We start from the raw sequence: 57,671 nt of genomic DNA, 5'->3' as shown, positions 1-57,671 counted from the left end.
CTATCACTGCTTCAATCAAAAGGCGTTTATAGTAAGTGACAGTTTCAAAACTGCACCAATAATCCAATTCTTGTATGCAAATTAAAAAATGCCTGGGAGTGTTGCCGTGTTTCCACCCCAGGCATTTTTTATTCTCAACTTGCTCCTCACACACGATTAGATAATATCACTACTTCTATTAAATGGCAAGTATATTGAGTGACATTTTCAAAACTTCACAATCAATCCGATTTTTGACAAATTAAAAAGCGCTTGGGAGTGTTGCCGTGTTTCCACCCCAGGCGCTTTTTATTTTTAACTTGCTCCTCACACACGATTAGATAATATCATTGCTTCAATCATAAAGAAAGTATTTAGTGTGACACTTTGTAAACTGCACACCCATTAAGCAATGATTTAGTGTAAAAAATGACGTACACCAGTTAAGACCATCAGTAAACCCAGTTCGTTAGCAGCTTTGATAGAATCCTTATCGCGCAAACTTCCACCCGGTTGAACGATGGCTGTAATACCTGCGGCTGCGGCTGTTCTGACTGAATCATCAAAGGGGAAAAATCCATCACTGGCAAGAATTGCACCTTTGGCTTTATCTCCAGCTTGTTCTAGGGCGATTTTAACTGAGCCGACGCGGTTCATTTGACCAGCGCCTACTCCTAGTGTAGTGCGATCGCTTGTGACAACTATGGCATTTGATTTAACGTGTTTGCAAATTTTCCAAGCAAACAGTAATTCGGCTAATTCATCGGCGGTAGGTTGGCGTTCGGTGACTACTTGCCATTGACTAGTATCAGCAATTATGTCATCGCTAGCTTGGACAAGGAAACCACCTGCGATCGCTTTTACGGTATCCTTATTCCCACTGCTCAAATCTGATAGAGTTAAAACCCGCACGTTAGATTTTTTACCAAGGATTTCTTGAGCTTCAGCATCACAACTTGGTGCAACCACACATTCTAGAAATGTTTTAGTTAATTCGCTAGCTGTAGCCGCATCAATCGGGCGGTTGAGTGCGACAATACCACCAAAGGCAGAAGTAGAATCAGCATTGAAAGCTTTTTCGTAAGCTTCAGCAATCGTACTTCCGAGTGCTGTACCACAGGGATTTGTATGTTTGATAATTGTTGCTGCTGGGGTATCAGTGAATTCCGCAATAATTTGGCGTGCAGCTTCTAAATCAACTAAGTTATTGTAACTAAGTTCTTTGCCTTGCAATTTCGTTGCTGCTGCCCATCCTGTTGGGGTAGTACCAGTTTGATACCAGGCGGCGGGTTGATGGGGATTCTCGCCGTAACGCAGAGATTGTAATTGTGTGCCGCTAAGGGTGTACTGCTGTGCATCTGCCAGGTAAGATGCGATCGCTTGATCGTAACTAGCAGTATGAGAAAATCCTTTTAAAGCCGCCTTTTGCCGAAACTCTAGGGATGCTTCCCCATTATTTTGCCGCAATTCCTGCAAATACTCGTCATACTGGGCTGGATCGCATAATACAGCCAGATGAGCGAAGTTTTTCGATGATGCCCGTAGCATAGCCGGGCCACCAATATCAATTTGTTCAACAGCTTGAGCTAATGTTACCCCTGGTTTAGCGATCGTTTCCTCAAAAGGATATAGATTCACCACCACTAAATCAATTGGGCGAATTTGGTTATTTTCTAAATCTGTAATATCTTGGGGAACATCTCGCCGCGCCAAAATTCCGCCATGAATCCGGGGATGTAGGGTTTTGACTCGGCCACCTAAAATTTCTGGAGAACCTGTGTAATCAGCAACTTTGGTAACTGGGAGTCCCGCATCTTTGAGGGCTTGGGCTGTTCCCCCACTGCTGATTAAATCAAAGTCGAATTCTTCAACTAAGCTACGGGCTAGGTCAATTAAACCAGTTTTGTTAGATACACTCAGCAGGGCTAGACGCGCCATTGATCGATTCCTTAAAAGTAGGCTGTGAAGCAAAGGATCTCAAGTTTTGCATAAGCCTTGGTTCACTTCAAGACCATTGCTTGTTTCGGTAAAGGCTACCTGAAATTGTGAAATATATGTATTATAGAAATACTACTCTGGTAAAGGTATATGTAGTCCCCCGATCTCAATCAAATTCAGTTCAATCACGAATGGTAACAATTCTTAGATAAGAGCTTCTAGGAAACTTACTTGTTCGTAATAGTTCGCTGCGAAATTATTTGATTGTAGTTACCAACGTAGAAAAGTCATGGAACAAATTTATAAATATCCGCGTACCCATCACATTGAAGGGTCGCGGTTGCAAGCTGGAGATGAAGACCTCAATAGCATTCCTTTTAGTGCTATCAAAAATCAGTACGTAGTAGTTGAAGAAAAAGTCGATGGCGCAAATGCAGCTATTAGCTTTACAAGTGATGGACAAATCCGACTACAAAGCCGTGGACACTATTTAACTGGTGGGGTGCGAGAAAAGCACTTTAACTTGTTTAAACAGTGGGCACACACTCACGCCGCAGCATTTTGGGAAGTTTTGGGAAATCGTTGTATTCTCTTTGGAGAATGGTTGTATGCCAAGCACACGGTATTTTACGATGCCTTACCCCACTACTTTCTAGAGTACGATGTGCTGGATTTAGACAATCAAGTATTTCTAAGCACTAAGAAACGTCAGCAGTTACTTGCTGGGTTGCCACTAGTTTCAGTACCTGTATTGTTTGCTGGTGAACTCCAATCTTACAAGCAACTCATTGGGTTGGTAGGTAAGTCCCATTATCAAACTGCTGCACATTTGCAACGTTTCCAGCAAACTTGTCAGGAACTTGGACTTGATGTTGAGCGCTCCCTCAAACAAACTGATCAAAGTTCTTTGATGGAAGGTTTATACATCAAAGTTGAGCCGAGAGATATCGTTACTTATCGGTATAAATATGTGCGTTCCAGCTTTTTAACAACCATTCTGCAATCGGATGGGCATTGGCTCAACCGACCGATAATACCAAATCATCTGTGTGTTGATGCTGATTTGTTTGCATCACCTTCTAGACTTGGTGGCGAAGGACGGTTATAAGTCATTAAAAATACAAAAACTTAGGATAGCGATATGAGTACTTCAGTGCAACTTTGGTCATTTCCTTATTGCCCTAATGAAAGCGACTGGTCGATAAATTGGTCGGCATTGGAAGCAAAATTTGCTTGGTTGCGATCGCTTGCTAATTGTCCCCAAGACCCACGCTATCATGCTGAAGGTAATGTTCTCATCCATACAAAGTTAGTATGCGAGGCATTAGTAGCATTACCTGAATGGCGGGCATTACCAGCTAAAGAACGTTCTGTATTGTTTGCTGCGGCTTTGCTACACGATGTTGCTAAACCTGCTTCTACTCAAATAGAAGCAGATGGCGGCATCACTTCCAAAGGTCACGTTCTCCAAGGTGCAAAAATGGCACAGGAGATTCTCTGGGATTTGCATGTGCCTTTCCATGAACGGCAGGCAATTGTGGCTTTGGTAAAATATGGTAGCTTACCCTTGTGGTTTTGGGACAAACCCAACCCCGAACGAGCAGTCATCAAAACGAGTCAAATCATTCGTTGCGATCTGCTGAGTTTGCTAGCAGAAGCAGATGTGAAGGGTCGCTACTGCGACGATCGAGTACAGTTATTGGAACGGATCGAGTTTTTTCGGGAATTTTGCCAAGAAAATCACTGCTTTGAGCAACCGCGAGTATTTCCGTCAACACACAGTCGGTTTGTTTATTTTCAAAAAGAAGATAGTAACCCAGACTATGCAGCTTATGATGACACGCGTTTTCAGGTGGTGATGATGTCAGGATTACCTGGTTCGGGAAAAGATACTTGGATTAAAGAAAATCTTCCTGAGTGGGGCGTAATTTCTTTAGATAAACTACGAAAGACAATGGGAATTGATCCTAAAGACGATCAAGGTGTAGTAGCGAATGCAGCTAAGGCGATCGCTAAAGAATATATGCGAGATGGAAAATCTTTTGTTTGGAATGCAACCAACCTCAGCCGCCAACTGCGGGGGATGCTAGTTCGTTTGTTTGTGAGTTACCAAGGCAGTATTCGCATTGTGTATTTGGAGACACCTTGGGAAGAACTGCTTAAAAGAAATGGCGATCGCACTGCAAAACTACCAGAGCAAGTACTTTACCGGATGAAAAATCGCCTAGAAGTACCCGATATTACCGAAGCAGATGCTGTAGATTGGGTAGTGGAGTGAATTTTAACCTTAAATACTAAGTCTGCTTGAAGAGATAGGATTTATAAGAAGAAAAAATTTAGGAGTAAACCTCTGTCTTTACAAGCTATTACCGTTCCCCCTGAAACTTCTCAACCACCCGCAGGCTTAATCGTCACTTTGCATGGTTGGGGAGCTAATGCCGAAGATGTAGCATCTTTGTTACCCTTGCTCAACTTACCTAATTACCAGTTTATATTACCCAATGCACCTTATCCTTATCCCTATTCTCCGATAGGGAGGGCATGGTATGACCTGCGGGTAGAGAATATGTATGAAGGATTGCCAGAAAGTCGGCAACTACTAATAGATTTTTTGCAATCTTTAGAAAGTACCACTGGTATACCTTTGTCACGTACCATTTTAAGTGGATTTTCTCAAGGTGGGGCAATGACTTTAGATGTTGGTTCCAAATTGCCCCTAGCAGGTTTAGCTGTTATGAGTGGGTATTTACACCCTGATGCAGTAACGGCAGATCAAAAAGGGATTCCACCAACTGTAATCAGCCACGGGAGATATGATGAAGTTGTCCCACTGCAAGCTGCTTTGAAGGCGCAAGAAACTTTAAAATCTCTAGGAGTGGCGCTAGAATACCACGAATTTGATATGGGGCATGAAATAAATCTACAAACGTTAGAGGTGCTACGGAATTTCGTTGTCAATGTAATTGGCTAGTCAGAATTACGAATTTTTTATAAATTCTGGTATAAATGCTGAAAATTTTCACGAAATCTATGCCTTCTAATGAGTAATATATATAGGGTGGCTGCGTTCAGCGCAACTTAACCCATGCTGAAGGCGAATGCTGCATAAGGGAGGGGCTAGCATTATGACAACTCTAAGCATTTCCAGGAAAGAAATTGCTGCCATTACTCCGGCAGAAGTAGAAGAACTGGCTGAACGTCTGGATCTGGATAATTACAGTAATGCTTTTGATGGTTTAAATGATTGGCATCTATTGCGAGCGATCGCATTTCAGCGTCCAGAATTAGTTGAACCCTATATCTACCTCTTAGATTTGGAACCTTACGATGAAGCTTAGTTGAGAGTTAGGAGAGACGCGATTAATCGCGTCTGTACAAAAGTTAGGAGTTGGAAATTAATATTAGTAACTACTTGCTCCTAAATTACTACTTACTCCTAACTTTTTACTATGACTAATCCAAAGTTGAACAGGGTTCTAATATCTGTAGGTGGCGGTATCGCCGCCTACAAAGTTTGTGAATTAGTTTCAAGGCTGTTTAAAACTGGGGTGGAAGTTCGAGTTATCCTCACCCGTTCAGCGCAAGAATTTATTACTCCTCTGACAATAGCCACCCTATCTCGTCATCCCGCCTACACAGATGATGATTTTTGGCAAGCAACTCACTCTCGTCCGTTGCATATTGATTTGGGTGAATGGGCAAATGTTATGGTAATTGCCCCTTTGACAGCTAATACGTTAGCCAAGTTAGCCTATGGGATGGCTGATAATTTACTCACAAATACCGTGCTAGCTTCTACTTGTCCCGTGCTGTTAGCACCGGCAATGAATACGGATATGTGGGAACAGGTATCGGTGCAGCGAAATTGGCAACAGCTATTAATAGATAGCCGATATCATGGGATGAATACAGGATCGGGTTTATTAGCGTGCGATCGCATCGGTGCTGGTAGATTAGCAGAACCTCCAGAAATTTTGGCTCATATCCAATCGTTGTTACACACTCAAGGCAAACGAGATTTAGTAGGTAAGCGAGTCTTGATTAGTGCTGGAGGAACGCGAGAGTTTCTTGACCCAGTTAGATTTATTGGTAATCCTTCCACTGGTAAAATGGGATTAGCTTTAGCGCAAGCCGCACTTCACAGAGGGGCAAACGTCACCCTAGTACATGGCCCAGCTAATTGGGATGTACCATTAGGAGTACAAGCAATTCCCGTAATTAGTGCCGAGGAAATGCAGCACGCTATGTTGGAATATTTACCCAACGCTGATTTTATTGTTATGTCAGCAGCCGTGGCAGATGTGAAGCCAAAAAATTATAGTACAGAAAAATTGCCCAAGCGATCGCTCCCCCAAGCCTTACCCCTGGAACCAGTACCGGATATAGTCGCCCAATTAGCAAAATTTAAACAGCCGCATCAAATATTAATTGGTTTTGCCGCACAAAGTGGTGATATTGTCAAGCCAGCATTAGAAAAACTACAGACTAAAAAACTAGATGCTATTGTTGCCAATCCTATAGACCAACCTAATAGTGGTTTTGGGAGTGATAATAATCAAGCGATATTTTTAGATAGCCAAGGAAATCAAGTAGAAATTGCCCCTTGTTCTAAATTAAAAATGGCTCATCATTTATTTGATTTTGTCATCAATTAAAACTTTCGTTCATGCGCTGTTCTAAAAGTTCTAATAATCCATCTACATCCTTCCCAACTTGCTCAAAACAAATCGGTGGCGCTGGTTCAGGTGCAAACTGAATTAACTTAATTTCACCCTTCCCAATGCCAATCATCACAACTTCCACTTCCGGTTTATGATTCTCGACAATTCCCAAAATTTCCTGAAGTCGATTTTCAACTTTAATATTTAAATTCTCTATCTGCTCTTTTGGACAATAAACAAAATGGGGCGTTGGTTGTAAATCAATACCAACAGTACCCTGACTCTCACCATTTGCTAACCACAATCCCCAAAACAGTGCCGCCAATTCCTGCTGATTTGCTTTTACAAATTTATCCAACTGGCTACGCCACTTGTTATCACCCGATTCTGGTTGATTATTGCCAAAAAACATAAATAATTCGTAATTCGTAATTCGTAATTGAGACAGAAAAAAGACGGGTAAATTCTCTTAAATCTGATTGTACACGCCAGAGACTATCATAAATCCCAGATTTATCCAGCTAGATTCTACTAATGTCCCATGTTCCATGACATAAATGCAATCAGCGTTGCGGATGGTGGGACAACGATACCCAATTTTCTGATAATTTTGACTTTTTTCAGAGATGTCTATAATAAAGGGGCTTTTACCTGCATCCTCTTTAAAGCTGCTGGTATATGCTTAATTACCCGCATATCATAGTGTGCATCAAGAAACTTTGTATAAGAGTTGAAATTGAATATGACAATCTCTGATATCGTCGAAGAACCACAGCTTATGCGTTTGAATCGCTGGTTTAGTAGATTGCGTGGCGATTTGACGGGAGGACTAACAGCAGCAGTGGTGGCATTGCCCTTAGCTTTAGCCTTCGCGGTAGCAAGTGGTGTGGAACCAAAGGCGGGACTTTATACTGCTATTGTGGCGGGAATTGTCGCGGCAATTTTTGGTGGTTCCCCAGTACAGATTACAGGGCCGACAGGGGCAATGGCTGTAGTTTTGGTGGGAATTGTCGCCAAGTACGGACTTGAAAAAGTTTGGATTGCTGGGGTGATGGCTGGGATTATCCAAATTGCCTTGGGCGTTGCCAAACTGGGACAGCTAGTGAAGTTTATTCCCTATCCAGTGACGGCAGGCTTTACCAATGGTATTGCCGTAATTATATTTTGTGGTCAATTAAATAATTTCTTTGGTTTACAACTACCACGTAGCGAACATTTTTTACCGGGACTTTGGCAAAGTTTAACTCATGTAGAAGCTCTAAATTGGGATGCTGTTGGGTTGGCAATGGTGGTGATGGCAGCCAATATTTTATGGCCCAGAATTAATACAACAATACCGGGTTCTTTGGTGGGGTTGGTGTTGGCAACGGGGATAGCAACTTATTTCCATCTGAATATACCGACAATTGGCAGCATTCCCCAATCTTTACCGATGCCCCAAGGTATTCCCCACTGGAATGATTTTAGTGTGATTCGAGAACTGATTAATCCGGCTTTGGCTTTGGCGGCACTGGGAAGTATTGAATCGTTACTGTCGGCGGTTGTGGCTGATGGGATGACAGTGAGCGAAAAGCACAATAGCGATCGCGAATTAATTGGTCAAGGATTAGCAAATATCATTATCCCATTTTTTGGCGGCATTCCGGCGACAGGTGCGATCGCTCGGACTGCTGTTAATGTCCGTTCTGGCGGCAAAACTCGGCTATCTGGGGTAATTCATGGCGTTGCTTTAGCCATTATCGTTTTAACCTTAGCACCCCTAGCAGCACAGATTCCTTTAGCAGCACTCGCTGGCATTTTGATGGTGGTTAGCCTGCGAATGATTGAGTGGGAAGCCATTGGTTTATTGATGCGTGCTACTTACTCCGACTTTGCAGTGATGATTCTCACCTGGCTAGTGACAATCTTGTTTGATTTAGTTCTCGCCGTAGAAGTGGGATTGATGGCAGCTGGAGCATTGTTCATCAAACGAATGAGCGATTTAAGCCTAGTTAAAATACCTGAAACCGAAGTATTTCCCCCCGGTATTCCTTTGGAATTAGGTAAAGAAATTGCCGTTTATCGCGTAGATGGCCCCGTATTTTTTGGTGCTGCTGAACGGTTTGCTACCTTCCTCCGCGATGAACCAGAAGTGAAATATTTAATTCTCCGGTTACGGTTTGTGCCAAATATGGACACAACTGGGTTAGTAGCTTTAGAGGATATTTACCACGACTTGGAACGCCACAATTGCCGCTTAATTCTCACAGGTTTACAACCCGAAGTCAAACAACTATTAGAACGAACAGGATTGTTAGAAACAATTGGGTTATCAAATTGTTTTGAAACAACGACAGATGCTATTTGTTCTATTTCTCCTCAAATTCGAGAATGTTCTCAACCTATTGCGGCTGACTTGAAAACAAAAGAATTGATGGAATTAAATGACTGATCGTATTTTGCCGTTCACAGAGCAAAATACAGCAGTTTTCTTTTGCATTTTGCGTTTAAGTAAGTTGGCGCGGAAAAACCCAAGTATATTACGAAACATAAATAGTCTTAAAGTCCTTACTAATGACAAAGGACAAATGACAGCCTTCACCAATTAGCTTTAATTGCGCCAGCTTACTTACATAAATTGCCCTTACCGGAAAAATCAAGGTTTGGGTTATTTTTTTGCGTAAGTCCTGTCTGATTCAGATTTTTGTACCAAGTCTATTGACTTCAGACGAATATATTGACAAACTAATAGTTAGTTTAACTAATTGATAGAAGTGCATCAAAATTGTGACAATACTGACAGCAAAAATAAATCGATCGCAACCTCCTAGCGAACCAAAACCGCTAATCCTTGAAACTCAGGGACTCACGCGCCGTTTTGGGAAGTTAACGGCAGTTAATAACCTGAGCATATCTGTGGAACAGGGTGAAGTATTTGGATTACTTGGCCCCAATGGTGCAGGGAAAAGTACAGTTCTTAAGATGTTGACAACTTTGCTACCTATCAGTGCAGGGAAAGCAACCTTAGCTGGCTATGACGTGACTCGTCAATCTAATCCTGTGAGACGGGCTATCGGCTATGTACCCCAGGCGCTCTCTGCTGATGGTAGTCTTACGGGTTACGAAAATCTTTTGATTTTCGCCAAGCTGTACGGAATACCAGCCAAAGGACGCGATCGCCGCATTTATGAAATTTTAGAATACATGGGTTTGCAAGATGCGGCGAAACGCTTGGTACGATATTACTCTGGTGGGATGATCCGCAAGCTGGAAATCGGCATATCAATTCTACATCAACCCCAAATTCTGTTTCTTGATGAGCCGACTGTCGGACTAGATCCCATCGCTCGAACTCAAGTATGGCAGCTTGTATTACAACTCTGTGCTGATTACGGCACAACGATATTTTTAACAACCCACTTTTTAGAAGAAGCGGATAACTTATGTAACCGAGTGGCGATTATGCAGCAAGGTGAAGTCGTTACTACAGGTACACCAAGCGACTTAAAAGCTTCTTTAGATAACCCAAATGCAACTTTGGATGATGTCTTTATTCACTATACAGGCGACCAGTTAACATCAGGAGTCAACTACCGTGACACAGCAAGAACCAGACGTACTGCTCAACGGTTGGGTTAAAGCACCACCCACCGTCCGAGTAAATTTGATCTCTGCAATCAAAGAGCTAGTTACAAAAACCCTGGCGATCGCAGAATTAGAAATCCGTAAACTCCGCCACGATCCCACTGATTTAATAGTTCGGGCTGTGCAACCAACTTTATGGCTACTAATTTTTGGGCAAGTTTTCGCCCGGACTCGCGCGATTCCAACAGGAAACTTACCCTATTTAGACTTTATTTCTGCTGGTATTTTGGCTCAGAGTATTCTGTTCGTGGCAATTTTTAGTGGTGGAATGACGCTAATCTGGGAGCGAGATTTAGGCATTGTCCATAAATTTTTAGCTAGTCCTACGCCTCGGGTGGCGATGGTGTTGGGCAAAGGTTTAGCATGTGGGGTACGGTGTTTATCTCAGGTAATATTCATTTACGGATTGGCATTTTTATTAGGTGTCAAACTAAATCTTTATCCTCTAGCTATTCTCCAAGTACTGCTGCTAGTCATACTGGGGGCCGGAACATTTTGTATTTTTTCATTAATTATTGGCTGTTTGGTGAAAAGCCGAGAAAGAATGACGGGTATCGGACAATTGTTAACCATGCCGTTATTTTTTGCGAGCAATGCCATCTATCCGATCTCGTTGATGCCCAGTTGGTTAAAGTTGATTTCCCATTTAAATCCGTTGACTTATCTGGTTGATGGCTTACGTAGCACCATGTTGCTGAATGGCATTAGCATCTATGGCTTTGGTCTGGATTGTACAATTCTCTTATTCACATTAATCATTTTGGCCATCCTTGGTGGAAAACTTTATCCACGGGTGGCCATGTAACTAGGAGAACAACAAGCCCATGACCTTGGATAAACCTAATCAAGGTGCAACTTCCGAAGAATGTGCCGCTAGAGTAATGGAGACAGTTCCATTAGTGATGCGGTTTATCCGAGCGGATATGCGTGCCCACAGTGCCGCTTTTTTATCTATACCTCAATTGCGATCGCTAGCATTTATCAATCGCAATCCTGGTGCTTCATTATCTGACTTAGCAGAGCATTTAGGTGTCACCTCTGCCACGGCATCAGCAACCATAGAACGCTTGGTACAACGCGACTTCGTGAAACGCTGCGCTCATCCTCAAGAGCGGCGGCGGGTGCTGCTCAATTTAACTGAAGATGGAAAACATCATCTCAAGCAATCCCAAGATCAAACTCGCGCTCATATTACCGACCTGTTAAAAGGTCTTTCAGAAGACCAAATTTCCAACATTGAAGAAGGCTTAACTCTACTAAAAAATGTCTTCGAGCAAACGGAACTCAAATCCCCCTAAATCTGAGGTTGTACAGCACGATCCCTTTGCAGCCTTTAAGTTTCGAGACTATCGGTTATTTACCATTGGACGGCTGGTGCTGTTCGTGGGGTCGCAAATGCAAACTGTAGCGATTGGCTGGGAACTCTATGAACGGACTAACTCAGCGATCGCTTTAGGTGGTGTGGGACTGGCGCAAGTCCTACCGATGATTATTCTCACCTTAATTGCCGGAGATGTTGCCGATCGCCGCGATCGCAAAGTGACCATGTTAATGTCGGTCAGCTTACTAGCTCTCTGTTCTTTAGCTTTAGGAGTACTTTCTTATACCAAGGGTGCAGTTTTTCTAATTTACGCCTGCTTAGTATTAACAGGTGTCGCTAGGGCATTCCTCAAACCAGCCAGTGATGCTCTAATGTGGCAATTGATACCTGTTAATGCTTTTACCAATGCAGCCACCTGGAATAGTAGTAGCTTTCAGTTAGCCGCAGTCATCGGCCCAGCCTTCGGGGGATTTGGGATTGCGCTACTAGGAAGTGCTACTGGGGTTTATGTATTAGCTGCGATCGGTGCGTTGTTGTGTTTTCTTTTAACTCTGGCGATTAAAGAGCAAAAAGCTATCCGTACAACTGAGCCAATCTCACTCAAAGCACTTGCTGCTGGCGCTAAATTTGTTTGGCAGAATCAGTTGATTTTAGCAGCGATTACATTAGATATGTTTGCTGTATTGTTGGGTGGTGCGATCGCGCTTCTCCCCATTTTTGCCAAAGATATTTTACACGTGGGGCCAGTAGAGTTGGGATATCTCCAAGCAGCCCATTCCATCGGTGCCTTGACTATGGCTATTACCCTCGCGTATTTACCACCGTTACGCAAAGCAGGCCCAGCCTTATTATGGTCAGTCGTTGGTTTTGGGATTGTCACAATTATCTTTGGACTTTCTCGTTCCTTTTGGCTATCTATGTTAATGCTGATCCTTGGTGGCGCACTAGATAGTATTAGCGTTGTGATTCGCCATACATTAGTTCAAATCAGAACACCCGATCATTTGCGTGGTCGGGTTGCTGCTATTAATAGCGTGTTTATTAGTGCCTCCAATGAATTAGGTGGTTTTGAGTCAGGCTTGACTGCTGCTTTGTTTGGCCCAGTTATTTCTGTTGTCGGTGGTGGGATTGGCACAATTGTAGTAGTAATTGCTACCGCAATGATTTGGCCGGGAATCCGTAAATTAGGAGCTTTGCAGGAATATAAATAGAAATACTTATCTATGCTTTATCTATTTTCCATAGATAATATTTGTCCCACCCCAGCAAGAGATAATAATTATAATCTCATAACTTTTGCATAGGGTGGGATTTTTGTTTAGTGAAAGTTGTATATCCCGTAATTAAAAGGTAGATAAACCCCAACTTTTGAGATCGTATCTAACTTGAATTTGCCCTAAAAGTTATACAATTGGCATTAAACAATCGGGAAACCGCTCCCGCCGATATTACCACCAAAATTTGGGATACCGCCATTAATTGGAATACCATACTTAGCAGGGTCAAAGCTGTCGGCTGTTGGAATACCATACTTAGCAAAGTCGAAGTTGTCAGCTGTTGGTATGCCAAAGCTACCTAAATTAAAGCTGCCTTCAGATGGAATACCATACTTAGCAGGGTCAAAGCTGTCGGCTGTTGGAATACCATATTTAGCAAAGTCGAAGTTGTCAGCTGTTGGTATGCCAAAGCTATCTAAATTAAAGTTGCCTTCAGATGGAATACCATACTTAGCAGGGTCGAAGCTCTCGGCTGTTGGAATACCATATTTAGCAAAGTCGAAGTTGTCAGCTGTTGGAATACCATATTTAGCAAAGTCGAAGTTGTCAGCCGATGGTATGCCAAACGCTCCTCCATCTGCGAACGGGTCGGTAAGACCGCCAGGATTAAGGCTATCAAAAGTGTTAGCTGGAACAAAATTTGTATCAGCCATTAGAGTTAATCCTCCTATTAGGACATAAATTTTGCGTAATCAAGAAAGTAAAATTAAACTTCCTTCGGAATTTTTTTCTTATTTTTTAATTACTAATCTTGAGCTTTACTGGCTTAATTACAGAGTGTTTTTATGAAATTTACCGATAATAAAACCTGTAATTAAGGCTAGTTCTGCAAACAAATATATAAAAATTAACTTATTTTTACAATGAAAAATCTTTATATGCCTATGTCAAATATTTAGATACTCATGTCAAATCTTTAGATATTTTTACTACTAAAATTTGCAGATAAGCTCATTTAAATTGGTATAAATCGCACTTTAAAAATGGGCATCATGAGTAAGAAAGACAGTAATATTAGTGGAAATCATAACTACATATATTTTGAAAAACCACATCTATCGTAGGGGGAGTTCATGAATTTCCCTTACTATTGTCTGCCTTAATACCCAATAACATTTTGTCGTCTACCCTCTCAGCTTCTACTTTTTCACGCGCCATCATAAATATCAAATTTGCTCCCCGCGACGATGGTTAGCAGCTTGTAATAACAGAGATTCAGCAAAAGCGATCGCATCACTTGCAGATTTACCACCAGCTAACTGTGCCAATTCTTCCCGGCGAGTGGTTAAATTGTCCAAGGTAGTAACTCGCACAACAGTACGCTGTTCAGCGTTGCCATTGTTAGCTTTTTTACCTTTCCCTTGATTAATAGTTTGCTTATCCACACGTAAGTGGCGATCGGCCATTGCTGCAACTAAAGGCTGGTGGGTAACACACAATACTTGATTGCGTTGACTTAGCTGGTGTAATTTTTCCGCGATCGCTTGGGCGACTCTTCCCGAAACCCCAACATCAATTTCATCAAAAACCATTGTCCCAGCCGCATCAACCTGAGAAAAACAAGCTTTCAATGCCAGTAAAAAGCGGCTCATTTCCCCGCCAGAAGCAACTTCTGTTAAAGGTTGCAGTGGTTCTCCAGGGTTGGAACTAAACATAAAGGTAATTTTATCTGCTCCCATAGCAGTGGGGAAAGCAGGCATTATCTCAACTAGAAACTTCACCTTTTCCATCGCTAAGGGCTTGAGTTCAGCTATCAAACGTGATTCTAAATTAGCAGCCGCCTTACTCCGTAGTTGAGTTAACTGATTACTGGCTTGGGTAAGTCTTTCAAAACACGCCTTTTCTTGCTGTTCTAGCTTTTCAATAGATTGTTCGCTATCGTTAAGTAAAGCTAATTCCTCTTGGATACGTTGGTAATAAGCGATCGCTTCGGTAATTGTTGGCCCATACTTCCGGCAAATTTGCTTTAATTCCTGAATCCGTTCTTCCACCTCTAACAATCGCTGTGGATCGGCTTCCAAACTATCTCCATAAGCATTAATCTGTCTTCCCACTTCCATTACCGCAGCTTGCGCGTCCCTAACCAATTCCAACAGGTGTTGTAGTTGGTTATCGTACTCCACCATGTCATTTAATATTGCCTCACTGTCTCCCAGTAAATCTGCTGCGGCTAAAGCTTCATGATCGTTTTGATACAAAGCTTGATAAACCTTGTAACTCATCTGTTGTAAATCTACGACATGATTCAGACGTTCTCGTTCTTGTCCCAACTGTTCCAATTCATTAGGTTCGCCCAGATTCGCTGCTCCCAATTCTTGCACTTGATAAGCGAGTAAATCGAGTTGTTGTAATCTTTCCCGTTCCGATGTCCGGCGTTTTTCTAGTGCTAAATGCGCCTGTTGATAAGCGCTGAAATTCGTGGCGACCTTATGGCGTTGCTGCATTAGAGAGTCGCCGCCATATAAATCCAACCAGTCGCGGACTTGGGCAGATTGTCCTACTTGTACCGTTTGACCTTGGGCTGTGATTTCCACCAAGCGATCGCGCATTCCTCCCATAATCTGGCGATTTACCAACACGCCATTCACCCGCGATCGACTGCGAACATTATTACCAGTGGCTGTGATTTCTCGGCTAATGACTACAGAATTTTCATCAAGCAAATCTATTTCTTGTTCGGTCAACCAAGCAGCTAAGGGGGCGTTTGAGGTGAAAGTAGCTTCTACCATCGCCCGACTTGTCCCTGTGCGAATGACTCGACTAGAGACTTTACCGCCCAAAGCGGCATCAATAGCATCCAAAATAATCGATTTTCCAGCGCCGGTTTCACCTGTCAGCACATTTAGTCCCGCGCCAAATTCCAATTCCAGTTGGTCAATTAAGGCAAAGTTTTCAATTCGCAGGCAAAGCAACATCAAGCCAAATTCTCCATAAGGGCAGATGCCGAATACTTCTAATTTACAGGACAATAAGTATGATTTTTCAGCAACTAGCAATACCTAATACTATTGAACTAGTATGCCCGTTTAAGTGTAACAAACCTTTGGGGAATGGGGAGTGGGGAAGAGGCAAGGGAGCAGGGGGCAGGGGGCAGGGAGCAGGGGGATTAGTTTTCCTCTCCGCTCTTTTCAATTCTCAATGCCCAATTCCTTCCCAATGCCCAATTCCCAATTCCCAATTCGTAAAGATATTGTTACAATACTTAATGTGATCGTTCTGACTGGTGGCCTTTTTCATGATTGTTAAGACACTTCCCCCTAGTTCCCGACCGATTCAGGAGGACAGTCACAACGGCACAGATGGCCGAGGTGAACTGGATATTATAGATATAGTGCCAGAAGAAAATGGTACACCAAACTTAGTTGTGCGCTCGCCAGGACTATTAGCAGCCCAAAAGGTAAGGACAACAGCCAAACCTGAGACGCTTTACGATCCTGTGAGTATAGCGGCTCATTACCAAAATAGACCCTTGCAAGTTTTACGGCGAATTTTCGCTGTGTTGGGGCCGACTTTATCTTTTGTTTTTGGGTTGTGGTCGGATAGTAAACGGGGAATTGTCGTCAAAAATGACCGCCGCCGAGCCACTCAGCTACGAGTATTGCTGACCAAACTGGGGCCTGCTTACATCAAAATTGGACAAGCTTTGTCCACCAGACCAGATTTAGTTCCTACCGTCTACTTAGAAGAATTAACTAAACTACAAGACCAATTACCACCTTTTCCCAACGAACTTGCTTACCAGTTTATCCAGGAAGAACTAGGCGCACCTCCAGAAGAAGTTTATGCCGAACTCTCAGCCCAGCCAATTGCTGCGGCTTCCTTGGGACAAGTCTATAAAGGTAAGCTAAAAACAGGTGAAGAAGTCGCCGTAAAAGTCCAACGCCCCGACTTAAGAGAACGAATCGCTATTGACTTGTATCTCTTACGCAATATCGCCACTTTGGTGCAGAAAAAAGTCAAACGGGTAAGAAGTGACTTAGTTGGGATTCTTGATGAATTAGGCGATCGCATCTTTGAAGAGATGGACTATATTCATGAAGGTGAAAATGCTGAAAGATTTTTTGAATTATACGGTCATATAAAAGACGTTTACGTACCGAAAATTTACTGGGAATATACCAATCGTCGTGTCTTGACGATGGAATGGATTGACGGTATTAAATTAACCCAGACAGCAGAAATTAGCGCCCAAGGCATAGATGCTCGTTATTTAATTGAAGTCGGTGTCCAGTGTTCCTTGCGCCAGTTACTAGAACATGGATTTTTCCACGCCGATCCCCATCCTGGTAATTTACTAGCAACACCAGATGGCAAATTAGCTTATCTTGACTTCGGAATGATGAGCGAGATTAAGCCACCACAGCGTTATGGTTTAATTGAAGCGATCGTCCACGTCGTCAACCGGGACTTTGAAGGGTTAGCAAAAGACTACGTTAAATTAGACTTCTTATCGCCAGAAACCGATTTAACACCGATTATCCCAGCTTTTGCCAGAGTCTTTGCTGATGCCCAAGGAGCCAGCGTTGCTGACCTTAATATTAAAAGCATCACCGATGAACTATCGGCTTTGATGTATGAGTATCCTTTCCGCGTACCGCCTTACTACGCCTTAATTATTCGTTCCCTCGTTACCCTCGAAGGGATTGCAATATTTATAGATCCCAACTTTAAAGTCCTCAGCGAAGCTTATCCTTACGTTTCCAAACGCCTGTTAACAGACCAAGCACCGCAATTAAGAGCGTCATTGCAAGATTTACTATTTAAAGATGGTAGATTTCGCTGGAATCGCTTAGAAAACTTGTTAAAAAATGCGCGTAATAGTCAAGACTATGACTTCAACTTAGTACTGAATCAGGGGATAGAATTTCTATCATCTGAACGCGGTGCTTTTATTCGTGACAAGCTAGTAGATGAATCTGTTAACGGACTCGATGCTTTAGGTAAAAATGTTTTGCATAACTTTACCTCTTTGTTGCGCGAACGTGTTGGCTTGACAGCAGTTAATGAAACTCCAGCAGCGACAGTTGAGCAACAACAAACTTTAGAGCATATCAAACGTATATTAGGTATTCTCCAAGAAACACGAGGCTTTGACCCAGTGCAATTTGCTCCCCAAGTTGCCCAGTTGTTGGTAAATTCAGATGTACAACGCTTAGGTCAACAAATTGCCAGTCGCTTCACGCAAAAAGCTGTAGCTAGATTGATTCGGCAATTATTGGCATCTTAATAAGAGTTATGAGTTAAAGAAAGTTTTTAACTCATAACTCATTCACATTAGGAACTATGTAACCCAACTCTTCCAGCTTTTCTAAAACCTTGCTTGCACTTTGGACAACGCTTTCTTGGTTAGTCTTACATTCGACTTCAGGACAAAGTGGTATTTCATAAGGATCGTCAATACCAGTGAAGTGCTTAATCTCCCCGGATCTGGCTTTTTTATATAACCCTTTTACGTCTCGCTGTTCACAAACTTCTAATGATGCATTGACGTAAACTTCAACAAAACATGGAATATTTTGGCGTACTTCTTCCCGAATTTCGCGGTAAGGTGAAATGGCCGAAACTAATACGATTAGATTATTTCTGGCAAGAAGATGAGCCACAAATCCAATGCGCCGAATATTTTCTTCTCGATCTTCTTTACTGAAACCTAACCCTTTGCACAGATTTTGACGTACCGCATCACCATCTAGAACTTCAACACTGTATCCCTGTATCCGTAGTTCCTTCTCCACGAATTGACAGATAGTAGTTTTTCCTGCACCACTTAGACCGGTGAACCACACTGTCACACCACGCTGTTGTCGTCTCATCCTACCTCCACATTACACTTAAAATCACACACCCAAAAAAAGCTTTTTTGAGATAATTTATAGATAAAATAGTAATTTTATTTCAATACCTTCGCCAAAAATAAAGGTAGTCTAATTTTTATCAAATAACCTAACACAAGAGCTTGCAGTACTTTTTAAGCAAAATGTATAGCAACAGTCAAGGTGCTTAGGACATCAACAGATGATGAAACTTAGACACAAAAGGACTTTTCACCCAGTCCCCAGTCCCCAGTCCCCAGTCCCCAGTCCCTTGCTATACTTTTAACTTTCCTCTTGGGGACAATCGTTTTTCTCACGTTTGAGGCTTTCTTCTAAGGCTTGAATTTGTTCACGACGAGCTTCCAATTCTAAGGAACGTCGCGCTAAGTCTTGATTTTGTAACGTCAGGGATTGTCGCCAATGTTCTGCTCGCTCGGCTTCGTGCTGCAAAAATTCTGGGGTAATGCCGATAGTAAGGTAGTTTTCTACTAAATGGAGTACCCAGTTGGTAGCATCTTCTATTCTTTCAATGTCGCCTGTAGGAGAAAGTTCTACTAAAACAAGCAAGTTCTCACTAATGATTTTTGCCTTTCCTAATAGAATGAAAGCCTCTTCTGGAATTATCGCCCATAAGTTATCAGCTTCTTGACGCGCTAATAAGCGTAACTGGTGCTGGTCTAAAAAATCGTTTTTACGCACCTGGGCTAGATATAGCATGAGGGTCGCTTCGCTCCAATTAAAAATTAAAAATTAAAAAATTAAAAAATTTTAATAAAATAATAAGTCCTAGAATTGAGATTTGGATCTTGTTAATTGGTAATGGGTAATTGTGAATTAATAATCGCATTACCCATTACAGTTATCCTAAGTCATACAGGCGATCGCTACGACAACCCCTTCAGACGCTCGCGCAAAATTTCAGCTTGCTTCTGTGCTTCTGCTAAGGCATCACGCGCCCCCTGTACCACGTCAGCCCTAGCTCTATCTACGAAACTAGGATTGTTTAATCTGGTACTCAGGGACTGAACTTCGGCTTCAGCTTTACTCAAGCTTTTTTCTAGCTTGGCACGGACAGCTTCAATATCTACCACACCGCTTAGAGGAATTAGCACCTGTATTGTACCAATTACACCTGCAATCGCATTTTCTGGTTCTTGTGGTTGTTCTAATTCTCTCTGCGGGAAAAAGCGTCCCCATAAGCTTTGTCTCGCTTGGGCAGTGAGTAAATTTTGGCTAACAAACCAAGCTGTGTAACCAAAACCAACCATTTCAAAGAAAGTTCCGACGATGGGAATGTCATCAATGGCATTTCCCGCAGCTAAACCCAATCTCCCAAAGACAATGGCTACAATAATTAAACCAATTGTCTTCAAACCCCTTTGAGGTTTTTTAGCAGTCGTTTGGCTTTTTTCCTTGTCAGCAATGGTTAAAGTCTCAACCTTAGCCAAATCTTTAATATAAGATTGTCCAGCAGTGAGAATTACCCGCTCCTTTTCGCTTTCAGTTTGCAAATTTGCTGTTACTTTCACCCCTGGTTTAATATCTGCTTCAGCCCGCAAATTCCGAATTGTGCGGATAGTAGCAATTAGCAATTCAAACTGTTCTTCTAAGTCTAAATCAATTAAATTTGCATCTATCTGAGGATATAGTTGCAATGGTAAAGTTTGCGGTGAATCTGCTGGTTGTTGGGTGAGAGTTTGCCAAATTTCTTCGGTAATATGAGGCATAAAGGGATGAAGCAGTTTTAAAATTCCTTCCAGCACATAGCCAAGGGTTTGCTGTGCTACACGCCGCGATGCTGGATCGGCATCTGCTTGCAATCTGGATTTCGCTAGTTCAATATACTGATCGCAGAAATCACCCCAAATAAACTCGTAGAGTCCTTTTGCTGCTTCGCCTAAACCATAATTATCGATGTAATTCGTGGTTTGTTTAATAACTTGATGATACCGCGAGATAATCCAGCGATCGCTCAATTCGGTAGCGACTGGATTCCCTAATTGTTGCGGTGTCTGTCCATCCAAATTCATCATCACAAAGCGGGCAGCGTTCCACAACTTATTTGCAAAGTTGCGAGATGCCTCCACCGATGCCGATTCCTGTTTTCCGCGATTATACTCCAAGCGGATATCTTGTCCAGCGCCAGCCACTTCCCTAATTAGGGTATAGCGCAGGGCATCAGTACCATATTTGTCAATTAATAACAATGGGTCAATGCCATTACCTTTGGTCTTTGACATCTTCTGGCCTTTTTCATCCAGCACTAAGCCGTGGATGTAAACTGTTTGGAAAGGCATTTGCTGCGTAAAATGCCCAGCCATCATGGTCATTCTGGCTACCCAGAAAAAGATGATATCAAAGCCTGTTACCAAAGTGGTAGTCGGGTAGTAAGTTGCTAAATCTTGAGTTTGTTCCGGCCAGCCTAAAGTAGAAAATGGCCAAAGTCCAGAAGAAAACCAAGTATCCAGCACATCTGGATCTTGTTCTAACTTGACATTTTCGCCAAATTGTGATTTAGCTTTCTCCCAAGCTTCAGTTTCCGATTTTGCGACTACAAACGGCGTGTTATCGGTAATTTGCCCATCCGTTTCACTGACAGCGTACCAAGCAGGAATTTGGTGTCCCCACCATAATTGGCGAGAGATACACCAATCAGTGAGTTTTACTAGCCAATCACGATAAACCTTTGTCCAGCGTTGGGGGACAAACTCTGGAGAAGTTTGCTGGTCGAGGAATTCGAGAGTGTTGTCAGCTAAGGGGCGAATTTTGACGAACCACTGAGTCGAGAGGAGGGGTTCAATAGGTACTTTACCGCGATCGCTGTAGGGAACGGTATGTTTATAATCTTCTATCTTCACCAAAAAGCCATCTGCTTCTAGGCGAGAAACCACATTTTTTCTAGCAACAAAGCGGTCTTGTCCTTGAAACTCCCCGGCGTTAGCGTTGAGAGTGCCGTCTTTGTTCATAATGTTGATTAACGGCAGATTGTGACGCTTACCCATGTCAAAATCGTTCGGGTCATGGGCGGGAGTTATCTTCACGCAACCCGTGCCGAAAGTGGGATCAACATATTCATCGCCAATTATCGGAATTTCTCGTTGTAGAATTGGCAGAGTTAGAGTTTTACCAATGAGATGTTTGTAGCGATCGTCATTGGGATTAACTGCTACTGCTGTATCGCCCAGCATCGTTTCTGGTCGAGTTGTCGCCACCTCCACAAAACCGGAACCATCGGTGAAGGGATAGCGGAAGTGCCAGAGATTTCCATTCACCTCTTGATTTTCTACTTCCACATCAGACACAGCCGACTGAGAAGCTGGACACCAATTAACTAAATATTCACCACGATAAATTAAGCCTTCCTCGTAAAGGCGAGTAAACGCCTCCACAACAGCTTTAGATAAACCCTCATCCAGGGTAAACCTTTCCCGTGACCAGTCCACCGAGACACCCAAGCGTCGTAGCTGATTCAGAATAGTTCCCTCAGACTCCGCCTTCCATTGCCAAGCGCGTTCTAAGAACTTCTCGCGCCCCAATTCGTAGCGAGTCTTACCCTCTTTTTTGAGTTGCTTTTCCAGCATACTATGCACCGCGATGCTGGCGTGGTCAGTTCCGGGTAGCCATAGGGTATTGCGTCCCTGCATCCGGTGGTAGCGCACGAGGGTATCAATCAACGCACTTTCAAATGCGTGACCCATGTGTAAGCTGCCAGTGACATTTGGGGGGGGAATGACGATGCAGTAGGGTTCGCCGCCTTTGTTGGGGTCAGCTTTGTAAACTTGGTTGTCTTCCCAGAATTTTTGCCACTTGACTTCGGTGGAAAAGGGGTCGTAGAGACTGGGGAGATTGGGAATGGTTGCGGTCATGCTGGGAAAACTAAGGAAGGACTTTTATAAATTTTGCCATAGGGTTGGAGGGGGATTATGGAAACGAACCGCGAAGGCGCGAAGTACGCGAAGGAAGAAGAAAGAAGAATGAGGCAGCTCGGTGATGAGCCGGAGAAGCTAGCGTATGCTGTGATTGGCGCAGCGATTGAGGTACATAGAATGTTGGGGCCAGGATTTTTGGAGGAGGTGTATCACAAGGCGCTAAAACTGGAATTTATAATGCGTGGGATACCTCATAAATCTAAACATCCAGTAGCAGTGGAATATAAAGGGCATCCCGTTGGCGAGGGACAATTAGATTTTCTAGTTGGCGATGTTGTAGTTGTTGAATTAAAAGCCGTTCAAAACCTAGCTCCCATCCACGAAGCTCAAGTCCTCTCGTACCTCAAAATGACCAAACATCCCCTTGGACTTCTGATCAACTTTAACGTCCCTGTTCTTAAACAAGGCATCAAACGCATTATCCTCTCTTCTTAACTCTTCCTTCGCGTACTTCGCGCCTTCGCGGTTCGTTCCCTCAACCTATGAAACACCAAACAACCTCCCCTTGGACATTCATCCCCACCCTATATTTCACCTCCGGCATACCTTACATCATCATCAACACAGTTTCCGTAATCTTTTACAAAAAACTCGGAATCGATAACGCCCAAATTGCCCTTTGGACAAGCTTCCTCTATCTACCTTGGGTCATCAAAATGTTTTGGGCCCCAATTATTGATATTTACTCTACCAAACGCAAATGGATACTCTATACCCAATTTGCCATGTTTTGCTGCTTAGGCTTAATAGCCTTCTCTTTACAACTGCCAAATTTCTTTTTCATCTCCCTTGCAGCATTAACAATAGGAGCATTTATTTCTGCAACTTATGACATTGCCACAGATGGCTTCTACCTCCTCGCTTTATCTCCAGAACAACAAGCGTTTTTTGTAGGCATTCGTTCGCTTTGTTATAGACTTGCAGTAATCTTTGGCTCTGGGATATTAGTAGTCTTAGCAGGACAACTTGAAGTCTCTCTCAATAATATTCCTCTAAGCTGGACTATTGCTATTGGCTTATCAGCTTTAATTTTAGCAATCCTGTTTATTTATCATCGCATCATTTTACCATTACCTGAATCAGATAACCAACAACAAATACAAGCTAGAGAAAATATACCCTTTTGGTCAATTATTAGCTCATATTTTGCTCAAGATAAAATTATCAGTATTTTAGCCTTTATCTTGCTCTACAGATTTGGCGAAGCAATGCTTGTCAAAATAGCCTCTTTATTTTTATTGGATAAACCAGAAGTAGGGGGTTTAGGGCTATCAACATCAGATGTTGGGTTAGTCTACGGGACATTTGGGGTTATATCCCTGATTTGTGGAGGAATTTTAGGAGGTTTGCTAATTTCTAAATATGGATTAAAAAAATGTCTTTTTCCTATGGCTTTAGCATTAAACTTGCCTGATATATTTTATGTATATATGGCTTACACTAAACCTTCCCTAACATTAATATATCCCTTGGTTTCGTTGGAGCAATTTGGTTATGGTTTTGGATTTACAGCTTTTAGTGTTTACTTAATGTATATTTGCCAAGGTGAATATAAAACTTCTCATTTTGCTATCTCCACAGGCATTATGGCTTTAGGAATGATGTTACCAGGTTTAATTAGCGGTTATCTGCAAAAAGCACTTGGTTATCCATTATTTTTTGTCTTGGTTTGTTTGCTTACTATTCCTGGAATGATTGCTATCTTTTTTATACCTTTAAAAGAAGAACCGAAGCGTCAAAATAATTAATATTATTACCAATCATGAGTTATGTTTTGGGAATAGATGGCGGTGGTAGCAAGACTGTTTGTGTCTTGATGAATGATTTGCATCTAGTGCTAGGTCGTGCTGAAGCAGGCCCATCTAATTATCAGAGTATAGGTATCGAAGCTACTCTACAATCTATTCAATCTGCAATTAAAAATGCGGTTGAGGCAGCAAGAATTACAAATTTTGTGAATATTGATGCGATATGTTTGGGTTTAGCGGGTGTAGGTCGTGCAGCAGATATCGAATTAGTAAAAGATTTAGTTAAAGAATTACAGAATAGCAAATTGCCTATTGTCTGGGCATTGCAATCAGCGAATATTGTAATTTGTAACGATGCTTTGATTGCTTTAGTTGGTGGAATTGGTCAGGCTGTAGGAATTGTAGTTGCAGCAGGTACTGGTTCGATAGTTTTCGGACGAAATCATGAAGGACATACTAAACGAGTCGGTGGTTGGGGGTATATTTTAGGAGATGAAGGTAGCGCTTATAAAATTGCGATCGCAGGCATGGACGCAGCATTAAAATCTTATGATGGACGGGAAATATCAACGAGTTTGATAGAGGGTTTCAAACAGCATCTTGATTTGGAAAGTATAGAAGATTTAATAGAAGTAATATATCGGCGAGAATGGGGAGTTAAACAGATAGCAGCTTTAGCACCAGTTGTAGATGTTGCAGCAGCGTCAGGTGATATAGTAGCGAATATGATAATTGATGATGCTGTAAAAGAGTTAGTAAAAGCTACATCTACAGTAATTGATGCAATTTTTACTGCCGACTCAATTTTAGAAGTAGTCACAACGGGAAGTGTATGGCGCGGTAGATGCAAGATCCATGAAAGATTTGCAGCATCTCTTGTTAAGAAATTTCCTAATGTAAAGGTGATTTTTCCGAGGTATGAACCTGCTTATGGTGCTGGTTTGTTAGCGTTGCAGACAACTCAAAATTGACGCGAAGAAAGTAATAATAGGAGTTTTCAGTTTGCAAATATGCGCCCCAAAAAAGTTACTATTTCAGACCAAGCTGCGGTGCTAGCACTAGAATCATAACGATAACCGTCGTCGCGCATGAATGTATGTTCTGCTTCATACAAGAAAACTTGATGAGGTATGTTAGCATTTTCAATTGCTTTGATTATGGTTTGGCGATCGCTCTCTGGTATATGAGGATCAAGAGTACCGAACACCATTAGTATCTCACCTTTGATTTCACTTACCCTCTGGATTGTATCGGCTACCTCTTTACCCAGTTTACCACTGGGAATCCCAGTAGGATAACAGCAGACACAAGCCCGAATTTCGTTTTGAAATGCTGCGCGGAAAGCTAAATGTCCACCAATACAAAAGCCGAGAGTACCTATTTGATTTGGAGAAACCGCACTCTCTGTTTTCAGAAATTCAATCACAGCAAGGCAATCGGCATCATAATCGGCTACCGAGGTTCGACGCGCATCGTCATTACCCCGCATCCGTCCCAGATCGTCTGGCTCAATTACTAAACCAACTGGCTCAATTCGGTGAAAAATTTCTGGCGCTGCTACTACATAACCGTATCCTGCTAAGTAGTTAACTAGACGAATCATTGCATCACCTAACTGATAAATATCACTGTAGAAGACAATACCAGGGTATTTTCCTGCTGCTTTGGGAGCCGCTACATAAACACGCATTAAGCTGCCATCTACTCTTAACTCAACATTGCGCTTAGTGATTTGCACTTGTTTGTCTCCGTGTTGCGCTTGCTGTCATTAGCTTTTACACTATAGCGCCGCAACATCCGGTTACTTTCAACCCACAATTTGGCGTTTTTCTGCCATGATTGCGATCGCCTTAATACACCCATTACCTTAGCGATGGTAAGCTAGTTAAAACTTACACCAGTAATTAATAAAGGGGATAGATGACATTCGCTTGTGGCAAAGCACCCATCCCCGAATAGCTGCCCAGATCATGAACCTGGAATCTATAGTCCGGTATCTAATCATCCCAGTATCGTCCGAGATATGTTGATTGTCACTAGGATAGATACTGATTTACAAAATATCTACGAAAAGATAGCTACACAATTACTTTTGTTACCCCTTCCATCGCCAACAGTGCCGTCCCGTAAGCTGCTTCTGTGTACACTGACGCTACTACAGGAATCTGCAAATGACGCGCCCTAATCGCAGTCCAAGTCTCATTTGCTGCGCCACCGCCAGCAGTATAAACACGGCTCAATTTATCTGCGCCCATTTGCTGTAATAATTCATATCCTTGCGCTTCTATGCGGGCAATGCTTTCTAACAACCCATGCAAAAATTCCACTGGGTTATCTGGGCGTGGTGACAAACGTGGGGCTAGATTGGGATCGTTAATGGGGAAGCGATCGCCTACCTTCAACAATGGATAATAATCTAACTCGCTGACAATTGAAGCATCAATCTCCCGACTAAGGCTTTCTAACTCAGCATTTGTGAAAAATTGCTTGAGTACAGCACCCCCAGTATTAGAAGCACCACCAGTCAGCCACAAATCACCCAAGCGATGGCTGTAAATCCCATATCTGGAATTTTCTTGTCGGGTACGGCTTAACAACTTTAGTACCAACGTTGAACCAAGGGAAGTCACGGCTTCACCAGGTAATTTTGCGCCACTGGCAATAAAAGCCGCAATACTATCAGTTGTACCTGCACACACCAGACAATCACGGCCCAAACCAAACTTATCCGCAATTTCAGGACGCAATTCGGCAATGGGAGTACCGGGAGGTAAAACTTCGGGTAGCTGAATCGGTATTTGTAACTTTTCAAGCCATTCTGGGTATTTCAACTCTTCCACGTCATAACCCAGCTTTAAAGCATTATGGTAATCGCTAATTCCCAACTGTCCATGTAGGAGGAACCCCAGCCAATCTGCTTGATGCAGAAAATATCTAGCTTCACTAAAAGAGGGTTGTTGCCTCATCCACAAAAGTTTCGCTAGGCTGGAGGTGGCACTCAACACGGTATGATTGGGGGGTGCGATATTCCTTAAATGCTCTAGCATCAATGATCCCCGCGCATCGTTATACAGCAGTGGTGCATCTGTTGGATTGCCAGCAGCATCGACTAGCAAGACTGTAGAAGAAGTACCATTAATTGCGATCGCTTTAATTTTTCGCCGCAACTCTTCAGGTATTTGTTCCAGCAGTACAAACAAAGCCTCCCGCCAAATTTTCGGCGTAACGGTAGCTGGTGAGTCCTGGAAGGGATATCGCACCTCCGCCTGAATAGAAGAGGCTTCCTCGTCAATCACCACGCCGCGCGCGCCAGATGTGCCGAAGTCAATACCCAAATACAAATTCATAATTTTTATAAATTTTTTTAATAGAGAATAAATAAGAACTACTGACTAATAACTGCTTTTGTTGCATCTTGTAACAAGATATTCCCCAATTCTGGCAAAACAAGGAAAAGTAGTAAACGAACTGTTCAAAATCTATTCAGGTTAGGAGGTTTTCAGCCATGCCTATCTTAGATACTCTGTATATCGCTCAGATATCTTCCATCTCGGATACTCAAGTCTACATCGCTCTAGTTGTGGCGCTGATCCCAGGAGTTCTTGCTTGGCGATTAGCCACAGAACTTTACAAATAACGCTTCGATGTGACACAGTTAAAAAGCTAATAATCCTGGCAGTACGGGGTGCAGTTTCCAGAAGCTTGTGGTTTTATACCATAAAGTAGCAAGGAAACTAGCACTTACGTAAGCCAGGTTATTTTTTAACTGGTGAAATACTTGTAGCTATTTCAAAAAAATGAAGTAATATGACAGCTAAATCAAGCATTCAAGAGTGCTGAGTGCTAAGTGCTGTTAGCGGTAGCGAGGCGTTTAGCCTGTGCCCAGGAAGAAGTAATGAGTAAAAAGTAGTACTTATGAACCTTCCCACTCTAAGCTGAGGCACTAGCTACTCTGAACTGATTTGATGCTGAGTGTGATTAGTGATTTTTTTACTCAGCACTCATAACTCAGCACTCAGCACTCTTGTGATAGTGCTTCCCTTCACTCAGCGAGGTTATTTTTTAGCATCATGAACGCGATTCAACCCTCCAGACCACCGTTACAACCTGTACAAAAACGCCGGGTCACTCCTCGACCAAAGCGGCATCTTCGTCAACATTCTTACAAAGTGATGGCACTGGAAAGCACAGCCAAGATAGCGGTTAATCTCGTCGTTACAGCCGTTGCAGCATCCGCCCTAGCACAACTTTTGCCTTATCATTGGTTACAGCAAGAAAAGTTGCGAGAAATTAGTACTGAAGTCAAGCTGATGGAAGTACATGTCAATGGTTTGCAGGCGGAATTTAGCCGTAACTTTGATCCGCAACAAGCTAAAAGTATTAGACAACAACAAGGATACCGATTTGATCCCAGTCAGCGCCGGATTGTGTTAATGAATCAGGATACTCGAGAAGACGAACAAACAGAGTCATCACCCTAAAAAATAGCGAATTTAGGATTATTTAGGTTTCTTCTGCTTCTGGCTGCCTATAAACCGGGTGTAATTTTATATTAATTATTGCTAATAAATAATGGTTAATAGCTAATTTTTGAATAGCTATGTGGTTATCATCTATTAGTCATTAGCGATACAGGGTCGCTCCCCCCCAATTAAAAATTCAAAATTTAAAATTCAAAATGAAGAATCTACTTTTTGAATCTTGAATTTGCAAAAAGAACTAATCTACCAATTAGGACGCTGATTCAGATAGCAACTCGTTTAACCGATTTTCGAGTTGTAAACGCAAGCGACAACCAGTAATATCCTTACTGTTATCGAGATATGGCAGTTGAGTGAGGGCGCGACGGTAATCAGCGATCGCACAATTCCAGTCACCCCAAAGATGGTAAGTTCTGCCACGTTCAGCCCAGATATGACCTTCTAGTTGACCGAAAAGCAGTGCTACCTCAAAATTCTCAATTGCCTGCTCATATTGCCCCAAATCACGCCAAGTAATGCCTCGGTTAATCCATGCCCGGACATAGCCAGGATTCAAGTCAATTGCTCGATCGTAGTCGGCTAGTGCTGCTGCTAATTCTCCACAAGCCGCGTAGTAATTTGCCCGATTATTATAGGCACTAGCCAGATAGGGATTAAGTTTCAGGGCGGTATTATAGTCGTAAAGTGCTTTTTGCGTTTTGCCACTTTGGAAATAAATTAGCCCCCGATTGTTGTAATCAACGGCATTGTCGGGATGACGGGAAATTAGTTGGTTTAAAAGTGCGATCGCCTCAGTATAGTCTCCTTTTTGAGCCGACTTCAAAGCAAAAGAGCGTAAATGGTTATTCGCTAAATTAGATGTGCTGCGATCTTTTTTCCTCTGCTCTTGGACTTTACTTATATTATTTAAAACATTTTTATATTGCTTGCTTTGCTGGTCATCGTCAGTTAACAATGAGTGAATATTCATCTTCCCTTACCTGAAGTCCCTGCTTGGTAAAATTAAAGTTCTAGTTTTGTCTCAATAGTGGTTTTACCACTGTGTCTATTTTTAAGGTACTTAGGGTTACATGAAAGCCATCTAAAGAGGGAACTTAACCTAGCTGCACAAGAGAAATCTACGCCCTAAATAATTGCTCCTCAAACCTAATCATGGATACACAATCCCAAAGGTGAATTCCAGAAATAGCAACAAGATTTATGCAAAAAATAGCCTAAACCTTGATTTTCCGGTAGGGGCAATTCATAAATTGCTCCTACCGCGTCTAGTTTTGCGTCAGTCCTAAGCAAAGTCAATCTCAAAGACTGGTCAAGTAGTGAGAGCGACAAATTGGTAGAATGCCAACAAGCCGTTCTTTTTAGAGATGAGAAAGAGGACATGGGGATTGGGGACTGAGGAACAAGCAAGGGAGCAGGGAGCAGGGAGCAGGGGGAAAAATACCAATGCCCCATTCCCCATTCCCCATTCCCCATTCCCCATTCCCAATGCCCAATGCCCAATGCCCCAGCATCTAGATTTAATTTTTAAGTTTTGAGAAATTTTCCGATGACAACTGCAATTTCCTATCCCAACGCCCCTGATTTAGCAACCGATGACTATATTGTTATCGGCTTGGCAACCTGCTTCGTCAAAGAAGATGGAGAAGTTTATCAAATCGAAGTCATAGAACCGATTCCTTCTGCGGCTTTGGAAGCGCTTTTAAAGGGCATTCCTACCTCCTATAAGCTGGCTTATGCAACAACTTTGGGATCTTTGTTAGATGGCGATTCACAACTTCTGCCAGATGGCTTTCCAGAGTCGGCTCAGTTTGGAGAGGAATTTGTGCCACGGGCATTTGCAGCCGCTCGTACATACAAGCGTCGTGAATCTGCAAAATCCCTGATTCCATTAGGTACAAACTACACTGGATTTAAGCATTCCACTGAGCGCAAACGGGTGCTAAATGCCGCTAGAGTTGTAACGAAAGAAGATAACGTTAAACAGCATTCTCACACTCACAAAGTTCTTTAAGTAATTATGCTCAAACTTTACGGTGGCGCTCGTAGTCGAGCCTCAATTGTTCAATGGTATTTAGAGGAAATACAAATTCCTTACGAATTCGTCAAACTCGATATGCAGGCGGGTGAACACCTCAAGCCTGAATATTTGGCAATTAACCCAGTTGGTAAAGTTCCAGCAATTGTTGATGGGGATTTTCAGCTTTGGGAATCTGGGGCAATTTTGCTGTATCTTGCCGAGAAGTACAGTAAAAGTTCACTTTCATTAGAGGAACGTGCTGTATTTTCCCAGTGGGTGTTGTTTGCCAATGCTACCCTTGGGCCAGGAATTTTTGGGGAAGCAAATCGGGAACGAGAAATGCCCCGCTTGTTGACTCCATTGAATGAAATTTTCAACAAGCAAGCTTTTTTGCTGGGTAATGAGTTCACAGTTGCTGATGTGGCAGTGGGGTCTATTCTGACTTACATTCCGCTTCTGCTAAAGCTAGACCTCAGTGCCTATCCAGCAGTGCTGAACTATATGAAACAGCTATCTGAGCGTCCGGCATTTCAAAAAAGTATTGGCGGACGGGGTTAGAGTAATTCGTAATTCGTAATTCGTAATTGAATTAATTAACTACGAATTACGAGTTTTTTAACGATAATTTGTAAATTGCAAAGCAACTGGGTAGTCTTCTTGTTTTAGTCGCTGCATTACTACTTGTAAGTCGTCTTTAGATTTTGCAGAAACCCGCACAGCATCACCTTGGATTGAGGCTTGTACTTTTTTGAATTCGTCCCGAATCAATTTGGAAATTTGTTTGGCAATTTCTTGACTTATGCCTTTTTTGAGTTTGATTTCTTGACGCACGCGATTACCACTAGCTGATTCAACTTTGCCAAAATCAAAGATTTTCTGGGAGAGGTTACGCTTGGCGGCTTTCTCTCGCAGAATGGTATGTACAGAATCTAGGGTAAACTCGCTGTCAGTACTAACGTTAATGCTTTCTTCGACCAATTCGACAGTAGTTTCAGTGTCTTTGAGGTCGTAACGACCTTTGATGTCTCGTATAACTTGATCGACGGCGTTAACTAACTCTTGTCGGTCAAAGTCGCTCACAATGTCAAAGGAAAATGTAGAAGCCATAAAACATTTTAGATTTTAGATTTTAGATTTTGGATATTGGATTTTGGATTTTGGATTAGATTATGGAAAAATTTTCTCCTAGTCCCCATTCCCCATTCCCAACCTAATTAGTAGCTTGGATGATGCTCAAGAAGATAAGAGTGATAGAGCTAACAATACCAGTAGCAAACATGAGCGATCGCAAAAGGGGTATATTCAAAATATAAAAAACTGAGTATAGCAAACGAGCTACCACAAAGGCGATCGCAGCTATTTGTGCTGTAAAAGAATTTACACCAGTTACATAAGCCATCAATGCTGCTGCGGCAAATACCATAAAAGCTTCAAAGGTGTTCTGATGTGCCCAGGTAGCTCGTTGGGCGTAAGGCGGCAATTTATCAACCATTGCGCGAGGAGTATAAAGCATTTCCTTGCCAATACGCACACGGGCATAAGCTACTACCAAAAATGGCAGGTAAATCAGAACGACAGCAGCAGCGATCGAGTACAAAAAAATTATCATTACTTATTAGTTGTTGGTTACTAGTCATTAGTCATCAGTCATTAGTCATCAGTCAAATACAAATGACAAAAGACAAATGACAAATGACTAATCAAAGTAGAAAAGCGTTACCACTTTTCTTTGTTCTTCTGCATCTTGACAAGTTTGCAACAGGGTGCGGCTGTCATGAAACGCAAAACAGATCAGTTGCTGGCAACGGGAGACAATTTCCTTGTTGCACAGGTAACTAGCTTCAGCAAGAGACAGATTATCATTACTGGGATTTTCCACTAAATGCATTACCTGTTCTAGTTGCTGGCGCGATTCTAAAGGCTGGCGTTCCAGGCTTTGGGGTAGAATCACCGTCAACAAATTTGCATCAGCCCGCATTGCTCCCTTGATGGCAGCTGAATTTGTACCTGTAGCACCAGAAGTAATGATGCGATTACCCGATAAAACTAGGGCATAAGTCATCATTTCAATCAGATTCTGATGCGTAATTGGAACGTGACGAGAACCCAACAAGGCGATTTTTTTGGAACCCGTTTGCTGGATTGTCGCCAGTTCTTGCGCTAATGTATCGAGTTTAATAAGGTCTGTTGATTGGCTCAAAGATAGACATAATCCGATTAAACGACCCAGATATTTTACCAAACAGCGTGTAGATGCGAGGAAAACTTGAGTTAGACATTGCTACAATTTTTCGATTGTTTGGTTGAATAACTCCATTACACTGCGAAGGGAGACAGCACGCGATCGCCTTTGAGGTGACAGCGTGCCGACTTTTTCTTCGCCAGTAGTACAGGCTCCTAGCTGATAATTGAGCATAGATGCTCTTAATTGTTTAGCTTGATGAATCTAAGACAATGCTGCTGCTGGAGTTAAACCCAGTTTAGATAACAGGCGTTCAATGTCAAAATGCTCAGACATTAATTGCCGAATGCAATGAACCTTAATCGGTTCGTGGAGGCGGACTTGTCCGAAAGTGCGGTTAACAATTTCGACAGTGGTGAGGGTGTCTAAGTCAACAGATAAAATAGGGATTTCTAGTTCTTCAGCGCGACTAAGAATGAACGGCGGCGGTGGTAGTTGCCCGGTGAGAATTAAACATTGAGTAGAAGTTTCTAAAGCCGCTTGCTGAATTTCGACGCGATCGCCTCCTGTTACAACTGCCATATTTCGGCGTTTACGGAAATATTTGACGGCAGAGTTGACATTCATCGCTCCAATTGCTAAACTTTCGACCAATAAATCTAGGCGATCGTTGCGACAGAGAACATCAGCCTTTAACTGCTTCACCAGTTCACCAACACTGATACTACGGAGCAAATCGCTATTTGGCAGCATTGCTAGCACGGGAATCCCTTGCTGTTCCAAAAACGGACGTAAGAGAGTGTCAACCGCTTCTAGTTGAGTGACAGGGATATCATTGATCACAACTCCAATCAAGCGATCGCCCACACGCGCCTTAGCAGCCAATAGCGCCTCAACCGAAGCCAAAGATTTGTAGCGGCTTACTAACAGCACGCCAGCATCCAAGACTTCAGCCATTTGCAGCAAAGACAAGTCAAACAAATTGCCTTCGGAAAAATCACCAGGCCCCTCTAGTAACACCAAATCTCCTTGGGACTTATGTAAATATTGCTGTACTAGAGACTGTTGATAATCGGTTTTGTCTTCTCCTCGTAAGCGCTTTTGCACATTGAGTTCATCCAAAGCCAGCATTGTAGGTGCAACACGGTTTTCCGGCAAATTGAGGCTAAGAGCGATGAATTGGACATCCTCCTCAATTACGGTTCCACTAGACGAATTTAGACACGTACCAAGCGGTTTACCGTAGGTAATATCCAGTCCTTTTTGCTGTAGCTGATGAGACAAACCCAGAACAGTTGCAGATTTACCGCTATAAGTCTCGGTTGAGCCAATCAGCAAATATTTAGGGGATTTTGGCACACATGCACTCCTAATTTCAAAATTCAGAAGAACCCAGCTAGGTGTTTCCTAATTCTAGTTCCTTCTGGCAAAAGCCTCTCGCTCTGACAAATTAAGGTTTCCCAGAATTCGCTTCTGAATAAGCAGGCGAGCCTCTTATAGGTAGGTTTTTCAGATTAGACCAATTTTTTGGGTTTTAGAAGCAAAAAAATTGCCTGAAACCTTAAAACTACGTTAAATATCTTCTAGGTTTCTATAGGAATCCGGTTTAATTTCTGAAAATCTACGTAGGATGTGTTAACGACAGCGTAACGCATCAAACCCTTGATCATAGTGGGTTACGAACTCTGTTCTAACACACTCTACAATTTTCTTTCCTAAGTAAGATTTAGTTAAAAAAAGTATTGACATGAACACCAACTTAGAAGAATTTTCATATCTATGGAAGAATGGCTTGGACTCTGATTGGGCACTCTTAAAATTCAATACTTCACCTTCAGAAAAAGAGCCAAGATATTTAATTGTAAACACGAAGACTAAACAGGGTCTGCTAGTTCATGATGATACTATCTATCAGCATCTAAAAGAAACTATGTGTGAAAAAGGAGTTCGTATTATTTCAAGTTTATGATGTGTATATATTTTTGCAGTAAATCCTTCTAAGTGTAGATGACTGAGTTATAAGGAAAGGGATAATGCTGAAGGAGTTGATTTTCTCTGACCAATTACTGACTAGGAGACTATTTGATGAAAACCAGAAAGCTAGGGAAACTTGGGTTAGAAGTTTCAGCTATCGGACTTGGTTGTATGGGAATGTCCGAGTTTTATAGTGGTCGTGATGAAATTGAGGCGATCGCTACAATTCATCGAGCATTGGAACTTGGAGTTAATTTTCTTGATACTGCCGATATGTACGGGCCTTTTACTAATGAGCAATTAGTAGGCAAAGCAATTAAGGATCGCCGAGATAAAGTAGTATTGGCAACCAAATTTGGCAATGTCCGCACTGAAGATGGTGGTTGGCAAGGAATTAGCGGCAAACCCGAATATGTCCATCAAGCTTGCGATGCCTCACTCAAACGTTTGGGAGTCGAAGTAATTGACCTCTATTATCAACATCGGGTAGATACAACCGTGCCCATTGAGGATACTGTAGGAGCAATGGCGGAGTTAGTTAGGCTTGGAAAAGTGCGTTATTTAGGGCTTTCAGAAGCTGCTCCGGCGACGATTCGGCGGGCTGTGGCAGTTCACCCCATTGCAGCACTCCAAACAGAATACTCGCTTTGGAGTCGAGAACCAGAAGATGAAATTTTACCTACTGTGCGGGAATTAGGAATTGGGTTTGTTCCCTATAGCCCATTAGGAAGAGGTTTTTTATCAGGTGCGATCGCTAGCCCTGACGATCTAGCACCTGATGACTATCGCAGAAATGCGCCTCGCTTTCAAGGTGAGAATTTTTATAAGAATCTGCAATTAGTCGAGCAAGTGAAGGCGATCGCCACCGAAAAAGGAGTAACTGCTAGTCAACTTGCACTAGCATGGCTATTGGCTCAAGGAGAAGATATTGTGCCAATTCCTGGTACAAAACGCCGAACCTACTTAGAGGAGAATGTTGCAGCTACCGATATTACCCTGACTGAAGAAGAGTTGAATCGACTCGAAGCAGTTGCACCAAAAGGTGTAGCAGCAGGTGAGCGCTACCCTGACATGAGTACTGTTAACCGTTGATCCATTAACGAAGTCTAGATTTGTGCCGATTGTTCCCAGTAGTGCAATGTCTACGACGGGCTACACCTACGCAGGTGAAAAGCTAGTAATTAGGCACTACACAAAACAATTATGTTGTGAATCAAGGTAAGTATGTCATTTCAGGTTTTTATTAATCATTCTTGGATGGTAAATAGACCTGCGCTGTAGGGGCAATTTATGTAGACGCAAAGCAGCTTACCGTTGGGTATTGCCCTTTTTCAGTATGATAAAAGTTTTTGGAGAGTAGCACAAGAGAGTTATTTAGCAATTTGTTGCTTGCGTTTCATTTTCAATGCTAATGCGATCGTTGCCAGCACACCAAGAATAGTATTAGGTTCTGGGACTGAAAGCTGATTATCCACAGTTCCTATTTTGTCAATGTCTATCAATATACTTCCCGTATTGTCACTATAGAAAACATCGTTCACAGCTAAGAACAAAAAAGTCGCCGTGGTGGGAATTGTAAGTGTTGTCTTACCGAAGATACCAAAAACACCATCAAATAATGTTTGTTGACCGCAGACTCTGTTAGGGTCACTCAGGGTTGCATCACTGCACATATAAGCATTTTTGCTAGGGTCAAAGGTAGAGCTTGGGGAGGCGGTAGAATTAAACAAAGTGTTAGAAGTCCACGTATTCTGAGTGTAGTCATATTGATTGGCATCTTGCTGATTGAGGGCTACAGCATCAACTACACGTTGTTTAGAAGATGTGTCAAGGAGGTGATCTGAGGTACTGAATACCCCTATCATGTCGCTCCTTTGGCCTGGACTCCAAACACTCGTGTTAAATTTACCAGAAATATTTAGGCTGATAGAGTCGCCACCTTTCAAACCCAAATCTGCTAGGGATATGGCTTTAGTGTTACCAGCAACAGTATTCACACCTTGGTAAAAAGTTGTGTCAGTGTAGGTTCTCAAAAAGGTGTCTGTAGGATCTATTGTTAGGGATGCGGCTTGAGCTTTGTTAACCGTAGAGAATGCTCCTAGTCCTACTAGACTAGAAACCATTAAAACACCCAGAAATTTTTTCATATTCTTGCATTGATTGCGTGTAAATCTATGTTATGCAATAGCCGATAAAGCTTGTATAAGTTTACACGCACAAGTGTTGAATATTAGATATGTTTAACTGGAAAAACTTCGAACAATTACAGTATTTTTATTTATAAAAACTAAACTATTTTTTACTTCAAATCGCAGTACATGTGGACAGTATTTACACTTAAGGGCTATTACGTGTACTGCGATTTGAAAGTGTTTCTAACTCAGGCATAAGCTAGTGACTGAGTTAAAAATTATATAGCAATACAGTTCAGATAAGACCAAAGCACTTGTAGAGACGGCGATTTATCGCGTCTCAAAAACCCAAAATTTTTTACCAATAGCCCTTAACTGAACCGTATTGAATTATATAGGACTACTATTTGATTTTTGAAAAGATACGTAGGGTGTGAGCGCAAAGAGTACGGCACTAAAGCCTTAAGAAGGGTGCGTTACGGCTTACGCCTAACACATCCTACAAATACTTAGATTTTTCAGAAATCAAATATGATTCCTATATTGTTCGTGCTGCCCCTATGTGTTTGAGCATCTGTCAACGATTCTTTATCTGAAAAAGACGGTTTTCAAATCATCTATACTTGGTATTTACTGTTAATGCGTAAGCTTTAATATTATTCATAACTTTACTCAAAAACCCAACACCTGCATTGATTTTTCAAGTACTTCTTTGGGGCGGAATGGTTTAGTTAAATATAAATCTGCACCAACCTCAATTCCTTTTTGTTTATCAAATTCCTGCCCCTTAGCTGTCAATATCACAATGTAGATATCAGTCATTTGCAGGTCGTGTTTAACAATGTGACAGACTTGCAAACCATTCATTTTAGGCATCATCACATCGAGAAAAACTAGATTTGGTTTTTCAGTTTTAATAGTTTCAAGAGCTTCTTCTCCATTTCTAGCAGTTAGAAGTTCAACGCCCTCGTCTTCTAATGCTTCTAAGGCTTGTTCCATCAAAATCAAGATATTGGGTTCATCGTCAACAATCAAAATTTTCTGGGTTGTCATGGGGATTGGGGATTGGGGATTGGGGATTGGGGAATAGGGATTGGGGAATGGGGAATGGGGATTGGGGAATGGGGAATGGGGATTGGGGAATGGGGAATTGCTCAATAACCATAGTTATTCTTCCCTTGCTTCCCCTACTCCCCCTGCTTCCCCTGCTCCCTCTGCTCCCTCTGCTCCCTGCCGCCTGCTTCTTCCCCAGTCCCCAGTAAAAGCAATTACTGATCGGAAAGCATAATAAAGAATACATTTTCCAATTCCTTCTCAAAGCGTAGGGTTTTCACTAAATCGGCTTCTTGAGAAAAGATAGAATCAATGATAATCATGTCAGGTTTGGCTGACAAAGCTTTATTGATGCATTCTTGCGGATTGGAGGCTTCAATCACGTTGTATCCCTGAGCTTGCAGTACATCCGATAGGGTTTTTAAGGCTGATGCATTTTTATCTACAACTAATACCTTTTTACTAGAAATACCCTGATAAAGCAGTGAGCCTATTTCGTTCAGAAGTTTTTCTGTATCAATGGGCTTGGTGAGATAGCGATCGATACCAATATGGTAGCCCCGTTCTTTGTTTTCAATTATTGACAAAATAATGATCGGAATGTCTGCGGTTTGAGGATCGTTTTTGAGAACGGCTGCCACGTCAAAACCGTTAATTTGAGGCATCATTACGTCCAAGAGAATCAGATCGGGACGGGCTGTTTTAATTTGATGAATTGCATCTACGCCGTCCTTTCCTTCCCGAACGTTGTAGCCTTCGTTTTCTAATTGTTGACGAAGCAGTTCCCGAATATTAGCATCATCATCCACAACCAAAATGGTTTTACGGTTTTGATTCAGCACAGGGTTTGTGGTGATGACGTGTTCTTTGAGTTGTTTGACTAGCATATCCAGATTCAGATTAGCAGTGGTTTTTGAATCGCTGGCGTATGTGGGAATGATGAATGAGAATACACTGCCTTGACCTGGTTCACTTTCAACCCAGATTCTACCGCCGTGATGATCGACAATTTGTTTACAAATGGGTAATCCTAACCCTGTGCCTTTGGGTTTGTCGGTGAGGGTGTCCCCAACTTGGCGGAATTTCTCGAACACTTTCGGCTGATCTTCTGGTGCAATACCAATACCTGTGTCGATGACGCTGATGCAAACACCGTCGTGTCCTTTTTTGACTCGGCAAGTAACACAACCAGATTCAGTAAATTTAACGGCATTGGAAATCAAATTGATTAAAACTTGCAGTAACCGATTGCGATCGCCTACTATCTGAGGCAGTCCCGGTTCAATCTCGCTGACCAACTGCAAACCATTGGTTTCAAACAACCCGGCGGTAGAATTGGTTGCCCAATCGAGTAATTCGCTGGGATCGAGTGGCTGCATCTGCCATTCCACCTTGCCTGCTTCCATCTTGGCAATATCCAAGACATCGTTAATCAAAGATGTAAGCCGTTCTGCTTCCGATACAATAATGTTGAGATTGTCAGCCACCCGCTTAATAGTTTTCTGAAGCTTGCGGTCTTCGGTAGAAATCATTGGGAACACATCGGTTTCCAGCTTTTCTTGAATGATTGACGCAAAACCGAGAACAGAAGTTAATGGGGTTCGTAGTTCGTGGGAAACCGTTGAGATGAAATCAGTCTTCATCTGGTCGATTTCCTTTTCTGCTGTCACATCTCTAATTAGTAGTGCCGAACCAAAGCAGGCAGAGGGTTCTCGATCTGTCGTCTTTTTGAAAATGGCGGTTGCCACTGCCTGACCAATGCGTTCCTTCGTCAGTGCAACTTCAGCAGAGAATACCTCTCCAGGATGGGACTGAGTTCGTGCAACCAGGTCTGCTAAACCAGATATCGGCAGTTCTCGATAGTGACCTTTGACAGTGGTAGCTGTCAATTCATACATTGCTAAAAAGGCAGGATTGAAGTGGGTAATTTGTCCTGCGGCGTCTGCTACTAACAAACCATCTGCTAAGTTATCTAAAATGGCATTTAATCCCTGTGCTTCTGCTAGGGTATTTTGCAGGGCAGCTGTCCGGTCGATAACTCTGGCTTCCAATTCTTGATTCAGTTGCCGCAGAGCGATTTCTGCTTGTTTGCGGGCGGTGATATCGGTATTAATTTCTAACACCGCGCAGGGTTGACCAGAGATGTCACGTTGCAGAGTCCATCGGCTTTGGACAATAATCAGTTTGCCATCATGGGTAAGATGTTGCACTTCTCCTTCCCAATTATCTTGCTCTAATAACTCTGCAATGATTTTTTCTTTTGGTTTAGGAAAGGTTTTTTTGAGAAAAGACTGAATACATTTGTCTTTTACTTCTTCACGCATCCAGCCGTAGAGCCTTTCGGCACCGTGATTCCAGTGAGAGATTCTGTCGCTCATGTCGCGGACGATGATGGCATCACTGGAATGATTTAACATATCCAATAAACGTTGATTTTCAGCTTCTGCTTGTTTGCGATCGTGAATATCAGTACAGGTGCCAATCCATTCCCGAATGCTGCCGTCTTCTTCCAGGACGGGGGCACCACAGACAGAGAAGTAGCGGTACGTACCATCCTTGCCACGCAGCCGATATTCGGTTTGGTAGATACCTCGCTTTGCCACAGCAGCATTCCACACTTCTGCAGAGCCAGCACGGTCATCGGGGTGAATTGGATCGATCCAGCCCCAACCCTCAACTTCAGCTTCGCTCTGACCCGTATAGTCCATCCAGGTGAGCATTTCACTACTTATTCCCAATCCTTCTGGGGTAGCCCCCCAGACAATCTGTGAAGTAGCAGTTACTAACGAGCGATATCGTTCTTTGAGACGCTGATTTTCGGCTTCTGCCAGCTTGCGATCGTGAATATCGGTGCAGGTGCCAATCCATTCTCGGACGCTGCCATCAGCTTCTAGGATGGGGGTGCCACAGACAGAGAAGTAGCGGTATGTGCCATCCTTACCACACAGCCGATATTCGGTTTGAAAGAGACTCTGATTTACCACAGCAGCACTCCAGGCTAGGGCGGTGCAGGTACGGTCATCGGGGTAAATTGGATCGAGCCAGCCCAAATCCTGTATTTCATCTGCACTCTGACCTGTGTACGCTAACCAGGTAGACATTTCATTGCTCACCGCCTCTCCTTCAGGGGTAGTCACCCAGACAATTTGCGAGGTGGCAGTCACCAAAGAGCGAAACCGTTCTTCGCTCTGTTGCAAAGTTTTTTCGGCTAGCTTGCGATCGTGAATATCGGTGCAAGTCCCAATCCACTCGCGGATGCTGCCATCTGCTTCTAAAACAGGAACTGCATTGCCAAAAAAGTAACGATAACTGCCGTCTTTGGCACGAATCCGATATTCAAGTTGATAAAGGCTCCGGTTCGCTACAGCAGCACTCCAAACTTCAGCACTGTAGGCACGGTCATCGGGATGCATGACATCCAACCAGCCCCAGCCCATCATTTCGGCTGCACTCTGACCTGTATATGCCTCCCAACCGACTATTTCAGAGTTCACCATTCCTTCCGGCGATGCCGTCCAGACCATTTGGGAACTAGCAGTTACTAACGAGCGATATCGTTCTTTAAGACGCTGATTTTCGGCTTCTGCCAGCTTGCGCTCGTGAATATCGGTGCAGGTGCCAATCCATTCTCGGACGCTGCCATCTTCTTCTAAAACGGGGGCACCCCAGACCCAAAAGTAGCGATAGTTGCCATCCTTGCCCCGAATTCGGTATTCAATTTGATACATACTCAGGTTTTTGACAGCAGCACTCCAGACTTCTCCGGTGTAGGGGCGATCTTCGGGATGAACGGCATCAATCCAGCCCCCATTTTCAGCTTCAGCTAAACTTTGACCTGTATAGGCTATCCAACTTTGCAGTTCAAAACAAATTCCTTCTGGTGTGCTTACCCAGACAATTTGTACATTAGCTGTCACCAAAGAGCGGTATCGAGCTTCACTCTGTTTTAAGGTTTGTTCAGTATGTTGGCGTTCCTGCTGGGCGCGTCGAAGGTCGCTAATATCTTCCACGCTAGACCAGATTAGCTCCTCTCCATCTTTCTCAATCATCAGTCCAGAAATTCTAACTGGAACCAGATGACCATCTTTGTGGATTAATTCCTTCTCATAAGGGCCGTAGCGACCAGTTTGTTCTAGGTTCTCTAGAGTTGCTCGATCAGCAACGGCATAGTTTTTAGGATTAATTTGCCAATAGCTGAGATTCAAGGTTTCTGGAACAGTACGCCCCAAAATGGCAGCAAAGGCGGGGTTGATGTTAATTAGCGTCCCATCTTTTCGGCATAGTGCTAGCCCAACAGGACATTGTTCAAATAGCTGACTGTTGTATTCATCAAATTGCTTAAACATGGTTGAGGTTTCTCTAGTGGCGTATTTCGGTAGGGTTAGAACAACAGAACCAAGACAACAAAGTGGCGTAAAGTTTTAATGAAATTGGATGCCGTTGGAACATCTGGTAAATTTGATCGGGTGATGCCGTTTCCACATCTGGACTGTGCTGCGAAAGTCGCTGGATCAATTGAGTATGGCGGATCAGCAAATCTGTCGGTTTGAGCATTGGATTTGATGGAATAAAACCGTCGGCATCGGGTGTATGAGATAATTCCGTTGTGGCAGTTGGTGAGGCAGAGGCGTAATTCTGTTCTTCAGCAGCATCCACCACTGCACAATTTAATGGAATCTGAATCCAGAATTCTGTGCCCTCACCCGGTTGAGAACGACACTTGAGGATTCCTCCATGTTTGTCTACAACAATTTGGTAGCTGATTGCCATTCCTAAGCCAGTTCCCTTTCCAATATCTTTCGTGGTGAAAAAGGGATCGTAAATGCGGCGGATCACCTCCTCCTTCATGCCTGGGCCATTGTCGGCAATGCGAATCACAACCCACTGGCCATCAAGGACTTTGGTACGAATAGTGATGGTCGGGAGTATCATTTGTCCTTTGTCATTTGTTATTTGTGATTCCTTTGGTGCCAATGACGAATGACTAATCACTAATGACTCTTCGATCGCATCAATGGCATTTGCTAGGATGTTCATAAACACCTGATTTAACTGTCCGGGATAGCATTCAATTAAGGGAAGCTTGGCATAATCTTTAATGATTTCAATTGCCGGACGGCGAATATCTGCTTTTAAGCGATGGTGAAGAATCATTAGCGTTCCATCGATGCCATCATGGATGTTGACGGCTTTCATTTCCGCTTCATCATGGCGGGAAAAGTTTTTCAGGGATTGGACAATTTCGACGATGCGATCGGTTCCCACTTTCATCGAATCTAGCAGTTTGGGGAGATCCTGGATGATAAATTCCAGGTCTATATCGTCTAACTCTGATTCCAACTCTGGAGGAATAATAGGTAAGAATTTCTGATACTTTTCCAATAGGTGTAACAAGTCTTGGGAATATTCGGCAACATATTTTAAATTGCCGCAAATAAAGTTAACCGGGTTGTTGATTTCGTGGGCAACTCCGGCAATGAGTTGTCCGAGACTGGACATTTTTTCGCTTTGGATTAACTGAGTTTGAGCCAATTGCAACTCATGAAGAGCTTGCTGAAGCTTCTGTGTCTGGGCTTTTGCCTGGACTGCTGCTTGAGTGCTTTGTTCGTAAAGTAAAGCTTTGTCAATGGCGATCGCACTTTGAGAGGCAAAGATGCTCACAAGTTTCAGGTGTTCGGCTTTGTATGAGTCAGTTTTGGATGTGCCAATTGCGATCGCTCCCAGTACCCGCTCCTTGGCTCGTAACGGTACACAAATCATGGCGCTAACGTTTTTTTGCCTCTCTAATCGAGGATCGGCTTGCACATCATTGATCAGTTCTGCGCGGTTGGATTGCACAATATTGCCAATAATTCCCTTACCTGGTTCTGGGTGACTATCGTCAAAAAACACTCCAAATTCGGCGATGATTTCAAAGGCTGTTGCATCAGGATTCAATAGTAGAATCATCCCCGCAGACGATTCAATTAATCGACTTAATTCTTGAAGCACGAGTTGAGCAATTTGTCGAGTATCTAAACTTGTGGCGAGTTGAGTCGAAATATCCTCAAACAAATCAATTTCCTGATACCGCTCCAGCAATTCTATGGCAAGTACTTTTTTCTCAGCTTCTTGCTTGGCTAGCAATGAGAGCAAAGTTGCAAGTAAAGTTGCCTGTTCTCCTCCAACAACCCAACCAATGATTTCTCCTGACACCTCTACTGGATATCGGTTTTCGGTAGTTTGCTCCCCAATGCTAATTAGTTTAGTGCCATCTACCAGTTCAACATCAATCGCAATATTGAACTGATAAACTAAGTTATGAAGGAGAGATGGCCACTCTTTTTTGTTGAGAATCTTTCTGAGGCTAACTGTGGACATAAAACACCTCATCAGTAGCAGGTTGCAAATTAACCCCATTCGAGCAAATTGGGTGATTAATTTTATTAATGAACGCAGCAAACACAGGGCAGGAGACAGGAGGAAAACCGCCCTCTCTGGAAAAGAGAGGAATTCTCATAAAAATCTAGGGATATATTAATTTGCCAATTAAGACTAGCTTTCCCAAAAACATTGGCGATGTAACAGTGAAGTTGAACGTTAGCAAATACCTTTATACTTCGTAACAGAGGTATCATTCTGTTTGTATAACTCGCTTGGTTTTTAGAGTTTACGCAAAGCCACAGACAGTAGGGGCAATTCATGAATTGCCCCTACCGGATAATATATTTTCCTGAAAATATAAATAGCGTAGCAAAAGAAACTGCGATCGCAGCTTCTTTTGCTACTTTTAAAAATTATTGAGATCGGTGTTCGCTTCTATTAGATCCGAGAGTAGCGAAAACGAATTCTGAGTAATCGAAGCCAGCGTAACCACATTTGTGCAGGTTCTTCAAAGAAGGTGAAAATATCACCGAAACCTAAATTAGTTTTGTGATGATGTAACCAGTGTCTTTCAGGAGTAGTAATAAATAAAATTTGGCATAAAATATTTATAGCCTTTGGAGTTTGCCAACCCAGTACACTAATGTGTCTCCACCATACATGAAACTGACCAAACAGTAATCCAGAAATAACACCAATGGGAGAGAAAGACCACAAAACTACTGCTATGAGTACATAAGGCAAAGCTCCCAGGATACCATCTAAAAGAACCTGGGGATTAAAAGTCAAAATAGCGTAGTGGCGGAAGTCCTTTTTCCAAGAGTGGTGCGTTTTTAAATGAAGGCTACCAAAAACGTGCTCGGGTACGTGGTAAATGAATGTAGATAAAAAATCACCAAAAAATAGTAATAACCAAGCAACAGCGATAGCCTCAAGCATTTGTACTCCTCAAGAATAGTTAAGAAAATTCCACAAAAAATATGCAAATGTCATGCTGTCGGCGTAGACACCCGGTTTACGCTATGCAAGCAGCATCTATGCTTCTTATGGATCTACGCTTCAGTCAATTTGGCTCAGAGTATATAGAATTGGATCGGTTGCAGTTTCGTAAACTTCCGCTCCTTAATGCAGTAAACAGCAACTCGTAAGAACCTCCAACTTGACTTCTAGCTCTGGGTTAATGGTAAAAATACATCTAAAACCCGATGGAGATACAGTATTTTACCATAGTTACTACACAATCTTCTTACTAAGGCATACAGCGTAGGCAAAGATTGAGTTAAAGTTAGTACAAATTTAGGTTAAGGATTTTTCCACATTGTTAATTTTAAGTTGATTACAATTAACAAGGCAAAAAGATGTATGAAATAATTTTATAGCCTTCTAACTCTCCCTTAAAAAGGGGGATTTGTATTCTGTTTTTACCCTTTTTTAGGGGAATTACTACGAGCTTTTTCCAAAGGGAGGAATCATATCGGAGAAAAGAGATTTCTTCGAGTGGAGCAAGTGGCGTATTTTAGGGAGAAGAATAAGTGCCTAAAACCATAGCCAAATGCTTTTCAATTTTTCTATTAAAAAATTAAAAATAGATTATATTATTAGATTTTCCCCCTTGTATCTTTTATAAAAATGCAAGTTTTATCCCTCATTATCAGCATATTTTATAATTCGATTTGCAAACGCTTCTGTTTATTTAATTAATATTAATGGGAATTCTACTGTCCATATAATATTTATTTAACTAATCAAATATAAAAAAGTTAGCTGATTTTTATACGAGAAAGTTTTGCTTTTTGTATTGGAACTTCCACAAACACACCATCAATTTTCTTAACCTTGTATTTGATGAAGCTAGAAAGCACTCCAAAATCAACATCAAATATTTACATATTGAATCTAGGCTTTTGCTTCTGGATATCTCATTTCATTGATGATGTTCTTGACTTGATGATTTAAATTTTATCGGAAGTCTTCTAGATTTATTAAGGATGCTAAAGTATTTTAACTGTTGTGCTTAATTCGTAAATTCATGCGATTTTTAGGTAAAATAAAACCCTGGACAAAGTTTTACCTTCTTGTGCAGGGTTGTGTATTATATTTGCTTAAGGCAGGCTCTTTTAAACTGAGACTGCGTAAAGCCGTGAAAAGTCAAGGTAGGGCTTGAATAAGTTCCCGAATCACATCTATTGCGGGTATACCTGTCTGTTCACAATACTTTTCAAGGTTCTGAGCTTCATCTGATGTCAAGTTTAAGGTAATTCGCTTAAGCGCCCTTTTTTTACTGGAGGTTGCCAAACGGGGAGATTTAAGTGCAGTAGTTTTATTCATTGATTGATAGTTTAGATATATACAAGCTTTCTTTATCAAGATTGCCAATTCCGAACCGTCTTTACCAGTGAAAATCAGGATTTTTGGATTGAACTTAAGCTTTATGCCCAAACATCTTACTGAAGAGGCAAAGTAGCAAATAGTTGCTTCACACTTAATTGATCTGTCATTAGCTCTAGTACTAGAAACTTTTAGCTCAAGAGCTTATGTCAGCAATGCCTCACAAAGTAGATTGTCTGTTGAGCAGGTGGTATTGAATTACCGAGACGAGTAGATTGCAAAAGGTGGTTTTGATCAGTAAAGATTCTTGGTAATATAAGACTCCTACTTGATTTTGAACAGAACTCAGTACAACTTTATTCCTTCTTTCCCATTCCCCATTACCTGTTAATAGTTCCTTATCTCTACGAGTGATTCAGGAATCAAATCGGAATCCCATATATGTGTTTTAAATCCTCTGCAACATGAGATTATTCCTTTGTGAGAGCTATCACTTCATATCTATAGCAACCTAATAGATAATTCCTTTTAGTCAAAGGTGATTATACGAAAGTGAGTTAATACATGACTTTACAGAATTGGAGACGCAAGCGTGGCGTTGCACTTACTACCAAGGGGTTACAAAAAATTAAAGAAGCAAAGCATCAGTCAGAAGCAAAAGATAATTTTGGAAACAGGTATACTCTGGAAGAAATGAGTGCCCGCTCTGGATTATACTCGGCGACTATCTCGAAAGTATTGAATCGGGAAGGAGGAGTTGATAAACAGACTATTGAAAAGCTTTTTTCAGCTTTTAATTTAAAAATAGATAAAAGTGACTATTTAAGCTCAACTAATCGTCTAGATTGGGGAGAAGCTATCTTTAACCCAGTTTTTTATGGACGTACAGAAGAACTTACTACTTTAGAACAATGGATTTTCAATGAACAGTGTCGATTGGTTGCCCTATTAGGGATAGGAGGTATTGGGAAAACTACGCTGTCTGTAAAGCTTGCTCAACAGATTCAGGACAACTTTGAGTATGCGATCTGGCGATCGCTACGAGAAGCCCCACCTGTTAAAATTATTCTAGGTAACTTAATCCAATTTTTATCTGACGAACAGGAAACAGAAGGTAACTTACCAGAAAGCTTTAGTGATAGGGTATCGAGACTCCTCTATTATTTACAAAATCATCGCTGTTTGGTAATCCTTGATAATGCAGAGTCAATTCTCCGCAGTGGTAGCCGCGCCGGACTTTATCGAGAAGGATATGAAGAATACGGTGAGCTTTTAAGACGCATAGGAGAAGCAACTCACCAAAGCTGTTTAGTGTTGACTAGTCGTGAAAAACCGAAAGAAGTGGCATTGCTCGAAGGAGAAGCACTACCTGTTCGTTCATTGCTACTGAGTGGTTTGAAGATGCTGGAAGGGCAAGAAATCTTGAAACTCAAAGGGCTATCAGCAGCACAGGATGAATGGAAAGTAATGATTGAACGCTATGCAGGCAATCCACTCGCCTTAAAGATAGTTGCTACGACTGTTCAAGAAATATTTGGTGGGAATGTGACTGCCTTTTTGCAGCAAGATACGTCTGTTTTTGGTGACATTCGTGATATTTTAGAGCAGCAGTTTGAGCGCTTGTCAGATTTAGAGAAGGATATCATGTACTGGCTAGCGATTAATCGGGAGTCGGTTACACTCTCAGAATTGCGAGATGATATTATATCACCAGTACCACAAGCAAAATTACTAGAGGCTGTAGAATCTTTAGGAAGGCGATCGCTAATCGAGAAAGCTACGCCTACGCTGATTGAAAAAACTGGATCATTCTTTACACTCCAACCTGTAGTTATGGAGTATGTGACTAGTCGCTTAATAGAAAGTGTATGTGAAGAGATTATCACTCAGAATATTTATCTCTTCAGGAGTAAAGCTCTAACAAAAGCGACAGCCAAAGAATATGTTAGGGATACTCAAATTCGCCTGATCGTCAAACCAGTTATAGATGGGTTGCTTACTGCCTTTAGAAGTAAAAAAAATCTAGAAAATCATTTAGCTCAAATTTTAGCAACCCTACGAGAGATATCTCCTCTAGAACAAAGTTATACAGCAGGAAATGTCTTTAACTTACTTTGTCATTTAGAAACCGATCTCAGTAATTATGATTTTTCTTATCTAACTATTTGGCAGGCCGACTTGCAGCATGTAAAGTTGCATAATGCAAATTTTGCTCACGCCCATCTAGCTAAGTGTGTTTTTATTGAAACCTTTGGTGGTATTTTTTCGGTAGCCTTTAGCCCCAATGGTAAACTTTTAGCTACTGGTGATACCAATGGAGAAATTCGCTTGTACGAAGTTGCCAATAGTCAGCAACTTATGGCTTGTAAGGGTCATAATGGTTGGGTTTGGTCAGTTACTTTTAGTCCCGACGGTCAGGTTCTTGCCAGTGGCAGTAATGACCAAACAATAAAACTGTGGGATACCAGTACTGGTCAGTGTTTAAAAACTTTTGAGAGTCATAGTGGTGGGGTTCGTTCAGTCACTTTTAGTCCTGACAATCAGGTTCTTGCTAGTGGCAGTGATGACCAAACAGTGAAACTGTGGAATATCAGTACAGGCAAATGTTTGAAAACGTTGCAAGAAAATGGTTGTAGTGTATGGTCTGTTGCCTTTAATCCAAAAGGTGATGTGTTGGCAAGTGGAAATGATGACTATAAAGTAAGGCTGTGGGATATTAACAGCAATTCATGTATTCACACTTTAGAAGGTCACACTCAACGGGTATACTCAGTCACTTTCAGCCCTGACGGTAATACATTAGCTAGCGCCAGCCATGACCAAACAGTTAAACTTTGGGACACAAGTACTAGTAAATGTATTAAAACTTTGCAGGGACATACAGACTTGGTACATTCAGTTACTTTCAGCGTAGATGGTAGCGCTCTTGTTAGTTGCGGTGACGATCAAACAGTTAAGATATGGGATTTTGTGAGTGGTCAATGCCTTAAAACTCTACAAGGACATAAAAGTAGGGTATGGTCGTTAGCAATATGTATAAATCAAAATATTTGTGCTAGTAGCAGTGATGACCAAACGGTAAAGTTATGGAATATCAGTACTGGTCGATGCATTAAGACTTTCCAGGGTTACAACAATGGGATATGGTCAGTTGCTGTCAGCCCAACCGATAATAATATTCTTGCTAGTGGTAGTAATGACCAAACAGTGACACTGTGGGATATTACGGCTGGTAAGTGTATCAAAACCTTACAAGAACATGGTAGGAGAGTTACATCAGTTGGCTTTAGCCCTAATGCTAACTTGCTTGCTAGCGGTAGCGAAGACCAAACCGTAAGGTTATGGGATCTAAGTACTAGTAAATGCCTTAAAATATTGAAAGGACATACTAATCGAGTTATATCAGTTACTTTTAGTGCAGACAGCTATTTTTTGGCAAGTGGTAGCGATGACCAAACAATAAGAATATGGGATATTAACACTGGTCAATGCCTCAATACTTTACGAGAACATAGTGGTAGAACATGGTCAGTCACCTTTAGTCCTGATAGTCATGTATTAGCTAGTGGTAGTCATGACCGAACAGTGAAACTTTGGGATGTTCGTACTGGTAAATGCTTTAAGACTTTACAAAGTCATACTGACTGGATATACTCAGTTAACTTCCATGCAGATGGTTTCACCCTAGCAAGTGGGAGTGGCGATCAAACGATTAAACTGTGGGATGTCAGCACTGGTCAATGTCTTAGAACTTTGCAAGGCCACACAAATACTGTATATTCAGTTGCTTTCAGTTCGGATGGTCGTATACTGGCGAGTGGTAGTGGAGACCAAACAGTTAAGCTTTGGGATGTTAACACAGGTAGCTGTTTAAGAACTTTATCAGGACATATTAAATGGGTTTGGTCAGTCACATTTAGTTCTGACGATCAGACTGTAGTCAGTTGTAGTGAAGATGAGACAATTAAGATTTGGGATGTACAAACTGGTGAATGTTTGAAAACTTTGAAAAGTAAAAATCCTTATGAGGGAATGAATATCACTAGTATAAGTGGCTTAACTGAGTCTCAGAAGGATACTTTAAAAGCTCTAGGAGCAGTTGAGTATTAAAGGGCAATACAGTTCAGATAAGACCAAAACACTTGTAGAGACGACGATTTATCGCGTCTCCAAAACCCAAAATTTTTGCCAGTAGCCCTTAATCTGAACCGTATTGTATTAAAGGGGATTTAATAAGCCAGTTTGGGAACAAGTGCTAATTCAATTAGTTATTTTGCGTTTCCATATCGAAACTGCACCTAAAATGCTGTATACTAGCATTCCTAATCCAGCAGATGCTTCGGGTACTGGCTGAAGTGCTGAGAATGCTAATTCTCCAATTAGTTTATGAGCAGTAGTTGTAGGATGCACTCCGTCCCAAAATAAAAATTCTTCAGGGTTACAGGAAACTTGTTGTGTGGGAATCTCTATAGGCACTACTGATAAGTCTTCGCTAATACAAGAGTTAGTAACGTTTGTAAAACCGAATTCCTCTGGAGTGGCAACTATCCTATCAAATAGGGAATTAACATTCAGTTCTATAATGTTGATATCTGGACTTAATTGTTGGCTCAAAACTTGGAGTTCTGTATTCAAGCTAGAGTTATGTTCGCTGCTAAATGTGCTAAATAAGTTGGAACGTTGACTAGTAAAATTTGCAAAAGGTGATTTTCCCAAATCTGGTAAGTTGACGACCATGATATCTTTAGCACCATCAGCAACAAGTGATGTCAATGCTGTTGATAAATTTGCCACTGTATTACTAGGATTTGGCTCACCATCGAAAAAGTAACTTAGGTAGTCATTAGTTCCAGCCCAAATAATATATAGAGCATTAGGATCGGCAGTTTCTGCTGCTACAAAGTTATTTATCTGTTGCTGCAATCCTGGTAAGGTAGCTAAACCAATATTCTCAGTTCCTGTAGTTGCACCACCAAAAGCAAAGCTATTTTTCAGATTTAATGTTAATCCTAGATCGGAGGCAAGATAATCAACCCAATTTGGGCCATTAGAAAAATGCCCATTATAGTATGTTGGACTTGGGGGAACAATTCCATTAGTGGCGTTAAATACATTACCAATATCAGATAAACTGTCTCCAAAGACATAAATATTGTCATAATCTTTTGCTAATACTTTGAGTGGAAATATCAAAGATGCCAGCAAAAACCCTGTTGTTATAATTTGTCTTTGCATAGCTAATTCCTTAATCTAATTTAAAACTTATAAAGATGCCCTGAGAAAAATATCGCTTCTTTCTAGAAAGCTTTTTTTGCTAATTTAGAACTTTCAAGAGGGTGAGGGGCTAATGCCACATTACCCCAGCGCATTACACTTGCAGAAGCAACACCTGCTGCACCAGAACCATAAATGAGAACTAAGTCATTTTCGTGAATCTTACCCAAATGTGCAGCATGGTACAGATTTGCCACAGTCAGTACTGGCCCTATATTTGCATATAGAGGGTAGAGATCGATCGTGCGCTCTGGGTCAATACCTAATAGCCGCGTGCAGAAGCGTGTCATCCAAGCAGTAGGAGTATTGAAAAGAAAAAAGTCGATTTGCTCTAATGTTACACCAGCAGATGCGATCGCACCCTCACAACATATAGAAAGAAACTCCGCAGCCGTTTCGCGTAGAGCCTTCGCACCCTTACCAGTCTGCATACGGACTCGTGAATTTCCTTGTTCATCTTTTGTCAGTTCAGCAGATACGACCTCACACAGCGCACCTGTATGAACTGTCTTAGTGCCAAGGATACCCTGATTTCCTTCGAGTGAACTGACTACAAAGGCTCCAGCACCATCACCAAGAAACCAAGACACAGTATCTTGCTCGTCAAAAACGCGAGAATAGGAACATGAAATAACTACCAGTACATTGCGATACTCTCCCGTTCGCACCAAAGCAGAGGCAGTTTGAAGTACAACTGGCGTACTCCCACAGGTTCCATCAAGATTCCATGCAGCACCTACAAGACCTAGTTTGCGGGCGAGAAAGGCGGCATTGCCAAATCCAATTTGTTCAGGCCAAACTGAGGCCACAATCATCAAATCAATATCATTAACAGAAAGTTTGGCTGCATTCAGGGCATCTGTTGCCGCGCGATACTCCAAGGTTAAGGAGGACTCTTCATGACTCAGCACCCAGCGATCAATAGTACCGCGAAAGGGATCTGAGAGATAAGGCAACATTTCCATATCAAATTCGTTAGCTGGAGGGGTTCCAGTCAGCGAAAACATTCTTGCCAATCCTTTTTGTTCAGCCTGAGCTATTAGGTCAGGGTACTTTTCTACGTAATAGTTATTGGTACGTCTAATAGTTGGAAAACTTAGTGCAATTGAGCGAATACCTACTGGGGAATGCACCATATAAAATTTTTTCTTATCTTAATAGTTGGTAGCGCCCTGTGAAATTAGGCTTTGATTGCGACTGTGAGCGGGTGCTATTTGGGTGGGATCTATGATTACATCAACCACAAATGGGTTAGTCGCGGCGATCGCTTTTTCTAACGCCGCCTGGATGTCGTACTCTGTTTCAACGCGGATACCATCGGCTCCCATACCCTGAGCAATCTTGACGAAATTTACTTGGGGAATCGTTGCATCCACATTCTTGAAACCCACATACGTCATCCCCTGTTCGCACATATTGTAACGCCCGTCGTTGAGTACAATCCAGACGGCGGGAATTTGGTAGGCTACCGCAGTATTTACCTCGCTGCTCATGAGCATAGCACCATCCCCGACAATAGCAACTGCCTTGCGATTCCGTGCTGCTAAAGCAGTACCCACGACACCAGTTACAAAATGCCCCATAGACCCGAAGCCAGTGCTGACCCGGAAACGAGACGATTCGGCAAATCGCAACAGGTGAATTGCCCAAACCAAAGAGTTACCCACCTCGGTCATGACAACTGCATTGCTCTGTTCAACAATCACCTGTTGAATCATATTCATAAGCACATCTGGTCGTACTTTCCCGTCAGCACGCGGATGGATTAAATCGCGCTTAGATTTCTTCAGTGACGGAACTTTTGACATACCAGAACGATCTGGAAAATATTTCAGTAATGCCTTGCAAAAAACTCCCACATCGGAGTTGATCGCAAACGTCTCAACAGATGGATATGCGCTTCCTGGAACTTTTGGGTCTATATCAACATGCAAAAAACTACGCCTGGGGATCATCTCAGGGTTCCAAAATGATGTTAATTCGCCAAGACGTGTTCCTAATACTAGAATGTGCCTTGGACGTTGCTCCTTCATGTACCTGAAAACAGAATCATGCCCACCGAAGCCGGTAACGCCTACAAATTGAGGATGATCTTCAGGAAAAATCCCCTTACCTCGTGGCGAACACATTACGGCAGCCCCTGTTCTCTCAGCAAGCTGGCGAATCTCTTTTGCAGCACCCCGTGCCCCGAAGCCCACCCAAATTGCAAACGGCTCCTCAGATAGTAACCGAACACATTCGGCTATTGTCTCGTCACTTGCTGTTGCCGCAGCCTGAGACAAAGTTACTCGTGGCAAAGATGTATTTACAGAACTTGTCTGGATGTTTGCCGGAATGCTGATATGAGCGACAAATCCTCCTGGTTGTCCTAGACCAAGAGCAATCCTTCGAGCAACCTCTGGAAGTTCATCGCTGGATTCGAGGGTTGTCGCATAATGGAATATTGTCCCCGAAGTAAAAATACCTGCACTAGGCATAGTGTAGGTGCTAGTTTCTTGACAAGCCCACCGACCACGCTGTGGTGAAGAGGTCGAAGCTGATACGAAAATTACCTTAGCTCCCTCCCAACGGGCAGCCAACAGCCCTGTCAAAGCATTGGTGATCCCCGGCCCTGTAGTAGTGAATATGACAACTGGGCGATCGCTAGCAAAGTAAGCCTCAATTGCTGCAAAAGCTGCTCCAGCTTCGTGGCGAAAGTGCAGAACTTGGATGGAACTTTGGTGTAATGCAGCCCATACTGGCGCGATCGCACCTCCCGAAACCCCAAAGGCATACTCTACTCCCATCTCTTTTAGCATTTTAACCACTGCCTCTGCTACCGAAGAAGGTCTAGATGGCTGGCTATGAAATTCCTGTTCAGTAGAGTTTAATTGTTCAGTGTTAGTCGCTTGTGTATCCTGAAATTTAAGATGCATACAAACTATACTTGTTAGGAATAATTTCCCTGTGAAGTAAGATTATCCCACACACTGAAACTCAGCACTATTACTTTTTTTGGATAAGTACCATAGAAATTTTTAGCACTGTTTTCGTAAAGTACTTGTACCAATTCGTAATTCGTAGTTCGTAATTCGTAATTAAGAAAGTCCTACCTAGTCAGGCTTTCAGGGTTTGCATCTGTTTTATTATTTTCGTGAAATGGTATTAGTAACGTTAAAACGACCCTCACACTTCGCCTTGTCAATCTAACAGCCAATAACCTGATATAACAAAGGTTTAGAGACTTAAAAAATAGTGGATGTGGTGTGCCTGCGGCGGGTTGCACCAACGCAAATGGGTTAACCCGTCTTCTAGTAGTTCGCTTTCGTGACTTGGCGGGGTAAAGGGGAAAGGGGAAAGGTTTTAAATCTCTTACCCTTTACCCAGCCCTCACCCAGCATTTTTAGGTTGTCAGACCACTAGTTTCTGAGAACGGAACACTATGTAATCAAGCCCTGGAGTATAAAAAGGTGATTAACTTCAATCAGTATAAAGCTTTAACTTTCGATTGTTACGGAACCCTGATTGATTGGGAGAACGGCATTTTAGAAGCGCTAAAGCCACTTTTGCTGGCACACAACACTAATTTGGATGACGATCAAATTCTGGAACTTTTTGCTAATTTTGAAGCAGAACTTGAAAATGGTAATTATATCAAATATCGGGAAGTTTTGAACAAAGTAGTCGAAAAATTTGGTGAACGATTTGGCTTTGAGCCAACTGCCAAGGAGCTAAATTCACTTTCTGATTCGATTCAGCATTGGCTGCCTTTCCCCGATACAGTTGAGGCACTTAAAACCCTCAAGCAAAAATTTCAGTTGGTAATTATCTCGAATGTCGATGACGATCTTTTTGCTTTCTCAGCAAAGCATTTGGAGGTGGAATTTGACCAGATAATCACAGCAGAACAGGCAAAAAGCTACAAACCTTCCTTGAATAACTTCAGGCTGGCTATTGAGAGAATTGATTTGCCGCTAGAAGAGATATTACATATTGCTGCTAGTGTGTATCACGATATCGTTACAGCCAAATCTCTAGGACTGTCAACAGTCTGGGTAAACCGTCGAGCAGATCAACAAGGAGAATCAGCACTGAGTCAACCTGACTTAGAAATACCTGATTTAAATACTCTCGCTGTTATGAGTTCACAGAAACAATATTGAGCAATAAGTTTCAAGCGCCCAGCACTGTTTCGATCCGGATCTGTTGTTACAAAACTAAACAGGGATTGCAACATAGATTGATTCTGCCTTACCCTGGAAAAACTACTACGCCAGTTTAATGGCACGCTCGACCTTCTTTTGAGGGCGACACATGACGGGTAAGGCTTGTAGCAACCCTCTTTTCTGACTCTTTTTTCCTCAGCGTCCTGCCGATAAACTTGTTCAATAAAACACTTTGATAGCCTAAAACGATGAAAGCATCTGCTAATTTCGACTTTGAAGACGATAAATTTAATGCACCGCCTTCTCAAGTCATCCCTTGGTGTCAGATGATTAATCCTCGGTATGGCACAGATGGTATGCAATCCCACGGTTTGGCGATTAAATTAGATAATGCCAATGCTGTAGGCTTTGTGCCAGATGATAATTGGCAGCAGGTAGAGCATGAATTTAGCTCTGGAGTCGAAACAGTCTTTATTAGCACTACTCCAAATTTGGTTTTGGTGCGTCGGGGGCCATTGTCTGTCAAAGACCGAGAAAGTGGTCTAAAGCTAGGTACGCTCAAAGAGAATTATGATGCTTTCTTAGCAGACAAACTTAAATTTAAAACCTTTACCCGCTATCTAATTTTTATAGTGGGTGAGAATAAAAAGTTTTTGCACGAATCACCATTACAACTAACTCTTAATGGTGCTGCTGGAGCGAGTTTCAGCAAAACCTACTGCGAATATCAACAAGGTAAAGTAGTTAGTGGATTCGTTGCTGAACTAGAAAAAGCTTATGCGATTTACCGCAAGCAACCTTTAACACCAAAAGGGCCTTTATTTCATGCTCACGGGATTTTTTGCCCGATAATTGAGTGTGAAGAAAGAGGTATTGAACCAAATACTGTTCTGGTCGCTTCAACTGTGGACTATAAACATCCGACGGTAGGGACTTTAACACAATATTTAATTGCTTCAGATTCTCTTGAGTCTGCAATGATTTGCAAGACTTTTGAAGAATACAAAGATTTTGGCAAGGAACCTGTAAAATCAGAAACACCTAAATTGGCAATGGCAGGAGTTTCTAACTCTTACGTTTATGCCGATGAAGACGATTTTGCTTATCCGCCATATTAGGTGGGAATGGGGAATGGGGACTGGGGAATGGGGAATGGGGAATGGGGAATGGGGAAAAAAAGAGGTAATTTTAATTACTCCCCCTGCTCCCTGCTCCCTGCTCCCTGCTCCCTGCTCCCTGCCTAATCTTTAAGCAGCAAATAATATAGTGAACCATTACCGCCTGTGATGCCAGCGCGATCGCCTGCTAGTTTACCAGAACCCATAAAATAATCTACCCGGCCGGGGCCTTTGATGGCGCTTCCTGTATCCTGATCAAGCACATAGCGGCTGACAGTACGCCTCTCTAGTTTGCCACGGGCAACAGGATAGGG

47 protein-coding genes (1 of these 47 running past the window's edge) are annotated in these 57,671 nt (G+C 42.2%); 22 read left to right on the top strand and 25 right to left on the bottom strand.

Translation table 11 applies throughout. From position 1 onward, the window contains the following. Window positions 1-396 precede the first annotated feature (396 nt). Window positions 397-1,917 (bottom strand): bifunctional phosphoribosylaminoimidazolecarboxamide formyltransferase/IMP cyclohydrolase, encoded by a 1,521-nt coding sequence (gene purH, locus RMZ41_RS03540; protein ID WP_322644226.1) that lies wholly within the window; start codon window positions 1,915-1,917, stop codon window positions 397-399. A 289-nt stretch (window positions 1,918-2,206) separates the two neighbouring features. Between purH and RMZ41_RS03535 the strand changes: the two genes are divergently transcribed. The 5 genes from RMZ41_RS03535 (at window position 2,207) to coaBC (ending at window position 6,572) form a co-directional block, all read left to right on the top strand. Next, window positions 2,207-3,025 (top strand): RNA ligase family protein, encoded by an 819-nt coding sequence (locus RMZ41_RS03535; protein ID WP_322644227.1) that lies wholly within the window; start codon window positions 2,207-2,209, stop codon window positions 3,023-3,025. 33 nt (window positions 3,026-3,058) lie between these two features. Continuing rightward, complete coding sequence (locus RMZ41_RS03530) at window positions 3,059-4,195, top strand: AAA family ATPase (RefSeq protein ID WP_322644228.1); 1,137 nt, start codon at window positions 3,059-3,061, stop codon at window positions 4,193-4,195. Window positions 4,196-4,282: 87 nt separating this feature from the next. Continuing rightward, window positions 4,283-4,888: an alpha/beta hydrolase gene (locus RMZ41_RS03525; protein WP_322644385.1), complete on the top strand. Its 606-nt coding sequence runs from the start codon at window positions 4,283-4,285 to the stop codon at window positions 4,886-4,888. A 154-nt stretch (window positions 4,889-5,042) separates the two neighbouring features. Further along, window positions 5,043-5,255, top strand: a complete 213-nt coding sequence (locus RMZ41_RS03520; protein WP_322644229.1) for a DUF2555 domain-containing protein — start codon at window positions 5,043-5,045, stop codon at window positions 5,253-5,255. Between the two features lie 111 nt (window positions 5,256-5,366). Then, a complete protein-coding gene (gene coaBC / locus RMZ41_RS03515) occupies window positions 5,367-6,572 on the top strand; it encodes a bifunctional phosphopantothenoylcysteine decarboxylase/phosphopantothenate--cysteine ligase CoaBC (protein WP_322644230.1) in 1,206 nt (401 codons plus the stop codon). On the opposite strand, the gene RMZ41_RS03510 is transcribed toward coaBC, so the two are convergent. Further along, the gene (locus tag RMZ41_RS03510; protein WP_322644231.1) at window positions 6,565-6,990 is read right to left on the bottom strand and encodes a hypothetical protein; all 426 of its coding nucleotides are present in this window, start codon (window positions 6,988-6,990) and stop codon (window positions 6,565-6,567) included. The two genes, coaBC and RMZ41_RS03510, sit on opposite strands and share 8 nt — an antisense overlap. Before the next feature lie 330 nt (window positions 6,991-7,320). On the opposite strand from RMZ41_RS03510, the gene RMZ41_RS03505 reads away from it, so the two are divergent. From RMZ41_RS03505 to RMZ41_RS03485, 5 genes are all read left to right on the top strand, one after another. Next, window positions 7,321-9,009, top strand: a complete 1,689-nt coding sequence (locus RMZ41_RS03505) for a SulP family inorganic anion transporter (RefSeq protein WP_322644232.1) — start codon at window positions 7,321-7,323, stop codon at window positions 9,007-9,009. A gap of 335 nt (window positions 9,010-9,344) precedes the next feature. Beyond that, window positions 9,345-10,196 carry an ABC transporter ATP-binding protein gene (locus RMZ41_RS03500; RefSeq protein ID WP_322644233.1) on the top strand — a complete coding sequence of 284 codons (852 nt, stop codon included), beginning with the start codon at window positions 9,345-9,347 and terminating at the stop codon, window positions 10,194-10,196. Continuing rightward, window positions 10,153-11,007, top strand: coding sequence for an ABC transporter permease (locus tag RMZ41_RS03495; protein WP_322644234.1), 855 nt, complete (start codon window positions 10,153-10,155; stop codon window positions 11,005-11,007). Before RMZ41_RS03500 ends, RMZ41_RS03495 begins: the two co-directional genes overlap by 44 nt. Window positions 11,008-11,026: 19 nt before the next feature. Further along, on the top strand, window positions 11,027-11,500 hold the full coding sequence (locus tag RMZ41_RS03490; RefSeq protein ID WP_322644235.1) for a MarR family transcriptional regulator: 474 nt from the start codon (window positions 11,027-11,029) through the stop codon (window positions 11,498-11,500). Next, window positions 11,466-12,734, top strand: coding sequence for an MFS transporter (locus RMZ41_RS03485; RefSeq protein ID WP_322644236.1), 1,269 nt, complete (start codon window positions 11,466-11,468; stop codon window positions 12,732-12,734). Before RMZ41_RS03490 ends, RMZ41_RS03485 begins: the two co-directional genes overlap by 35 nt. A 206-nt stretch (window positions 12,735-12,940) precedes the next feature. Here the strand turns inward: RMZ41_RS03485 and RMZ41_RS03480 are convergent, their stop codons facing one another. Both RMZ41_RS03480 and recN read right to left on the bottom strand, forming a co-directional pair. After that, entirely contained in the window at window positions 12,941-13,453 is a 513-nt protein-coding gene (locus RMZ41_RS03480) for a hypothetical protein (RefSeq protein WP_322734403.1), read from the bottom strand. A 513-nt stretch (window positions 13,454-13,966) separates the two neighbouring features. After that, entirely contained in the window at window positions 13,967-15,715 is a 1,749-nt protein-coding gene (recN, locus tag RMZ41_RS03475; RefSeq protein ID WP_322644386.1) for a DNA repair protein RecN, read from the bottom strand. Window positions 15,716-16,035: 320 nt separating this feature from the next. On the opposite strand from recN, the gene RMZ41_RS03470 reads away from it, so the two are divergent. Then, window positions 16,036-18,027 carry an AarF/ABC1/UbiB kinase family protein gene (locus tag RMZ41_RS03470; protein ID WP_322644238.1) on the top strand — a complete coding sequence of 664 codons (1,992 nt, stop codon included), beginning with the start codon at window positions 16,036-16,038 and terminating at the stop codon, window positions 18,025-18,027. Between the two features lie 31 nt (window positions 18,028-18,058). Here RMZ41_RS03470 and cysC read toward each other — a convergent pair whose 3' ends face one another. From cysC to RMZ41_RS03455, 3 genes are all read right to left on the bottom strand, one after another. Beyond that, a complete protein-coding gene (gene cysC / locus RMZ41_RS03465; RefSeq protein WP_322644239.1) occupies window positions 18,059-18,613 on the bottom strand; it encodes an adenylyl-sulfate kinase in 555 nt (184 codons plus the stop codon). Between the two features lie 282 nt (window positions 18,614-18,895). Beyond that, window positions 18,896-19,330, bottom strand: coding sequence for a hypothetical protein (locus tag RMZ41_RS03460; protein ID WP_322644240.1), 435 nt, complete (start codon window positions 19,328-19,330; stop codon window positions 18,896-18,898). A 167-nt stretch (window positions 19,331-19,497) separates the two neighbouring features. Continuing rightward, entirely contained in the window at window positions 19,498-22,479 is a 2,982-nt protein-coding gene (locus tag RMZ41_RS03455) for a valine--tRNA ligase (protein ID WP_322644241.1), read from the bottom strand. A 57-nt stretch (window positions 22,480-22,536) separates the two neighbouring features. Between RMZ41_RS03455 and RMZ41_RS03450 the strand changes: the two genes are divergently transcribed. From RMZ41_RS03450 to RMZ41_RS03440, 3 genes are read left to right on the top strand one after another with little or no spacing between them, the layout of a single operon-like run. Then, window positions 22,537-22,977, top strand: coding sequence for a GxxExxY protein (locus RMZ41_RS03450; protein ID WP_322644242.1), 441 nt, complete (start codon window positions 22,537-22,539; stop codon window positions 22,975-22,977). Window positions 22,978-23,024: 47 nt separating this feature from the next. Further along, complete coding sequence (locus RMZ41_RS03445) at window positions 23,025-24,290, top strand: AmpG family muropeptide MFS transporter (protein WP_322644243.1); 1,266 nt, start codon at window positions 23,025-23,027, stop codon at window positions 24,288-24,290. Between the two features lie 14 nt (window positions 24,291-24,304). Then, entirely contained in the window at window positions 24,305-25,261 is a 957-nt protein-coding gene (locus tag RMZ41_RS03440) for an N-acetylglucosamine kinase (protein ID WP_322644244.1), read from the top strand. Window positions 25,262-25,287: 26 nt separating this feature from the next. On the opposite strand, the gene RMZ41_RS03435 is transcribed toward RMZ41_RS03440, so the two are convergent. Beyond that, on the bottom strand, window positions 25,288-26,028 hold the full coding sequence (locus tag RMZ41_RS03435) for a dienelactone hydrolase family protein (RefSeq protein ID WP_322644245.1): 741 nt from the start codon (window positions 26,026-26,028) through the stop codon (window positions 25,288-25,290). A 340-nt stretch (window positions 26,029-26,368) separates the two neighbouring features. Next, complete coding sequence (locus tag RMZ41_RS03430) at window positions 26,369-27,637, bottom strand: FGGY-family carbohydrate kinase (protein WP_322644246.1); 1,269 nt, start codon at window positions 27,635-27,637, stop codon at window positions 26,369-26,371. Between the two features lie 200 nt (window positions 27,638-27,837). On the opposite strand from RMZ41_RS03430, the gene psaM reads away from it, so the two are divergent. Beyond that, a complete protein-coding gene (gene psaM / locus RMZ41_RS03425) occupies window positions 27,838-27,927 on the top strand; it encodes a photosystem I reaction center subunit XII (protein ID WP_040630342.1) in 90 nt (29 codons plus the stop codon). Between the two features lie 433 nt (window positions 27,928-28,360). Next, window positions 28,361-28,771: a hypothetical protein gene (locus RMZ41_RS03420; protein WP_322644247.1), complete on the top strand. Its 411-nt coding sequence runs from the start codon at window positions 28,361-28,363 to the stop codon at window positions 28,769-28,771. A gap of 250 nt (window positions 28,772-29,021) precedes the next feature. On the opposite strand, the gene RMZ41_RS03415 is transcribed toward RMZ41_RS03420, so the two are convergent. After that, complete coding sequence (locus RMZ41_RS03415; RefSeq protein ID WP_322644248.1) at window positions 29,022-29,741, bottom strand: tetratricopeptide repeat protein; 720 nt, start codon at window positions 29,739-29,741, stop codon at window positions 29,022-29,024. 576 nt (window positions 29,742-30,317) lie between these two features. Between RMZ41_RS03415 and RMZ41_RS03410 the strand changes: the two genes are divergently transcribed. Together RMZ41_RS03410 and RMZ41_RS03405 are read left to right on the top strand one after the other, a co-directional pair. After that, a complete protein-coding gene (locus RMZ41_RS03410) occupies window positions 30,318-30,782 on the top strand; it encodes a hypothetical protein (RefSeq protein ID WP_322644249.1) in 465 nt (154 codons plus the stop codon). A 6-nt stretch (window positions 30,783-30,788) separates the two neighbouring features. Beyond that, entirely contained in the window at window positions 30,789-31,346 is a 558-nt protein-coding gene (locus RMZ41_RS03405; protein ID WP_322644250.1) for a glutathione S-transferase family protein, read from the top strand. A gap of 57 nt (window positions 31,347-31,403) precedes the next feature. Here the strand turns inward: RMZ41_RS03405 and RMZ41_RS03400 are convergent, their stop codons facing one another. From RMZ41_RS03400 to RMZ41_RS03380, 5 genes are all read right to left on the bottom strand, one after another. Then, the gene (locus RMZ41_RS03400; RefSeq protein ID WP_012411046.1) at window positions 31,404-31,895 is read right to left on the bottom strand and encodes a YajQ family cyclic di-GMP-binding protein; all 492 of its coding nucleotides are present in this window, start codon (window positions 31,893-31,895) and stop codon (window positions 31,404-31,406) included. A gap of 103 nt (window positions 31,896-31,998) precedes the next feature. Next, window positions 31,999-32,397, bottom strand: a complete 399-nt coding sequence (locus tag RMZ41_RS03395; protein WP_322644251.1) for an MAPEG family protein — start codon at window positions 32,395-32,397, stop codon at window positions 31,999-32,001. Between the two features lie 87 nt (window positions 32,398-32,484). Beyond that, the gene (locus RMZ41_RS03390) at window positions 32,485-32,988 is read right to left on the bottom strand and encodes a DNA recombination-mediator protein A (RefSeq protein WP_322644252.1); all 504 of its coding nucleotides are present in this window, start codon (window positions 32,986-32,988) and stop codon (window positions 32,485-32,487) included. A gap of 81 nt (window positions 32,989-33,069) precedes the next feature. Beyond that, window positions 33,070-33,204, bottom strand: coding sequence for a hypothetical protein (locus RMZ41_RS03385; protein WP_322644253.1), 135 nt, complete (start codon window positions 33,202-33,204; stop codon window positions 33,070-33,072). Window positions 33,205-33,234: 30 nt separating this feature from the next. After that, entirely contained in the window at window positions 33,235-34,329 is a 1,095-nt protein-coding gene (locus tag RMZ41_RS03380) for a phosphotransacetylase family protein (protein ID WP_322644254.1), read from the bottom strand. A gap of 726 nt (window positions 34,330-35,055) precedes the next feature. On the opposite strand from RMZ41_RS03380, the gene RMZ41_RS03375 reads away from it, so the two are divergent. Next, a complete protein-coding gene (locus RMZ41_RS03375) occupies window positions 35,056-36,036 on the top strand; it encodes an aldo/keto reductase (RefSeq protein ID WP_322644255.1) in 981 nt (326 codons plus the stop codon). A 278-nt stretch (window positions 36,037-36,314) separates the two neighbouring features. Here RMZ41_RS03375 and RMZ41_RS03370 read toward each other — a convergent pair whose 3' ends face one another. From RMZ41_RS03370 to RMZ41_RS03345, 6 genes are all read right to left on the bottom strand, one after another. After that, complete coding sequence (locus tag RMZ41_RS03370) at window positions 36,315-37,091, bottom strand: PEP-CTERM sorting domain-containing protein (RefSeq protein WP_322644256.1); 777 nt, start codon at window positions 37,089-37,091, stop codon at window positions 36,315-36,317. Window positions 37,092-37,748: 657 nt separating this feature from the next. Then, complete coding sequence (locus RMZ41_RS03365; protein ID WP_322644257.1) at window positions 37,749-38,129, bottom strand: response regulator; 381 nt, start codon at window positions 38,127-38,129, stop codon at window positions 37,749-37,751. Window positions 38,130-38,344: 215 nt separating this feature from the next. After that, window positions 38,345-42,475, bottom strand: coding sequence for a PAS domain S-box protein (locus tag RMZ41_RS03360; protein WP_322644258.1), 4,131 nt, complete (start codon window positions 42,473-42,475; stop codon window positions 38,345-38,347). A gap of 13 nt (window positions 42,476-42,488) precedes the next feature. Continuing rightward, window positions 42,489-44,489, bottom strand: coding sequence for an ATP-binding protein (locus tag RMZ41_RS03355; RefSeq protein ID WP_322644259.1), 2,001 nt, complete (start codon window positions 44,487-44,489; stop codon window positions 42,489-42,491). Between the two features lie 441 nt (window positions 44,490-44,930). After that, window positions 44,931-45,431 carry a fatty acid hydroxylase gene (locus tag RMZ41_RS03350; protein ID WP_322644260.1) on the bottom strand — a complete coding sequence of 167 codons (501 nt, stop codon included), beginning with the start codon at window positions 45,429-45,431 and terminating at the stop codon, window positions 44,931-44,933. 1,209 nt (window positions 45,432-46,640) lie between these two features. Next, window positions 46,641-46,820 carry a RepB family protein gene (locus tag RMZ41_RS03345; RefSeq protein WP_322644261.1) on the bottom strand — a complete coding sequence of 60 codons (180 nt, stop codon included), beginning with the start codon at window positions 46,818-46,820 and terminating at the stop codon, window positions 46,641-46,643. 564 nt (window positions 46,821-47,384) lie between these two features. Here RMZ41_RS03345 and RMZ41_RS03340 point away from each other — a divergent pair. After that, window positions 47,385-50,930, top strand: coding sequence for an NB-ARC domain-containing protein (locus RMZ41_RS03340; protein WP_322644262.1), 3,546 nt, complete (start codon window positions 47,385-47,387; stop codon window positions 50,928-50,930). A gap of 150 nt (window positions 50,931-51,080) precedes the next feature. Here RMZ41_RS03340 and RMZ41_RS03335 read toward each other — a convergent pair whose 3' ends face one another. From RMZ41_RS03335 to RMZ41_RS03325, 3 genes are all read right to left on the bottom strand, one after another. Continuing rightward, window positions 51,081-52,055, bottom strand: coding sequence for an SGNH/GDSL hydrolase family protein (locus tag RMZ41_RS03335; RefSeq protein ID WP_322644263.1), 975 nt, complete (start codon window positions 52,053-52,055; stop codon window positions 51,081-51,083). Between the two features lie 62 nt (window positions 52,056-52,117). Next, window positions 52,118-53,230 (bottom strand): 3-oxoacyl-ACP synthase III family protein, encoded by a 1,113-nt coding sequence (locus RMZ41_RS03330; protein WP_322644264.1) that lies wholly within the window; start codon window positions 53,228-53,230, stop codon window positions 52,118-52,120. 18 nt (window positions 53,231-53,248) lie between these two features. Continuing rightward, window positions 53,249-55,009 (bottom strand): ScyA-related TPP-binding enzyme, encoded by a 1,761-nt coding sequence (locus RMZ41_RS03325; RefSeq protein ID WP_322644265.1) that lies wholly within the window; start codon window positions 55,007-55,009, stop codon window positions 53,249-53,251. 534 nt (window positions 55,010-55,543) lie between these two features. On the opposite strand from RMZ41_RS03325, the gene RMZ41_RS03320 reads away from it, so the two are divergent. Together RMZ41_RS03320 and RMZ41_RS03315 are read left to right on the top strand one after the other, a co-directional pair. Continuing rightward, complete coding sequence (locus RMZ41_RS03320; protein ID WP_322644266.1) at window positions 55,544-56,236, top strand: haloacid dehalogenase type II; 693 nt, start codon at window positions 55,544-55,546, stop codon at window positions 56,234-56,236. Window positions 56,237-56,487: 251 nt separating this feature from the next. Continuing rightward, window positions 56,488-57,357: a DUF5895 domain-containing protein gene (locus RMZ41_RS03315; protein WP_322644267.1), complete on the top strand. Its 870-nt coding sequence runs from the start codon at window positions 56,488-56,490 to the stop codon at window positions 57,355-57,357. Window positions 57,358-57,479: 122 nt separating this feature from the next. On the opposite strand, the gene RMZ41_RS03310 is transcribed toward RMZ41_RS03315, so the two are convergent. Continuing rightward, on the bottom strand, window positions 57,480-57,671 hold the end of the coding sequence (locus RMZ41_RS03310) for a murein transglycosylase A (protein ID WP_322644387.1). It continues 1,068 nt past the right edge of the window; only the last 192 of its 1,260 coding nucleotides appear in the window; its start codon lies off the right edge, out of view — the gene reads right to left on this strand; its stop codon occupies window positions 57,480-57,482.

This window comes from Nostoc sp. DedVER02 (genome assembly GCF_034530675.2).
In the GTDB taxonomy this organism is placed as follows: Bacteria; Cyanobacteriota; Cyanobacteriia; order Cyanobacteriales; family Nostocaceae; genus Nostoc.
This window is presented reverse-complemented; position numbering and strand designations above follow the sequence as displayed.

Bases quoted from the DNA above. Each gene is read 5' to 3' on its own strand.
- purH (WP_322644226.1), bottom strand. From the start codon at position 1,917: ATGGCGCGTCTAGCCCTGCTGAGTGTATCTAACAAAACTGGTTTAATT.
- RMZ41_RS03535 (WP_322644227.1), top strand. From the start codon at position 2,207: ATGGAACAAATTTATAAATATCCGCGTACCCATCACATTGAAGGGTCG.
- RMZ41_RS03530 (WP_322644228.1), top strand. From the start codon at position 3,059: ATGAGTACTTCAGTGCAACTTTGGTCATTTCCTTATTGCCCTAATGAA.
- RMZ41_RS03520 (WP_322644229.1), top strand. From the start codon at position 5,043: ATGACAACTCTAAGCATTTCCAGGAAAGAAATTGCTGCCATTACTCCG.
- coaBC (WP_322644230.1), top strand. From the start codon at position 5,367: ATGACTAATCCAAAGTTGAACAGGGTTCTAATATCTGTAGGTGGCGGT.
- RMZ41_RS03510 (WP_322644231.1), bottom strand. From the start codon at position 6,990: ATGTTTTTTGGCAATAATCAACCAGAATCGGGTGATAACAAGTGGCGT.
- RMZ41_RS03505 (WP_322644232.1), top strand. From the start codon at position 7,321: ATGACAATCTCTGATATCGTCGAAGAACCACAGCTTATGCGTTTGAAT.
- RMZ41_RS03490 (WP_322644235.1), top strand. From the start codon at position 11,027: ATGACCTTGGATAAACCTAATCAAGGTGCAACTTCCGAAGAATGTGCC.
- RMZ41_RS03485 (WP_322644236.1), top strand. From the start codon at position 11,466: ATGTCTTCGAGCAAACGGAACTCAAATCCCCCTAAATCTGAGGTTGTA.
- RMZ41_RS03480 (WP_322734403.1), bottom strand. From the start codon at position 13,453: ATGGCTGATACAAATTTTGTTCCAGCTAACACTTTTGATAGCCTTAAT.
- recN (WP_322644386.1), bottom strand. From the start codon at position 15,715: ATGTTGCTTTGCCTGCGAATTGAAAACTTTGCCTTAATTGACCAACTG.
- RMZ41_RS03470 (WP_322644238.1), top strand. From the start codon at position 16,036: ATGATTGTTAAGACACTTCCCCCTAGTTCCCGACCGATTCAGGAGGAC.
- cysC (WP_322644239.1), bottom strand. From the start codon at position 18,613: ATGAGACGACAACAGCGTGGTGTGACAGTGTGGTTCACCGGTCTAAGT.
- RMZ41_RS03460 (WP_322644240.1), bottom strand. From the start codon at position 19,330: ATGCTATATCTAGCCCAGGTGCGTAAAAACGATTTTTTAGACCAGCAC.
- RMZ41_RS03455 (WP_322644241.1), bottom strand. From the start codon at position 22,479: ATGACCGCAACCATTCCCAATCTCCCCAGTCTCTACGACCCCTTTTCC.
- RMZ41_RS03450 (WP_322644242.1), top strand. From the start codon at position 22,537: ATGGAAACGAACCGCGAAGGCGCGAAGTACGCGAAGGAAGAAGAAAGA.
- RMZ41_RS03445 (WP_322644243.1), top strand. From the start codon at position 23,025: ATGAAACACCAAACAACCTCCCCTTGGACATTCATCCCCACCCTATAT.
- RMZ41_RS03440 (WP_322644244.1), top strand. From the start codon at position 24,305: ATGAGTTATGTTTTGGGAATAGATGGCGGTGGTAGCAAGACTGTTTGT.
- RMZ41_RS03430 (WP_322644246.1), bottom strand. From the start codon at position 27,637: ATGAATTTGTATTTGGGTATTGACTTCGGCACATCTGGCGCGCGCGGC.
- RMZ41_RS03420 (WP_322644247.1), top strand. From the start codon at position 28,361: ATGAACGCGATTCAACCCTCCAGACCACCGTTACAACCTGTACAAAAA.
- RMZ41_RS03415 (WP_322644248.1), bottom strand. From the start codon at position 29,741: ATGAATATTCACTCATTGTTAACTGACGATGACCAGCAAAGCAAGCAA.
- RMZ41_RS03410 (WP_322644249.1), top strand. From the start codon at position 30,318: ATGACAACTGCAATTTCCTATCCCAACGCCCCTGATTTAGCAACCGAT.
- RMZ41_RS03405 (WP_322644250.1), top strand. From the start codon at position 30,789: ATGCTCAAACTTTACGGTGGCGCTCGTAGTCGAGCCTCAATTGTTCAA.
- RMZ41_RS03400 (WP_012411046.1), bottom strand. From the start codon at position 31,895: ATGGCTTCTACATTTTCCTTTGACATTGTGAGCGACTTTGACCGACAA.
- RMZ41_RS03395 (WP_322644251.1), bottom strand. From the start codon at position 32,397: ATGATAATTTTTTTGTACTCGATCGCTGCTGCTGTCGTTCTGATTTAC.
- RMZ41_RS03385 (WP_322644253.1), bottom strand. From the start codon at position 33,204: ATGCTCAATTATCAGCTAGGAGCCTGTACTACTGGCGAAGAAAAAGTC.
- RMZ41_RS03375 (WP_322644255.1), top strand. From the start codon at position 35,056: ATGAAAACCAGAAAGCTAGGGAAACTTGGGTTAGAAGTTTCAGCTATC.
- RMZ41_RS03370 (WP_322644256.1), bottom strand. From the start codon at position 37,091: ATGAAAAAATTTCTGGGTGTTTTAATGGTTTCTAGTCTAGTAGGACTA.
- RMZ41_RS03365 (WP_322644257.1), bottom strand. From the start codon at position 38,129: ATGACAACCCAGAAAATTTTGATTGTTGACGATGAACCCAATATCTTG.
- RMZ41_RS03360 (WP_322644258.1), bottom strand. From the start codon at position 42,475: ATGTTTAAGCAATTTGATGAATACAACAGTCAGCTATTTGAACAATGT.
- RMZ41_RS03355 (WP_322644259.1), bottom strand. From the start codon at position 44,489: ATGTCCACAGTTAGCCTCAGAAAGATTCTCAACAAAAAAGAGTGGCCA.
- RMZ41_RS03350 (WP_322644260.1), bottom strand. From the start codon at position 45,431: ATGCTTGAGGCTATCGCTGTTGCTTGGTTATTACTATTTTTTGGTGAT.
- RMZ41_RS03345 (WP_322644261.1), bottom strand. From the start codon at position 46,820: ATGAATAAAACTACTGCACTTAAATCTCCCCGTTTGGCAACCTCCAGT.
- RMZ41_RS03340 (WP_322644262.1), top strand. From the start codon at position 47,385: ATGACTTTACAGAATTGGAGACGCAAGCGTGGCGTTGCACTTACTACC.
- RMZ41_RS03335 (WP_322644263.1), bottom strand. From the start codon at position 52,055: ATGCAAAGACAAATTATAACAACAGGGTTTTTGCTGGCATCTTTGATA.
- RMZ41_RS03330 (WP_322644264.1), bottom strand. From the start codon at position 53,230: ATGGTGCATTCCCCAGTAGGTATTCGCTCAATTGCACTAAGTTTTCCA.
- RMZ41_RS03325 (WP_322644265.1), bottom strand. From the start codon at position 55,009: ATGCATCTTAAATTTCAGGATACACAAGCGACTAACACTGAACAATTA.
- RMZ41_RS03315 (WP_322644267.1), top strand. From the start codon at position 56,488: ATGAAAGCATCTGCTAATTTCGACTTTGAAGACGATAAATTTAATGCA.